This is a genomic window from Rhizobium mongolense subsp. loessense (assembly GCF_900099775.1).
Classification (GTDB): domain Bacteria; phylum Pseudomonadota; class Alphaproteobacteria; order Rhizobiales; family Rhizobiaceae; genus Rhizobium; species Rhizobium loessense.
Genome location: NZ_FMTM01000004.1, coordinates 1 through 56466 on the forward strand (window position 1 = coordinate 1; position 56466 = coordinate 56466).

53 protein-coding genes and 7 pseudogenes (1 of these 60 only partly in view) are annotated in these 56466 nt (G+C 59.7%); 38 read left to right on the forward strand and 22 right to left on the reverse strand.

The window, feature by feature from the left end; translation table 11 throughout:
* The first annotated feature begins 156 nt into the window (after positions 1-156).
* From BLP23_RS35285 to BLP23_RS14960, 11 genes are all read left to right on the forward strand, one after another.
* The gene (locus tag BLP23_RS35285) at positions 157-489 is read left to right on the forward strand and encodes a HEPN domain-containing protein (RefSeq protein WP_407691796.1); all 333 of its coding nucleotides are present in this window, start codon (positions 157-159) and stop codon (positions 487-489) included.
* Between the two features lie 262 nt (positions 490-751).
* Positions 752-1114 (forward strand): tetratricopeptide repeat protein, encoded by a 363-nt coding sequence (locus BLP23_RS14910; RefSeq protein WP_139187065.1) that lies wholly within the window; start codon positions 752-754, stop codon positions 1112-1114.
* Complete coding sequence (locus tag BLP23_RS35290) at positions 1095-1487, forward strand: tetratricopeptide repeat protein (RefSeq protein WP_092585605.1); 393 nt, start codon at positions 1095-1097, stop codon at positions 1485-1487. Before BLP23_RS14910 ends, BLP23_RS35290 begins: the two co-directional genes overlap by 20 nt.
* A gap of 477 nt (positions 1488-1964) precedes the next feature.
* Positions 1965-2954 (forward strand): ABC transporter substrate-binding protein, encoded by a 990-nt coding sequence (locus BLP23_RS14925; protein ID WP_092585607.1) that lies wholly within the window; start codon positions 1965-1967, stop codon positions 2952-2954.
* 5 nt (positions 2955-2959) lie between these two features.
* Positions 2960-3733 carry an ABC transporter ATP-binding protein gene (locus BLP23_RS14930; protein WP_092585608.1) on the forward strand — a complete coding sequence of 258 codons (774 nt, stop codon included), beginning with the start codon at positions 2960-2962 and terminating at the stop codon, positions 3731-3733.
* Between the two features lie 4 nt (positions 3734-3737).
* Complete coding sequence (locus tag BLP23_RS14935; protein ID WP_092585609.1) at positions 3738-4532, forward strand: ABC transporter permease; 795 nt, start codon at positions 3738-3740, stop codon at positions 4530-4532.
* 86 nt (positions 4533-4618) lie between these two features.
* Positions 4619-5614, forward strand: a complete 996-nt coding sequence (locus tag BLP23_RS14940; protein WP_092585610.1) for an isopenicillin N synthase family dioxygenase — start codon at positions 4619-4621, stop codon at positions 5612-5614.
* 2 nt (positions 5615-5616) lie between these two features.
* Positions 5617-6588: a LysR family transcriptional regulator gene (locus BLP23_RS14945; protein ID WP_092585611.1), complete on the forward strand. Its 972-nt coding sequence runs from the start codon at positions 5617-5619 to the stop codon at positions 6586-6588.
* Between the two features lie 32 nt (positions 6589-6620).
* Positions 6621-7973, forward strand: coding sequence for a cytosine deaminase (locus tag BLP23_RS14950; RefSeq protein ID WP_092585612.1), 1353 nt, complete (start codon positions 6621-6623; stop codon positions 7971-7973).
* 209 nt (positions 7974-8182) lie between these two features.
* A complete protein-coding gene (locus BLP23_RS14955; RefSeq protein WP_092585613.1) occupies positions 8183-8482 on the forward strand; it encodes a type II toxin-antitoxin system TacA family antitoxin in 300 nt (99 codons plus the stop codon).
* A 3-nt stretch (positions 8483-8485) separates the two neighbouring features.
* Positions 8486-9010: a GNAT family N-acetyltransferase gene (locus BLP23_RS14960; RefSeq protein ID WP_092585614.1), complete on the forward strand. Its 525-nt coding sequence runs from the start codon at positions 8486-8488 to the stop codon at positions 9008-9010.
* Positions 9011-9648: 638 nt separating this feature from the next.
* On the opposite strand, the gene BLP23_RS14965 is transcribed toward BLP23_RS14960, so the two are convergent.
* Positions 9649-10572, reverse strand: a complete 924-nt coding sequence (locus BLP23_RS14965) for a LysR family transcriptional regulator (protein ID WP_092585615.1) — start codon at positions 10570-10572, stop codon at positions 9649-9651.
* A gap of 202 nt (positions 10573-10774) precedes the next feature.
* Between BLP23_RS14965 and BLP23_RS14970 the strand changes: the two genes are divergently transcribed.
* From BLP23_RS14970 to BLP23_RS15010, 9 genes and pseudogenes are all read left to right on the forward strand, one after another.
* Complete coding sequence (locus BLP23_RS14970) at positions 10775-11764, forward strand: LLM class oxidoreductase (protein WP_092585616.1); 990 nt, start codon at positions 10775-10777, stop codon at positions 11762-11764.
* A gap of 136 nt (positions 11765-11900) precedes the next feature.
* Positions 11901-12887, forward strand: a complete 987-nt coding sequence (locus tag BLP23_RS14975; protein ID WP_092585617.1) for a zinc-dependent alcohol dehydrogenase family protein — start codon at positions 11901-11903, stop codon at positions 12885-12887.
* Positions 12888-12918: 31 nt separating this feature from the next.
* Positions 12919-13251: an antibiotic biosynthesis monooxygenase family protein gene (locus BLP23_RS14980; protein WP_092585618.1), complete on the forward strand. Its 333-nt coding sequence runs from the start codon at positions 12919-12921 to the stop codon at positions 13249-13251.
* Positions 13252-13565: 314 nt separating this feature from the next.
* A complete protein-coding gene (locus BLP23_RS14985; protein ID WP_167363895.1) occupies positions 13566-14549 on the forward strand; it encodes a zinc-binding alcohol dehydrogenase family protein in 984 nt (327 codons plus the stop codon).
* A 714-nt stretch (positions 14550-15263) separates the two neighbouring features.
* Complete coding sequence (locus BLP23_RS14990) at positions 15264-15512, forward strand: hypothetical protein (RefSeq protein WP_208603155.1); 249 nt, start codon at positions 15264-15266, stop codon at positions 15510-15512.
* A gap of 121 nt (positions 15513-15633) precedes the next feature.
* On the forward strand, positions 15634-15867 hold the full coding sequence (locus BLP23_RS14995; protein WP_233426709.1) for a hypothetical protein: 234 nt from the start codon (positions 15634-15636) through the stop codon (positions 15865-15867).
* A pseudogene (gene tsdA, locus BLP23_RS15000) lies at positions 15840-16295 on the forward strand (gamma-resorcylate decarboxylase); the annotation flags it as partial. The gene BLP23_RS14995 and the pseudogene tsdA, both read left to right, overlap by 28 nt.
* Before the next feature lie 11 nt (positions 16296-16306).
* The gene (locus BLP23_RS15005) at positions 16307-17194 is read left to right on the forward strand and encodes an intradiol ring-cleavage dioxygenase (protein ID WP_092586090.1); all 888 of its coding nucleotides are present in this window, start codon (positions 16307-16309) and stop codon (positions 17192-17194) included.
* 1 nt (position 17195) lies between these two features.
* The gene (locus BLP23_RS15010) at positions 17196-18251 is read left to right on the forward strand and encodes a maleylacetate reductase (protein ID WP_092585619.1); all 1056 of its coding nucleotides are present in this window, start codon (positions 17196-17198) and stop codon (positions 18249-18251) included.
* A gap of 581 nt (positions 18252-18832) precedes the next feature.
* Here the strand turns inward: BLP23_RS15010 and BLP23_RS33700 are convergent.
* Both BLP23_RS33700 and BLP23_RS15015 read right to left on the reverse strand, forming a co-directional pair.
* The gene (locus BLP23_RS33700) at positions 18833-18976 is read right to left on the reverse strand and encodes a hypothetical protein (protein ID WP_167363896.1); all 144 of its coding nucleotides are present in this window, start codon (positions 18974-18976) and stop codon (positions 18833-18835) included.
* Between the two features lie 92 nt (positions 18977-19068).
* Entirely contained in the window at positions 19069-20010 is a 942-nt protein-coding gene (locus tag BLP23_RS15015; protein ID WP_092585620.1) for an alpha/beta hydrolase family protein, read from the reverse strand.
* A 172-nt stretch (positions 20011-20182) separates the two neighbouring features.
* On the opposite strand from BLP23_RS15015, the gene BLP23_RS15020 reads away from it, so the two are divergent.
* Both BLP23_RS15020 and BLP23_RS15025 read left to right on the forward strand, forming a co-directional pair.
* Positions 20183-20740 carry a TetR/AcrR family transcriptional regulator gene (locus BLP23_RS15020; protein WP_233426739.1) on the forward strand — a complete coding sequence of 186 codons (558 nt, stop codon included), beginning with the start codon at positions 20183-20185 and terminating at the stop codon, positions 20738-20740.
* A gap of 344 nt (positions 20741-21084) precedes the next feature.
* A pseudogene (locus BLP23_RS15025) lies at positions 21085-21464 on the forward strand (P-type conjugative transfer ATPase TrbB); the annotation flags it as partial.
* Positions 21465-21478: 14 nt separating this feature from the next.
* Here BLP23_RS15025 and BLP23_RS35460 read toward each other — a convergent pair.
* Positions 21479-21649 (reverse strand): annotated as a pseudogene (locus tag BLP23_RS35460) (DUF7665 family protein); the annotation flags it as partial.
* The gene (locus tag BLP23_RS15030) at positions 21649-22029 is read right to left on the reverse strand and encodes a winged helix-turn-helix transcriptional regulator (RefSeq protein ID WP_208603156.1); all 381 of its coding nucleotides are present in this window, start codon (positions 22027-22029) and stop codon (positions 21649-21651) included. The gene BLP23_RS15030 and the pseudogene BLP23_RS35460, both read right to left, overlap by 1 nt.
* Before the next feature lie 126 nt (positions 22030-22155).
* On the opposite strand from BLP23_RS15030, the gene BLP23_RS15035 reads away from it, so the two are divergent.
* Positions 22156-22989, forward strand: a complete 834-nt coding sequence (locus tag BLP23_RS15035; RefSeq protein WP_092585622.1) for an enoyl-CoA hydratase/isomerase family protein — start codon at positions 22156-22158, stop codon at positions 22987-22989.
* A gap of 188 nt (positions 22990-23177) precedes the next feature.
* On the opposite strand, the pseudogene BLP23_RS15040 reads toward BLP23_RS15035, so the two are convergent.
* Both BLP23_RS15040 and BLP23_RS15050 read right to left on the reverse strand, forming a co-directional pair.
* Positions 23178-24530, reverse strand: a pseudogene (locus tag BLP23_RS15040) (IS3 family transposase).
* Positions 24531-25095: 565 nt separating this feature from the next.
* On the reverse strand, positions 25096-25977 hold the full coding sequence (locus BLP23_RS15050) for an AraC family transcriptional regulator (protein WP_092585623.1): 882 nt from the start codon (positions 25975-25977) through the stop codon (positions 25096-25098).
* Positions 25978-26092: 115 nt separating this feature from the next.
* Here BLP23_RS15050 and BLP23_RS15055 point away from each other — a divergent pair, with 115 nt between their 5' ends.
* The 5 genes and pseudogenes from BLP23_RS15055 to BLP23_RS15075 all read left to right on the forward strand — a co-directional run bounded on the left by BLP23_RS15055 (position 26093) and on the right by BLP23_RS15075 (position 30434).
* Positions 26093-26833, forward strand: coding sequence for an SDR family NAD(P)-dependent oxidoreductase (locus tag BLP23_RS15055; RefSeq protein ID WP_092585624.1), 741 nt, complete (start codon positions 26093-26095; stop codon positions 26831-26833).
* A 230-nt stretch (positions 26834-27063) separates the two neighbouring features.
* Positions 27064-28824: a monovalent cation:proton antiporter-2 (CPA2) family protein gene (locus BLP23_RS15060; RefSeq protein ID WP_092585625.1), complete on the forward strand. Its 1761-nt coding sequence runs from the start codon at positions 27064-27066 to the stop codon at positions 28822-28824.
* Between the two features lie 16 nt (positions 28825-28840).
* Complete coding sequence (locus BLP23_RS15065; RefSeq protein ID WP_092585626.1) at positions 28841-29839, forward strand: homoserine dehydrogenase; 999 nt, start codon at positions 28841-28843, stop codon at positions 29837-29839.
* Between the two features lie 65 nt (positions 29840-29904).
* Positions 29905-30078 (forward strand): annotated as a pseudogene (locus BLP23_RS15070) (quinone oxidoreductase family protein); the annotation flags it as partial.
* 77 nt (positions 30079-30155) lie between these two features.
* A complete protein-coding gene (locus BLP23_RS15075; RefSeq protein WP_208603157.1) occupies positions 30156-30434 on the forward strand; it encodes an alpha/beta hydrolase family protein in 279 nt (92 codons plus the stop codon).
* Positions 30435-30484: 50 nt separating this feature from the next.
* Here BLP23_RS15075 and BLP23_RS15080 read toward each other — a convergent pair whose 3' ends face one another.
* Complete coding sequence (locus BLP23_RS15080; protein ID WP_092585627.1) at positions 30485-31381, reverse strand: LysR family transcriptional regulator; 897 nt, start codon at positions 31379-31381, stop codon at positions 30485-30487.
* A 154-nt stretch (positions 31382-31535) separates the two neighbouring features.
* On the opposite strand from BLP23_RS15080, the gene BLP23_RS15085 reads away from it, so the two are divergent.
* The 7 genes from BLP23_RS15085 to BLP23_RS15115 all read left to right on the forward strand — a co-directional run bounded on the left by BLP23_RS15085 (position 31536) and on the right by BLP23_RS15115 (position 36984).
* Positions 31536-32198: a hydrolase gene (locus BLP23_RS15085; protein WP_092585628.1), complete on the forward strand. Its 663-nt coding sequence runs from the start codon at positions 31536-31538 to the stop codon at positions 32196-32198.
* Positions 32199-32292: 94 nt separating this feature from the next.
* Positions 32293-33030 (forward strand): nuclear transport factor 2 family protein, encoded by a 738-nt coding sequence (locus BLP23_RS34520; RefSeq protein WP_233426710.1) that lies wholly within the window; start codon positions 32293-32295, stop codon positions 33028-33030.
* A gap of 73 nt (positions 33031-33103) precedes the next feature.
* Positions 33104-34135 (forward strand): LLM class flavin-dependent oxidoreductase, encoded by a 1032-nt coding sequence (locus BLP23_RS15095; RefSeq protein ID WP_092585629.1) that lies wholly within the window; start codon positions 33104-33106, stop codon positions 34133-34135.
* A gap of 37 nt (positions 34136-34172) precedes the next feature.
* On the forward strand, positions 34173-35063 hold the full coding sequence (locus BLP23_RS15100) for a LysR family transcriptional regulator (protein ID WP_092585630.1): 891 nt from the start codon (positions 34173-34175) through the stop codon (positions 35061-35063).
* A 165-nt stretch (positions 35064-35228) separates the two neighbouring features.
* Positions 35229-36164, forward strand: a complete 936-nt coding sequence (locus tag BLP23_RS15105; RefSeq protein ID WP_092585631.1) for a pirin family protein — start codon at positions 35229-35231, stop codon at positions 36162-36164.
* A gap of 76 nt (positions 36165-36240) precedes the next feature.
* The gene (locus tag BLP23_RS15110) at positions 36241-36528 is read left to right on the forward strand and encodes a GNAT family N-acetyltransferase (protein WP_092585632.1); all 288 of its coding nucleotides are present in this window, start codon (positions 36241-36243) and stop codon (positions 36526-36528) included.
* Positions 36529-36642: 114 nt separating this feature from the next.
* A complete protein-coding gene (locus BLP23_RS15115) occupies positions 36643-36984 on the forward strand; it encodes a hypothetical protein (RefSeq protein ID WP_092585633.1) in 342 nt (113 codons plus the stop codon).
* A 386-nt stretch (positions 36985-37370) separates the two neighbouring features.
* On the opposite strand, the gene BLP23_RS15120 is transcribed toward BLP23_RS15115, so the two are convergent.
* Entirely contained in the window at positions 37371-38297 is a 927-nt protein-coding gene (locus BLP23_RS15120; protein ID WP_092585634.1) for a LysR family transcriptional regulator, read from the reverse strand.
* A gap of 251 nt (positions 38298-38548) precedes the next feature.
* Between BLP23_RS15120 and BLP23_RS15125 the strand changes: the two genes are divergently transcribed.
* The gene (locus BLP23_RS15125) at positions 38549-40354 is read left to right on the forward strand and encodes an amidohydrolase (RefSeq protein ID WP_092585635.1); all 1806 of its coding nucleotides are present in this window, start codon (positions 38549-38551) and stop codon (positions 40352-40354) included.
* A gap of 167 nt (positions 40355-40521) precedes the next feature.
* A pseudogene (locus tag BLP23_RS35110) lies at positions 40522-40980 on the forward strand (VOC family protein).
* Here BLP23_RS35110 and BLP23_RS15135 read toward each other — a convergent pair.
* A complete protein-coding gene (locus BLP23_RS15135; protein WP_233426713.1) occupies positions 40977-41255 on the reverse strand; it encodes a PIN domain-containing protein in 279 nt (92 codons plus the stop codon). The pseudogene BLP23_RS35110 and the gene BLP23_RS15135 overlap by 4 nt on opposite strands.
* Positions 41256-41421: 166 nt before the next feature.
* On the reverse strand, positions 41422-42804 hold the full coding sequence (locus tag BLP23_RS15140) for an adenylate/guanylate cyclase domain-containing protein (protein ID WP_139187066.1): 1383 nt from the start codon (positions 42802-42804) through the stop codon (positions 41422-41424).
* 279 nt (positions 42805-43083) lie between these two features.
* On the opposite strand from BLP23_RS15140, the gene BLP23_RS35295 reads away from it, so the two are divergent.
* On the forward strand, positions 43084-43311 hold the full coding sequence (locus tag BLP23_RS35295) for a hypothetical protein (protein ID WP_092585637.1): 228 nt from the start codon (positions 43084-43086) through the stop codon (positions 43309-43311).
* A 427-nt stretch (positions 43312-43738) separates the two neighbouring features.
* Here the strand turns inward: BLP23_RS35295 and BLP23_RS15150 are convergent, their stop codons facing one another.
* The 11 genes and pseudogenes from BLP23_RS15150 to BLP23_RS15200 all read right to left on the reverse strand — a co-directional run.
* Entirely contained in the window at positions 43739-44665 is a 927-nt protein-coding gene (locus BLP23_RS15150) for a DMT family transporter (protein ID WP_233426714.1), read from the reverse strand.
* A gap of 290 nt (positions 44666-44955) precedes the next feature.
* Positions 44956-45396, reverse strand: a complete 441-nt coding sequence (locus BLP23_RS15155; protein WP_092585638.1) for a DUF982 domain-containing protein — start codon at positions 45394-45396, stop codon at positions 44956-44958.
* Between the two features lie 146 nt (positions 45397-45542).
* A complete protein-coding gene (locus tag BLP23_RS15160; RefSeq protein ID WP_092586094.1) occupies positions 45543-45755 on the reverse strand; it encodes a hypothetical protein in 213 nt (70 codons plus the stop codon).
* A 70-nt stretch (positions 45756-45825) separates the two neighbouring features.
* The gene (locus BLP23_RS15165; protein ID WP_092585639.1) at positions 45826-46800 is read right to left on the reverse strand and encodes a ThiF family adenylyltransferase; all 975 of its coding nucleotides are present in this window, start codon (positions 46798-46800) and stop codon (positions 45826-45828) included.
* Entirely contained in the window at positions 46800-48383 is a 1584-nt protein-coding gene (locus BLP23_RS15170; protein WP_092585640.1) for an aKG-HExxH-type peptide beta-hydroxylase, read from the reverse strand. The genes BLP23_RS15165 and BLP23_RS15170 overlap by 1 nt, the downstream gene beginning before the upstream one ends.
* A gap of 120 nt (positions 48384-48503) precedes the next feature.
* Positions 48504-50198, reverse strand: coding sequence for a S8 family serine peptidase (locus tag BLP23_RS15175; RefSeq protein WP_092585641.1), 1695 nt, complete (start codon positions 50196-50198; stop codon positions 48504-48506).
* A 31-nt stretch (positions 50199-50229) separates the two neighbouring features.
* Positions 50230-51261 (reverse strand): phosphatase PAP2 family protein, encoded by a 1032-nt coding sequence (locus BLP23_RS15180; protein WP_092585642.1) that lies wholly within the window; start codon positions 51259-51261, stop codon positions 50230-50232.
* A gap of 40 nt (positions 51262-51301) precedes the next feature.
* On the reverse strand, positions 51302-53257 hold the full coding sequence (locus tag BLP23_RS15185; RefSeq protein ID WP_092585643.1) for an SARP family transcriptional regulator: 1956 nt from the start codon (positions 53255-53257) through the stop codon (positions 51302-51304).
* A 415-nt stretch (positions 53258-53672) separates the two neighbouring features.
* Positions 53673-54640 (reverse strand): annotated as a pseudogene (locus BLP23_RS15190) (ketopantoate reductase family protein).
* A 27-nt stretch (positions 54641-54667) separates the two neighbouring features.
* Positions 54668-55849 carry an acyl-CoA dehydrogenase family protein gene (locus BLP23_RS15195; RefSeq protein ID WP_092585644.1) on the reverse strand — a complete coding sequence of 394 codons (1182 nt, stop codon included), beginning with the start codon at positions 55847-55849 and terminating at the stop codon, positions 54668-54670.
* A 106-nt stretch (positions 55850-55955) separates the two neighbouring features.
* Positions 55956-56466, reverse strand: the 3' end of a protein-coding gene (locus tag BLP23_RS15200; RefSeq protein WP_092585645.1) for an LLM class flavin-dependent oxidoreductase. The gene runs 593 nt beyond the window's last position; 511 of the gene's 1104 nt are visible here — the last part of the coding sequence; its start codon lies off the right edge, out of view — the gene reads right to left on this strand; it ends in the stop codon at positions 55956-55958.

The window sequence follows — 56466 nt, forward strand, 5'->3', positions numbered from 1 at the left end:
CGGCGACCGACATTACGCGCTGGTGGGCATCCCGCAAGTCGCGCCGTGTTTCCTCGGACGTGACCGCCCGCGCTTTCAACAGTAATATGCTGGCGCGGCAAATTCTACCTTTCTGAGAAAGACTTGAGGCAAGCCGCTTTTTCGCTCCATCAGGCGTTGGAACTGGCCTATTCGGGCCTCTTTCTGGTTTTTTCGAATTACAGTCCCGCCTCGCATAACCTGAACGAACTTCGTGGTCTTGCAGAACAAAAACTAGAGGGCCAATCTGAGCTCTGTCCGCATGATCGTCGTCGATACTCGGCTTGGTTCAATACGCTCAACGAAGCTTACGTTAAAGCGCGGTACTCGCACCACTACAGCATTTCAGGAGAAGCGCTAACCTGGCTTCTGGCACGCATAAGCGAGGTGATTAAACTATATCGACGCCGCTTGCAGAGCACATCTTTCCGAGCTTTCAAACGGCCGGTGAATCTGGACATCCTGCAATAGCTGCGCGCGCGCCGATGCAGGCCCGCAGAATGGCTTTTGACTCAATTTCGGCGCCGGGGGGAGGGAAGGCAGGTCGTTGTGAGGCCGTTTTGGATCGAATGACATGTCGGCGTTCCGCAGATTTGTCGACACGTCATGCTGATATGTCGATGGCGACGACATGTCGCGAGAATATGTCGATGAAATTGGCTTTTATCGACATATATTCGAGAGGCAAGGATCGCGATAGAGGGTTCAGCTGATAAACCCGCTACTGCTCAGTTTGACCCTGGATGCCAATTCGGCGGAGCAACTCGGTCTGGCCTACCAATATGGTTCTGGGAGTGTCAAAAAAGATCTCGATACCGCCATTCGATGGTTCACGGCTGTGCCCTCCGGCCGTTCCTACCGCTTGCTGGGAGATCTCTACAAAGACGATCTTAAGAACGCCGCTGTCGCCCTAAAATGGTACCGGCTTTCAGCCGACATGAATGAGCCGCGAGGACACGAGGCGCTGGGGAACGTGTATGACGACGGGGTGGGCGTTCCTCAAGACTTTCCCCAAGCGATGAAGCATTACCTGGTTGCCGCCGATAAACTACCAGGCGCGATAACCAGAACCAGGCGTGACAACCAGAATAGGTGACCTGCACTTCTATGGAAAAGGCGTTCCTCAAGACTATCACAACGCAAGGCAATGGTATGAACGGGGCGCCGACCGAGGCGACGGCGGAGCCATGTTCCGACTTGCTCGCATGTATCGCCCAGGAAAGGGTGTAGAAAAGAACCCGACCATCGCCCTGGAGTGGTTCAGAAAGGCTGCTGATATGCGGGTCCCTCAGCCGTTGAACCAGCTGAATCGTAAACGTTACGGCCCCGAAGTCCACTTCTCGATTGCGCGCTTCGGCATATGCTCGAGTTCAAGATGCGGGTCGCTCACAAGAAAAATGCGCCGGAAAACGCAGATGCAAGCTGAAGGTGCGACAAGAAAATTACGAGCTAAGCGCTCTAAATATTAGAACGCTTATTTCTTCAGCCGCCCCCCACTCGACAGCAGAGGAATTTCTCCTTTGATTGCAATCACATAACTGACGAGCCTGCCCACTTCAACCTCAATGCTGTCAATTTCGCCTGTTTTTTCAGCACAAGAATTGAAGCGTTTAAAATCTTGCAGAACGCCGGATATTCATGAGACAACAGACCTGCGAGTAGAAGCGGTCTGAGCCTCGGTTCTGGACATTGCTCGACGGGTAAATCTGTCGAGGAGATGTCCTAATGCAGGGAAAAGCCAGTGATCTCGCCCCGAATTCCGCAGAGATCGACGCTGGAGCTGATCACCTTCGCGCGAATCGTTGCTTTGCGTGCCTGCGCAGCAAGCGCCCTGAAAAACGCGATTGCGCAATTGCCAGGCTCGTCGCGGATGGCTTCGATCCGGAGCGCGTCGCCAATCACTATCCGTCCCTAAAAACCGAACACTAATTGCGAAAGGTCGACCCATGTCCCGCACCAAGCTTGCCTTCTATGCACTTGCCGCAACCCTTTCTGCCGGCGCCGCCTCCGCCGCCGACAAGGTGATCTTTCAGCTCGATTGGCTGCCGGGTGGCGACAAGGCGCCGATCTACGTCTGTATCCAGGAAGGTTTCTGTTCGGACGCCGGCCTTGAGGTGGAGATCGCCTCCGGTCGCGGCTCGACCGACGCCATCTCGCGCCTTGCCGCCGCGTCCTCCGACATCGGTGTTTCCGATATCGGCGCCCTGATGGCCGCCCGTGCCAATGAAGGCGTGAAGGTCACCGCCGTCATGTCGTTGTTCAACAAGGGACCGCATGCCTTCTATGTCGCCAAGGGCGGCTCGATCGCAAGCGTCGCCGACGTCAAGGGCAAGACGATCGCAACGTCGCCGTTCACATCGTCGAATGTCTATCTGCCGCTGGTGCTCAAGGATGCCGGCATCGACATAGCGGATATAAAGCTCATCAAGGCCGAACCCGGCGCACTTGGCCCGATGCTGATGACCGGCAATGCCGATGGCATCATCGCCTGGATGACCGACCTGACGCGCTACAGCAACCAGGGCAAGGAAGCCGGCAAAAAGATCGTTGCCCTGCCGTGGTCGGCAGCCGGCCTCGAGCTCTATTCCGCATCTCTCATCGCGAGCGACGATTTTCTGGCCAAGCGCCCGCAGGTCGCCGCCCGCTTCGTCGCGGCCTACAAGAAATCCGTCGAGTTCGCCAAGGAAAATCCGGAGAAGGCTGCCGCGGCTGTCACCGCCATCGTGCCGGAACTCGGCTCGGAAGATGTCCAGGGTTCGCTCAAGGACACGCTGCCGTTGATCTTCAACGAGGTGACGGAGAAGGACGGCCTCGGTGCCTTCGAAACCGCCCGTCTCGCCGAAACCTGGCGCCGTGTCTCCGAAGCGCAGGACATCGATCCGGCCAAGCTCGATCCGGAAACCATGGTTAACCGCACCTTCGCCGTAACGGAGTAACCGCCATGGCGATGCCTGCTATCCGCTTCCACAGGCTGGGACAGGTTTTCGAGACCCGGTCCGGGCGCACGGAAGCCCTGCGCGACGTCAGTTTCGATGTGGCCCGGCATGAGTTCGTATCGATCCTCGGCCCTTCGGGCTGCGGGAAATCGACCCTGCTGCGCATGATCGCCGGCCTGCTGAAGCCGACGTCCGGCTCGGTAGAGGTCTTCGGTCTGCCGGTGACGGCCCCGCGTGACGACATCGGGATCGTCTTCCAGAAGCCGACGCTGCTTCCCTGGGCGACTGTCGAAGACAATGTCGTGTTCCCCGCCCGCCACAAGACCGGCCGGGTGACGGCAGAGGAGCGCGAACGGGCGGGTGAACTGCTCAGCATGGTCGGGCTTGCCGGCTTTGAGAAACGCCTGCCGGACGAACTGTCCGGCGGCATGCAGCAGCGTGTCGGCATCGCCCGCGCACTGCTCATGGACCCGGATATCCTGCTGATGGACGAACCCTTCTCGGCGCTGGATGCCCTGACGCGCGAGGTGATGGGCTTCGATCTGCTGCGCATCTTCTCCGAACGTTTGAAGACCGTGGTCTTCATCACCCACTCTGTCAGCGAGGCGGCGCTTTTGTCCGACCGCGTGCTGGTGATGACTGGAAGGCCGGGCTCGATCCTGACCGAAGTCACCGTTCCCGTCAGCCGGCCGCGCGGCCCCGAAACTGCAAAGGACAAGGCGATCCATGACCTCTCCGATTACCTCCGCGATCTCCTCCTCACCCGTCAAGCGGCATGACGCCATGCAGACCCGTACACCGGTCGGCCTCCTCAAGCAGTTTCTGGCGTTGCCGGGCATCACGACCGCCGCGGGCCTGGTCGGCACGGTGCTGCTATGGGAAGCGGCGGCGCGGCTCCTGTCGATCCCGACCTATCTGCTGCCGCCGCCAAGCGCCATCCTCGGCTCGTTCTCCTCGATCGGCTTCGAGCGCTGGGTGGGCCACATCGCCGCGACGTTGCGGGTGGCGCTGATCGGTTATGCGATGTCCATCGTTATCGCCATTCCGCTCGCCGTCGTCATGACGCGCTCGCCGTTCCTATCGCGAACGCTCTATCCGCTGCTCGTCGTCGTGCAGTCGACGCCGGTGGTGGCAATTGCGCCGATCATCATCGTCGTGTTGGGAGCCGGTGATGCGCCGCGCATCGTCATCACCTGTCTCATCACCTTCTTTCCGCTCGTCGTCTCCACGGCCACGGGTCTTGCTGCGACGCCGCCGGCGCTGATCGAGCTATCGCGAAGCCTGCGCGCCTCGGGCTTCCGCGAGATCACCCAGATCCGCCTGCCGTTCGCGGTGCCCTACATCTTCTCGGCGTTGAAAATCTCGATTACCCTTGCTGTCATCGGCGCCGTGGTTGCTGAGTTTTGCGCATCCGAAGCCGGCGTCGGTTATTTCATCCAGCTATCGACCTCACTGTTCAAGCTGCCACAGGCCTGGGCCGGCCTGCTGGTGCTCGCCGCGATGTCGCTCTTGCTGTTTCAGGCCGTGGTCGTGACGCAGAAGCTCCTCTTTCCCTGGAGCCTGCCGAAGAACGGCTGAACCCATCCGGAGTAGAAGCAGTCGGGCTCTGCCCGGACATTGCTCCTCAATCGCCGGTTCGCCGGCATTCACTCAAGGAGAATGGTATGAATATCCAGACAGACACCCTCGCGGAACTCGCCAAGGAAGCGACCATCGGCGGTATGGGGACCACGGTGGACCGGGAAATTCCCGTCATCGACCTTTCTGACTTCGACAACCGCAAGCACGAGATCGCCGATGCACTCTGGCAGGCCTCGGTCGATATCGGTTTCTTCCAGGTCTACAATCACGGCATCGCACAGGACGATATCGACGCGGCCTTCGACACGGCCTGGACATTCTTCGAACTGCCGGCGGAGGTTAAGGCGAAAACCCCGATGCCGAAGGGCATCAATGCCGGCTGGGAATTCAAGGCGCAGGTCCGCCCCTCCACCGGTATGCCGGATAACAAGGAGAGCTTCCAGCTCACCCGGCCGGACATGATCCGCCTCAACTTGTGGCCGAGCGAAGACGATCTTCCGGGCTTCCGGGAAAAGATGCTCCGCTTCGAGCGACAGAACTGGGAACTCGGCATGCGCATCCTTTCCTGCTTCGCGCTGAAGATGGGCTTTGCCGAGGATTTCTTCACCAAGGCGCATGACCCGTCTTCGGACCAGTATCAATCGACGCTGCGCCTCATCCACTACATGTCGATGGAAGGCGCCAAGCCGGAAGACTTCACGTCTTGGCGTGCCGGCGCGCATTCGGACTTCGATTGCTTGACCATCCTTCACCAGAAGGAGGGCGAGGGCGGGCTCCAGGTGTGCCCGGGCAAGGATGCAGCTCTGAAGGAATGGACGGATGTTCCGCCGCGCAAGGGCTACATCACCTGCAACATCGGCGACATGCTGATGCGCTGGTCGGACGACCAGCTGCAGTCGACGCTGCACCGGGTGCGCATGCCGCGCGAGAATGAGTACATGGGCCGCCGACTGTCCCTGCCCTTCTTTTGCCAGGCAAACCGCGATGCCGTCATGCAGGGTCCGCTCGGCAAATACGAGGCGATCACCGCCGGCGAATACCTGACCCGGCGCATCAACGCCAATTTCGCCAAGAAGTGACGTTGAAGATGGTCCGTTGCGGTGACATCGTGGAACAGTCAATCCGACTCCCGTCAGGCAACGGACCCATCATGCTTCATGGACGCGCGCTGCGTTATATCGACGAGGTGGCCCGACAGGGCTCCATCCGCAAGGCGGCAAAGACATTGCATGTCGCCGCCTCTGCGGTGAACCGCTATATCCTGGAGCTTGAGGAAGAGCTGCAGGCACCCATTTTCGAGCGCCTGCCGCGCGGCCTGAAACTCACGAGTTCCGGCGAGATCCTCATCCAGCACATCCGCGAGACACTGCGGGCGCATCAGCGGATGCGGGCGCAGATCCAGTCCCTCAAGGGGCTCAATCGCGGCGAGGTGGTGCTGGCGACCATGGCAACGCTCGCTGCGGGCCGGATTGCCGAGATCGTTGCCGCCTACCGAGAAAAACATCCGCAGGTCAGCCTGCGGATCATGGTCGGCGACCGGACGACTGTTGCGGAGATGGTTGCGCTCGGCCAGGCCGATCTCGCCATTGCCTACAACCTGCCGGACGATACCCGGCTGCAACGCGCCGCCGAATTCCGCCATGCGCTGGGAGCCGTCGTCGCGCCCGCCCATCCCCTCGCAAACCGCAAGACCGTGCGCATGTCCGATTGCCTGCTCTATCCGCTGGTTCTGGCGGATCGATCGCTGTCGCTGCGCGAGGTCGTCGAGGCGACTGTCCCGGCGCGTGCCTCCCTTGTTCCCGTCGTCGAGACCAATTCGATGGAACTAATGAAGCGCCTTGCCAGGACAGCGCCTCACATCACCTTCCTCAACCGGCTCGATGTCGACCGCGAAATGGCGACCGGCGACCTGATCTTCATTCCGCTGACGGGAACCGGCTCGCTGCAACGGCTCAATATCCTCCACCGCGCCCGCGGCTCGCTTTCGCCCGCCGGCAGCCATTTCATGCAATTCGCGCAGGAGCGTCTGCTCGCCTCGTTCGACGAGAGCTGACCGCTCGGCAACCCATCCAATAGAGACCCACCATGAACGATCTTTCCCTGTTTCCCAGCCTTGCCGCCCGTCTGGCGAGACCCGAACGCATTCGTCTTGTGAAGGCGCGCGTCCCGGTCGCGCTGCTTGCAGATGACGTGCCTGGTGGTGCGGAGGTGGACCGGGACGGTTCCGCCCTCGTCGATATTCTGGTCGAGAACGGCAGGATCGCTGCGATAACGCCGGCCCTTGCCGATGGTGGCGAAGATGCAGTCGCGCTCGACGGCCGCCATGTCTGGCCGCTTCTGATCGACGCGCACGCCCATCTCGACAAGGGCCACACCATGGGACGTGCGCCCGATTCCGGCGGCACGCATCCCGGCGCGCGCGCCGCGACGACGGCGGACCGGCTTGCCCACTGGAATGCCGACGACCTCCTGCGACGGATGGAATTCGGTCTTGCAACGGCCGACGCCCATGGCGTGGCCGCTATCCGCACCCATCTCGACAGTCACGAGGGGCAGGCGGAAATCACCTGGAGCGCTTTTGCCGAAACGCGCGAACGTTGGAAAGGCTGCATCACCTTGCAGGCTGCCGGCCTCGTGCCGCTCGATGCCTATCGCGACGACTATGGCGCCCGCCTTGCCGATATCGTTGCCGTCCACGGCGGCTTGCTCGGCGGCGTCACCCGCGCCTCCGGGGGCACCCACGGGTCAGGCCTCGACGATATCGACCTGCTGCTCGACCGGTTGTTTGCGCTGGCGAAGGAACGGGAACTGGATGTTGATCTACATGTCGACGAGGCGGCACAGGCCGATGCCCTGCCGCATGTGGCGCGTGCCGCCATCCGCCACGGTTACGAGGGGCGCGTGACGTGCGGCCACTGCTGTTCGCTTGCGCTTCTGGGCGAGCAAGAATTGCGCGACACGATCGCGCTGATCGCCGATGCCGGCCTCTCGATCATCACGCTGCCAACCGTCAACATGTATCTCCAGGATCGCGAAGACGGCCGCACGCCGCGCTGGCGCGGGGTCACGCCCGTGCAGGAATTGCAGGCGGCTGGCATTCCGGTCGCCGCGGCTGGCGACAATTGCCGCGATCCGTTCTTTGCCTATGGCGATCACGACATGCTGGACACCTGGCGGCAAGCGGTGCGCATCCTGCATCTCGACCACCCTTACGCGGATGCGCCCGCTCTTGCCGGCCCGGCACCCGCTGGCATCATGGGCATCGACGCCGGTACGCTCGGCGTCGATCGTCCGGCAGACCTGATGATCCTGGAAGCCTGGAGCCTCGACCAGGTTATCGCCCGTCCGCACTCCGACCGCGTCCTCCTCCGCAAGGGGATCTTCGCCAACAGGACATTGCCCTCCTACAGCATGCTCGCAGATTTCCAGACCGCTTGAGCCGCTCTCTAGGAAACAAAAAAAGGGGATCGGCGAAGCCCGCCGGTCCCGTTGTCTGTTCGGTCCCGATGTACGCTATTTGACCGCCGATTCCAGACCTTCCGGTGCTGGCCGCTTTCCGTGCCTGGAGATCGCTGAACATTGGAAGCGATACTGTCGTATTGCTTTTTGCGATACAAGCCACTATGTTGCGTTCAAGGAGATGAGTCATGGCGACCACAGTTGAACGCAAAGAATATCCCATCTCGATGCGACTACCGGAAGCGGATGTCGCGATGATCGATCGCGCCGCGACGCTGCGCGGGCGCTCGCGTACCGACTTCGTGCGCGACGCCGCCGTGCGCGCGGCCGAGGAGGTAGTCATGGAGCAGAGCCTGATCCGCATGAGCCCGGAAGGGTTCGCCGGGTTCATGGAGGTTCTCGCAGCCCCGGCCACTCCCGTTCCCGAGATGGTCGAGCTTGCCAAAAGGCAGACACCCTGGGAAGCGGGTTACGAGCCGAAGCGGTAAGCTGTGGCTCTGTCGGCTCCTGAACCACTCACCGCCGCGCATAATGTTTCCGAGTTCTCATGCGGCAAGCCGTTGCTCGATCACTGGCTGAGGGCGCGCGCCCTTTCTAATCAGCAGAAGGGCTTCACCGCCGTCCTCGTCGTTCACGAGGCGGGGCGAGTTGTTGGCTATTATGGTCTGGCGCCGACCGCCGTGGTGCCGACGGTTCTGCCTCGCTCGATCCGCACCGGCCAGCCGCCCGATCCCGTTCCCTGCCTGCTTCTTGGTCAGCTTGCGACGGATACCGGATGGGTCGGGCAGGGCATCGGCACCGGCCTGGTCAAACACGCTCTCCAACGCTGTGTCCAAGCGGCGGCTCTGGTCGGTGGAAGGGCGCTGTTGGTCAACGCGGTGGATGAAGAGGCGGCGCTGTTCTGGCAGCGACGGGGCTTCTTACGCTCAAAAGATGATCAATTGGTACTGCTCCGGTCGATTCCCGACATCGCCGCGTCCCTTCGTAATGCGGGTCTTGCTGGCAGCGTTCTTTGAGTTCGTGACGCATCGGCGATTGCATCCACAACTGCCGCTCCGCCAAGTGCTTGCGCTGCCTATCCGACGCCCGAGATAGGTTTCGCTTGTGTTGGCGATCAGAAAGCACAGATCGGCCGTCATCCGGAGTGGCAGGACGTGGTGCGTCGGTGATGAGTGAAGCAGCGCACGCCAACGCCGATGCTTCCGGAGGAAGTCGCCGGAAGCTAAATGCAGCAACGAAGTACACCTGCTTGCAAGGCTCCTACTATCAATTGAACTTGACCAACGGCAGGATCGCGACCATCGCCATGACCGCGATCGACCTCGACATATTCGGGGCTTCGACGCGTTTGAAATGCGTAATGTCTCGGAGGTGACAGCAGAAACGCGTTGTCTCAACCTTCATCGCCAAAGCGTTTGTTCAAGAGACGCCTGAGCCCGCCAGCAGATAATGGCGCAGCGTTTCTGATCAAATCAGGCTGAAGGTACCGAAGCAGACTAATTTAATGGATCAGGCCGATGTGCTGGCCTAAATGACCTGCCGACTCAGCATTCGCGAAGCTTCATTCGAAAAATTTCATCGAGCGCACAACGGCGAACATTTGGGGATGCAAACGTCAATCTCCTGGTAGGAAACTGCTGGGAAGTGCGTGTTATCAACTGTTGTTCAAAATTCCCTCCAGCCCTTGGTCCCAGTACGGTTGATTCCCAAATCGATCCACAAGCCAATCTATGAAAACTCTCACTTTTGGCGCCAGCTCGCGGGAACTCGGATAGAGCGCCCACAGCGTCTGGGTTGAGATCAGCGGGTATCCCGGAAGGGCTGGCACAAGGGCGCCAGATCGGAGCTCTTCCGATGCGCACCAAGTGGCCATCAGAGCGATACCAAGTCCGGCAGAGGCTGCGTCGCGCACGGCGCTGCCGTCATTGATGCGGAGGTTTGGGGTAACTCGCCGCTCGATCACCTCTGCATTTTTTCCTCGGAACGTCCAGAGATCAAGCGTGCCGACGACGAGGCAAGCATGTTCCGCTAGGTTGTCGGGGGTGTTCGGCCGCCCGTGTTGCTCGATGTACCCGGGCGATGCAACCAGTACTCTATTATCCGGAGCAAGCCGCCGAGCGACAAAGGATGAGTCGCTCGGTTCGGTATAACGAACGGCCACATCGAAGGCACCTTCGACCAGATCGACTATGCTGTCCGAGATGCGCAAATCGAGGGCGAGTTCGGGATACTTCGTGCAGAAGTCTGACAGGCCCGGCACGATGTGCATCCGCGCGAACGAGGCCGGAGCCGCCACCCGCAATGTGCCGCGCGGGGCGGCTTGCTCTCGCCCCAGCGCCGCTCGAGCGGATTCCGCAGCGTGCACCACATGTTCCGCATGGGGCAGGAAGGCGATGCCGTCCTCGGTCAAGGTCGCTTGCCGCGTCGTGCGATGGAGAAGCCTGGCGCTGAGCTTTCGCTCGAGCGCCGCCAGTCTGACGCTGGCTCCGGCTGGCGTGAGACCTAAATCGCGAGCTGCGGCGCTGATGCTGCGGAGTTGAGCGATGCGTACGAACAGGTTCAAATCGTCGACGTCCATGGGGCCGCTTTCAATGTTTCGTTGAAACTGATCTTAAGTCTGGGCTGCTACCGAAAGCAATCTCGATAAATCAAATAGGAGACATCGCGATGGCCCAGAGCTGATCGGGGCCGTCGAACGCTTTGCCAATGACAGGACATCGAACATCTCGCGGGCGGTCGAGGATGTCCCCCGGGCCGTCCGTCTCAAGAAGGAAAGAACGATGACTATCGCCACATCCCCGGCCGAAAACGCCGGTGCAAACTTTTTCGGCCGCGGCTACGCGTCAATGTTCGCGCCCGAGCAGTTGACGGTCGGCGTCTATTTCCCGATTGAGTCTTTCGACGGACCCGAGCCGGCTATGCTCGACCAGGTCGAGCTCGCCCAGCAAGCCGAGCGTCTTGGCTTTGCCGCACTCTGGGCGCGAGACGTGCCGCTGAATGACCCGAGCTTCGGCGATCTGGGCCAGATCTACGACCCTTTCGTTTGGCTCGCAATGATCGCCGCACACACGTCCAACATCGCGCTCGCCACCGGCGCCGTTATCCTGCCGCTGCATCACCCGATCGATGTCGCCAAGGCAGCGGCGTCGCTCGATCGACTATCCGACGGACGCTTCGTGTTCGGCGTCGCTTCGGGCGACCGCCCGGTTGAGTACCCGGCCTATGGCCGCGACGCGAACCTGCGTTCCGAACTCTTCCGCGACGCGTTCGACTACGTGGAGGCTTTGCTCACAAAGCGTTTCCCGGTCCACGCGTCGGCGCACTATGGGCGGCTCGGCGGCGGCGGCGATCTTGTGCCCAAACCTCTCTCGCGCCGGCTGCCCACCCTCGTTGCCGGGCAAAGCCAGCAATCGCTGGACTGGATCGCGCAGTGTAGCGATGGCTGGCTCACTTACCCGCGCGGCGTGACACAGCAGGCGCTGGTCGCCTCGCGCTGGCGCGAGGCACTCGACCGCCTCGGAGCAGGATTCAAACCAATCGCTCAATCCCTCTACGTCGACCTGCCCGCAGATGCGGATACGCCGCCCAGCCCCATCCGTCTCGGATATCGGGTAGGACGACGGCGGCTGGCCGAATTACTGGACGACCTGCGCTCAAATGGGATCAACCACGTCGCACTGAACCTCAAGTTCAGCCGGAGACCGGTAGCCGATGTTCTCGATGAGATCGGAACTGAAGTCATTCCGCATTTTAGCATCAGTGCGCCATGAGCCGCGCGGGCGCTGTCAAGACGAAACCTTGGCAGCTCCTCTGATCAACGCCTGCAGATCGATGAGCAAGCCCTCCGCTGCCAGGACGATGTCGGCAGTTTGCGGTTTTTACCTTTGCCAAAACAAGGAGCATACAATGAAAGCGATGACACTCAAATCTTTCGGCGGTCCAGAATCGTTCGAGCTCTCCGAAGTCCCAAAGCCCGTTCCGCAGGCAGGACAAGTCCTGGTGCGCGTCCATGCCACGTCGATCAATCCCTTGGATTACCAGGTTCGGCGCGGCGACTATCGCGATTATGTACCATTGCCGGCCATTACCGGTCATGACGTGTCCGGCGTTGTCGAAGCCGTCGGTCCAGGGGTGAGGGCGTTCGCTCCGGGAGACGAGGTCTGGTACACGCCGCAAATCTTTGACGGTCCGGGAAGCTATGCCGAGTATCACGTCGCGAACGAAAACATCATCGGACGCAAACCCAGGTCGCTAAGCCATCTCGAAGCTGCAAGCCTGAGTCTGGTTGGCGGTACGGCGTGGGAGGCTCTGGTCTCGCGTGCGGCTCTAAGAGTAGGGGAAAGCATCCTGATCCATGGCGGCGCGGGAGGGGTCGGTCATGTGGCGATCCAGGTGGCGAAAGCCATAGGTGCGAAGGTATTCACGACCGCACGCGAAGACAACTTCGACTTCGCACGGAACATTGGAGCGGATGTGGTCATCGACTACAGGAAAGAAAACTACATCGATGCCATTATGCGGGAAACGGATGGCCGCGGGGTTGATGTCGTGTTCGATACGCTCGGCGGCGATACACTAACCCACAGCCCAAACGTGCTCGCGCAGCTTGGCCGTGTCATCTCGATCGTGGACATCGCACAGCCACAGAACCTCATCGAAGCTTGGGGTAAAAATGCAAGTTATCACTTCGTGTTCACACGGCAGAACCAAGGCAAGCTCGATGAACTCGCCACGTTGGTTGAACGTGGTCAGCTCCGGCCGCACGTTGGCGCTGTCTATGCACTCGCTGATCTGTCTCTCGCCCATGCGCTGCTCGAGACCCCGAACAACGGTGTCCGGGGCAAGATCGCCATTGCAGTCGACCCGTCGGCAGGCACTGCGCGCGTGAGCTAGTATCCATTAAAACTCTTCAAAAGGTGCAATCATGATTTACGAGATCGCTCAGCTGCCCGTTCACAAACAACGGACTGAAACGTTCAGACAAGCATTCGCGGACGTCGTTCCGTTGCTCAGCCGAGCACGGGGTTATCGAGGACATGTTCTGGCGCAAGGGGTCGAAACGCCCGAAGTCTTCAACCTTATCGTGCAATGGAGGTCTCTTGAGGATCATACGCCGGGCTTCGAGGCGAGCGAAGACCACGAGGTATTCATGAGGGGTATACAGGAATACCTCTCGGAAGAACCGGCGGTCTATCATTTCGAAGGCGCAGCTTTTTCCGCAAGCGGACATGAAGATCGAGACGCAGCCGCAACCTAAGCAACGTCGCTCAATCGAGAAATTTGCGGCTTTAAGACTCTCGGGTGGTCGTCGGTCGTTTCGACGGCCACTCGGTTTCGGATCCCAAGTCGCGGTTTCAGTCGGTAAAGTAAGGCATGCAGATGCAGATGCAGATTGGAATACTTTGCAACAACAAGCAAATCTAAGTTCCGAAACCGAGCCAGGGCAAAGGCTGCTGCGGGATCGAAAATCCGCTCTTCTACAACGACAACATGCGAATGTTTCATAGAGATGCAAGTAAGAGCATCGATCAGTTGCTTCCAGACATGGAAGACATTTAGATGGAGACACCCATGAAAGCCGTTGGATACAAAATCCCTTCGCCCATCTCGGCCGCGAACTCGCTCACTGACATCGAACTGCCGAAGCCGCACCCGGAGGGCCGCGACATCCTCGTTAAAGTGAAAGCGATTTCGGTCAATCCGGTCGACTACAAAATCCGTCGGAGCACGGCACCGACCGACGGCGCCGAATGGAAAGTGATTGGTTGGGATGCTGCAGGGGTCGTCGCCGCGGTCGGTTCCGATGTCTCCGGTTTCAAGCCGGGAGACGAGGTCTGGTATGCAGGCTCCGTCGTCCGTCCAGGCGCAAACGCTGAATTCCATCTCGTCGATGAGCGTATCGTCGGCAGGAAGCCGTCAAAGCTCCGCTGGGCCGAAGCCGCGGCACTGCCGTTGACATCTTTGACTGCTTGGGAGGCCCTCTTTGACCGCTTGGATGTGAAGAAGCCGGTACCCGGAGCTGCCGCCGCCATCCTGATCATCGGCGGGGCTGGCGGAGTAGGGTCGATCGCCATCCAGATCGCGCGGCAGTTCACGGACCTGACCGTTATTGCGACAGCTTCGCGTCTGGAAACCAAGGATTTCGTAATGTCACTCGGGGCGCACCATGTGGTCGATCACTCCAAGCCGCTCGCCAGCCAGATCGCGGCGTTGGACATCGGTGCTCCGGCCTTTGTCTTCTCAACAACGCAAACCGCCCAGCATATCGATGACATCGCCGAACTGATCGCACCGCAAGGGCGCGTCTGCCTGATCGATGATCCTTCGGGCTTCGATATCATGGCGTTCAAGCGCAAATCCGTGTCGATCCACCACGAGCTCATGTTCACGCGTGCCATCTACGGCACGCCGGACATGGACGAGCAGGCGAGAATCCTGAACGAAATTTCGCGCGCAGCTCGAAAGCGGTTCGACGATCGGCAAGGTCGTGCTCGAAGGGTTTGCGTGATCAAAAGCTGGCGGCGCGCCGCTCGCGTCGCCAGTTGGCACCAATGAATGGAAGTACCACCTGGCAGAAAACCTTCTGATCATTCAGAGAGTCTGGTCGTGCACAGTTAATGACAGGTCTGAACGTTGCAGTTCCAACACCTCGTTCAATCGACAAACAGGACCAGTTTTGTGCTATAAATAGGCTCATCTCGCAAAATGCGCGGTTTGCCGCTGTACAAGTCATACTTCGTACAAGTCTCTGTGCAATCAGGCCCCCGCAACCAATTCCTACGCTACAGTATCCACAATAGCCGAATACTGCGCTCCAGTGCGCCAAGGCACTACGATCGACGGCCACTTCATCCCTGTCATGCCGTTGTTATCAGATGTTCGTTTCATGATGTATCGCCGAATGGGCGATACCCAACTCAAATGGGATGGGACGACTGGGGTAGACTCGCAGTCACTTCGCCTGTCCGATCTTGTAAAGCCACCTCCCTCTCAGGGGCGCGCTGCGGGGTCTCCCTGCAGATGGGGGGTGTAAAAAGGCCGAGACGGTTCCTAGCCACCAGCAATACCCCGCATAGGCAGGCGCCCATGGTTGCTGCAAGTTAAGATGAAATCCCCGACCGGCATGCTGCTATTACCGTGAGACCTATCAAGCGGGCGAGAATCGAAAATCACGCACGTGCGCCATAGTCATCAAAATTCATTGCCTATAATTGTTTTTCAGGCGATGCTTTCCCTAGTATGGATTCTCAGGCGCCAGCATCGAAAATCATGGAACAGGGACAGAAGAGGCCGTTTTCAGGGCCAGTCAGCGTTCTTCACGGCCGCTGGCTGCCGAAAACGGCTATCCCGGCCGGTTATGCCGCTCTGATTGACGCCTTCGGTCTGGCCGTGCCGATCCCCATCACCCTCGCTGCGATTGGCCGCCGACATAAGGTCTATCAGGCGCAGGGCTGGAAACTCTATACGCCCCGCCATGAGCCCGAAGCCAGTCTGACCGGCCACCTGACCTTTGCGTGATCCCGTCCTGGGTTCCCTGGTCGCTTCAAGCCGAAACGCAATTCGACCTGTTCCGCTTTTCCGATGCGCCGATCATGGAGCGACTCAATTTCATGCGTAGCCATGTCGAAATGGCCGAAACATGAGCCAGACGCTGGAGGAGGCCCGGATCGCATTGCGCGAAAGGCAGGGCAGCGGCGCGCGCCATGACGCAGCGCTCGCGCCCTCGCAAGCGCTGGACTGGGCTCGACGCGGCACGGCTTATTTCGCCCGCTTGCTCAACGATCTCTCCGATCGCGCTCTTGATGAACCTAGCACCGTGGAAGGGTTCAGCCGGCGGCGGCTTGCCGGATCTTTGAGGGCCACCCCTGGCTGATGGGCCCGACCTGGGCCTTTGCCCAGGAAACGGCGGTCCATGCATTGCGCCTGATGGGATCGGGCCTGTTCGACGAGCATCCCAATCTCAGGATCATCCTCGGCCATATGGGCGAAGGCCTTCCCTACATGATGTGGCGCATCGACCACCGCAATGCCTGGGTCAAGGTGCCGCCGAAATATCCGGCCAAGCGCCGCATCGCCGACTATTTCAACGAGAATTTCTACATCACGACATCAGGGAATTTCCGTACCCAGACGCTCATCGATGCAATGCTGGAAATCGGCGCCGACCGGATCCTCTTCTCGACCGACTGGCCCTTCGAGAACATCGATCACGCCGCCGATTGGTTCGATACCACGACGATTTCGGAGGCCGATCGGGCGAAAATCGGCCGGACCAATGCCAAGCTACTCTTCGGGATATGAGGGAGGGCAAGATGGTCGCGACGAACTATCCGCTTTTCACCGAGGAAAACTCGGTCGAGGCCGTCAATACGCGTATGGGCGGGGATATCGATCCCCGCCTGCGTGAGATCATGTCGGCCATCGTGCGTCATCTTCATGCCGCGGTAAAGGAGATCGAGCCGACGCATGAGGAATGGCTGGCGGCGATCGAGTTCCTCACCAGGACCGGCCAGATGTGCGATGAGTGGCGGCAGGAGTTCGTCCTGCTCTCGGATGTGCTCGGTGTGTCCATGCTGGTCGATGCGATCAACCATCGACGCCCCTCGGGCGCGACGGAGAACACCATTCTCGGTCCGTTCTACGTGCCGGAGGCACCGCGTTATGCGCGGGGGACGAACATCTGTCTCGACGGCAAAGGTGAGCCGCTCGTGGTCGGTGGCTTTGTCAGGGACACCGATGGAAATCCGATCGAAGGCGCGCTGATCGACGTCTGGCAGACCAACGACGACGGCTTCTACGACGTCCAGCAGAAAGGCACGCAGCCGGATTGGAATCTGCGCGGCGTCTTCACTACGGACGGGGAGGGCGGCTATCGGTTTCGTTCCGTCAAACCGCGCTATTATCCGATCCCCGACGACGGGCCGGTGGGCAAGCTGCTGGGGCGCCTCGGCCGGCATCCGTACCGCGCGGCGCATATCCATTTCATCGTCAGCGCCGAGGGTTACGATCCCGTTGTCACCCACATCTTCCCCCCGGATTGCCAATATCTGGATCAGCATGCAGTGTTCGGGGTGAAGGAGAGTCTCATTGCCGATTTCCGGACACGGCAGGAGGACGGCGTGGGTGAGGACGAGGGCCTTAAGGCCCCCTATTGGCAGGTCGACTGGGACTTCGTGCTGACAAAAAGGGCTGAGACCTGAGATGAAGGACTTCGTCTACAACGGATTGGCAACGCGCGTGATTTTCGGTACCGACACGCTCAAACAGCTTGCCGATGAGGTGAAGCGGCTCGGCATGTCCCGGCCGCTGGTCCTTTCCACGCCTCATCAGAACAGCGAGGCGGAAAGGGTAGCGGACCTGATCGGGACACAGGCCGTGATCTTTTCGGGCGCGGTCATGCATACGCCTGTCGAGGTTACGCAGGAGGCAATGAAGGTTGTCGAGAAAACCGGTGCCGATGGTCTGATCGCAATCGGCGGCGGCTCGACAACCGGCCTTTCGAAGGCAATCGCGCTTCGCGCGGATCTGCCGCAGCTCATCGTGCCGACGACTTATGCGGGGTCGGAAATGACGCCCATTCTCGGGCAGACCGAAGATGGCCGCAAAGTCACGCTCCGTGACATGCGCGTACTGCCGGAAACGGTTATCTACGACGTCTCGCTCACACTGGAACTTCCGGTGCATTTATCAGCGGTCAGCGGCCTCAACGCGATTGCACATGCGGTCGAGGCACTCTACGCCCGCGACCGCAACCCGGTGACCAATCTGATGGCAGAGGACGGGATCCGCGCGCTGGCGCGGGCGCTGCCGCAGATTGTCCGTGATAGCCTGAACGTTGAGGCCCGCTCAGATGCTCTCTATGGTGCATGGCTCTGCGGCATCTGCCTGGGTTGCGTCGGCATGGCGCTTCATCACAAGCTTTGCCACACGCTGGGCGGCATGTTCGACCTGCCGCATGCCGAAACCCACAGCGTGATCCTGCCTTACGCGATGCGTTACAACATGCAGGCTGCACCCGAAGCGGCCGCAAAAGTGGCGCAGGCGCTGAGTGTGGACAATGCCGCAACCGGACTCCGGAACCTCACCCGGGAGATCGGTGCGCCGCTGTCCCTTGCTGCAATCGGAATGCCGGGCGAGCGTATAGGCGAAGCCGCCGCTCAGGCGGTGTCCAATCCCTATTGGAATCCGGCGCCTGTCACCGAACCGGCCATTCGCGCGCTGTTGACGGATGCATTCGACGGCGTTTGGCCCGACTGAACTGTTTCGATCTGCGCGCGATACCTGCAGATCTTCGCAGCGCCAACAGCATTATCGAGTACAAGATTATGGTACCGCTCTACTTCCATTCCCTCCGCTTTTCATCGTGGCGTCAACCTAGACGGAAAAACCGAGCTTGAGCGGCGTGTCGGCCTAGTTCCAGGTGTTCCATAAATCGCCTTACGCCTCAGACGCGCTCGGACCGACCGCCTACAAGTCTCGGTGTATTCAGGCCCCCGCCAATACCTACGCTATAGTATCCAACAATAGCCGAAAACTGCGATCCAGTACGCCAAAGCACTACGGTCGTCGGCGCTAAATTCCCGACATAAACACATAATCCAAAACCAACAGGTGCAAAGCGGAAGACAATTGTCTGCAGCGCAGATCATGCCGCTTTCCTCTGGCTAAGCTGAGAGAGGCAATTTCTATGTCTTGGCCGGCTTCGTTGCGCATCAATGCTGCACCAGGCTGGCGTCACTACCCCGGCGCATCTCGCGGCATTTAATCTCGGCCTTAACACGGTTTCCGTCGATCGGCCCCCGCATCATGGATCGCGGAACCCGGCCACTCGTCATCGCTCAGTGTCTCTTAGGAGCGAGTGAAATTGGGATGACGGAGCGCATCGGCTCACTCGTCTCTTCCGAGCGGGACGACCGGATCTCATCGAACGATCCGGCTAGCCCGAAGCCGGACGAACAGCCGGTGATGAGGATCGTGTTCATGTGAAACTCCTGTTTATGGTGATGGTATAGCGCGACCGTGGGAAGGGCTGGACGCGCGTTGCGAGGGAGCCGGAACAGGTGCTTCCGGCGGGCTACTTCGTCTCGACGCTGCCTTCCGGCGTAGCATCGGCTGCCAGCGTCGCGACCGTATCCGAAAATGCGGGATCGCCGGGATAGAGCGCGCTACGGAGGAAGGAGGTTGAAAGGCGCTGGATCGCGGCGACACGCTGAGGCCGTTCGTCCGTCGTCTCTCGCGCCTCGTAACCGGGGATGCCGCCAAGAGCATGTTCGCCGCCAAAGGCCGTGAACAGCGCCTTGGGCGAGGGACTCAGATCGTAGGCGTCACGCCACCAGTCCGGCCCACGCACGGTCAGGCCGCCCTGGTCGTGATCGCCCGCTACGATGAGGGTCGGCGCCGTCATGGTCGAGAAGTCGGGATGCATGAACGGGAAGGCCTGGGCTGCCCGTTCGCTCAGGTGCTTGCCGCCGCTGCCCGGCACCGCCAGCAATACGCCCGCCTTCACGCGGTTGTCCTTTCTGTTGACCACCGATCTGTCAACGGGATCGGGATGGGTGGCGCCAAGCAAGGTACTGGCGGTCTGCCCGCCCCATGAATGGCCAGCAACCGTGATGCGCGAGTGATCGAGCCGCCCCCGGATCATCAATGCTTCGCTCTCGATGCGATCGAGACCGTCGAGAACGGCGGCGAGGTCTTCCTCACGGAAGCGCCAGAATTGGGGGCGGCGAGGATCGTCCGGGGCAAGGCCGAGCATCCGCGAATCCAGGTGTGTTGGCTGGATCACGGCGAAGCCATGTGCTGCCCAATAATCAGCTAGGGGGCCATAGGCTTGAAATGACTGGCCATTGCCGTGCGAGAAGATGATGACGGGCAGCGCGTCGCCTGCGATCGGTAAGGAAACCCGAACGTGCAGGTCAATGCCTCGTCCCAGGGACGGCAAGGTAATGGGAGAGATGGAAACAATAGCGGGTAAGCCCGCGGTGTGCGCGCGGGTTTCAGCGAACGAGCTGGACATAGGACTGCGAACCTCCGAACTGGCAAACGGATCAATGATCCGTTATACTATAAATACGGATCGTTGATCCGTTTAGCAAGAAGGATGGCGGAAAATGTTGTCGACCAAATTCCGGAATGCAGTCGAGGCCGCGTCGCCGACTCCTGGCGATGCCGAAGCGCCCACACCGCGCATGCGTGCCGATGCTCGCAGGAACGAGGAAGCAGTTTTGGAAGCCGCCAAGATCGTGTTCGCCCGTTCGGGGGTTGATGCGCCCATCCGGGAGATCGCGACACAAGCGGGTGTCGGGCTGGGTACGCTCTACCGCCGTTTTCCGAGCCGTGCCGACCTGGTGGCAGCGGTGTTCCGCCGCGAGGTCGATGCCTGCGCCGATGCGGCAGGGCCGCTTGCCGCTGAGCGCGGACCAGCCGATGCGCTGGCAGCTTGGCTGAAGCGCTACACGCGCTTCCTGGCCACCAAGCAGGGGTTGGCCGCCGCGCTCCATTCCGGCGATCCGGCATTCGCCACCTTGCCGGAATATTTCCGAAGCCGATTTGAACCGGCTCTGTCGATGCTGCTGAATGCCGCTGCGGATGCAGGGGAAGTCCGTGCCGACGTCGCTCCCTACGATCTGCTGCGCGCGATCGGGAACCTTGCTGTGGCTTCCGGGGAAGATGGGCCGGCGCACACCGAACGAATGCTCATGCTGCTGCTGGATGGCCTGCGCTATGGTGCGGCGAAGCCGAAATAGCCGCGCCTGCCAAGAAGCGCGATAGGACCGATACCAGAACTCCATCGCTTCTGGGGGCAACGACTCTAGCCGATGGAAGCTTTCGGTACTTCCCTTCCCAAAAGAAGCCTTACTGGTTTCCACCCAATCGCTGCCTTCGTAAGGGCCGCCGAATCGCCGACGGCATTTTCATGCGCAATCGGCGAACAATCGCAGCGAGTAATCCGTCAAGATGAGGCCCTCGCCGCCGTTCTCCTGCATCTGCACGCCACACTACTACTACGACCGAAACTTGTTGAAGCGGCGTGATTCCGGGCTCTTTTATTCATCCCCACCCGGAGATCTCTGTTGCGTCCCCACGAAAATTGCGGACCACATGGCATCCACCCCACCACAGACAGGAAGCGATCCAGCGTGGCGCAAATGCTGCGCACCGGCCTCGGCTGCGCCATCACGCGGTGTCTGGAAGACCCGGCCGTCGTCGAGGTGATGCTGAACCCCGATGGCCGCATCGGGGTGGAGCGGCTTTTCGAAGGGCTGGCCGACACCGGCGAGACGATGACGGCCGCCGGCGGCGAGCGCGTCGCCGGTCGCACACCATGTCGGTGCTGAGGTCCACGCCCGCTCCCCGCGTGTCTCGGCCGAGTTGCCGGAAACGGCTGAGCGGTTTGATGGTCTGCTTCCTCCCGTCGTAGCGTCGCCCGCCTTCGCCATACGCACGCGGGCTGTCGCGGTCTGCACGCTCGGGTACTGAGTGATGCCGTCCTCCGGACGCCAAATCAGGTCGGCATGCTCCTGGCGCCAGTTCTCTTGCCCCACGACGCTCTCGCGATCACAAGGGATGTAGAGGCAACTGCCATCCTTCCAGTCGGTGCGGAGGCAGTAGCTGTTCGGTGATTGAGGTCGCGGAGAAGCCGCAACCTTAATCATTACATAGGGCCAATTGACGCGTCATAGCGGCGCTGGCAGTCCTGAATCACTTCGATGTTCTCGACTGTCCAGTCGAACAGGATCGCGAACGGCCCTTGCAGCGATCGCCCAAGCGGCGTTAGCGCATATTCGACGCCGAGCACACGTCCATCTAGAATTCTACGTGTCACCATGCCGTTGCGCTCCAGCTTGCGCAGCGTCTGGGTCAGCACGCGCTGGGTGACGCCATCCAGGCGGCGCTTGATGGCGTTGAAGCGACGGGGCTCGCTAAGCACCGCCAGCACCATCATCGACCACTTGTCAGCGATCTGGTCGAGGATCACCCGGCTCGGGCAGTCCGCGCGGTAAACGGGGTCATTTTCACTGATCGATTCATCCATCGGTATCCTCCGGCACCCCTGGGATGCTTCAGGTGCGTAATTGACGCTAGGTATCCGATGAATACTTTAGGGTCAATGGCGCGAAACGCCAGCGCCAGAATTTCCCGAATAACAGAGACTTTACGTATGACAGACACAGATTTCAAACGGCTACGGATTTCCCGGGCAGACGGTATAGCCACGATCACGATCGACAACCCGCCGGTAAACGTTCTCGATGTTCCGTTGATGAGCGAAATCCGCAGCTTTCTCCTTTCCGTTCGCAATGATCCGGACACACGCGTGCTGGTTTTCCAGAGCGCGGACCCGGAGTTCTTCATTGCCCATGTCGACATGACATTGATCGATGAGCCGCACGCCTTCGACGAGATTGCCCGTGAGGCTCCGGAAGGCCTCAACCCGTTCCAGGCGTTCGGCGAGCTCCTGCGGGAGCAGCCGCAGGTGACGATCGTCAAGCTCGTCGGGCTGGCGCGCGGCGGCGGAGCGGAGTTCGTCGCGGCAGCTGACATGGCATTTGCCGCCGAGGGTCGGGCAGGGCTTGCCCAATGCGAGGCCTTGATGGGCATCACGCCGGGCGGCGGGGCTACCCAGTATCTGTCCAGTCGGATGACGCGAGGCCGGGCTCTTGAAGTGATCCTCGGTGCCGATCTCGTCGATGCGACGACGGCGGAGAGCTATGGTTGGATCAACCGGGCGCTGCCGGCTTCAGAGCTCGACGGTTTCGTCGATCGGCTGGCGCGCAACATCGCCGCCTTGCCCGAAGGCGTTATCGCCGCGGCCAAAAGGGCGTTGCCTCCTGAAGACCTGCGGGATGGCTTTAAGCGCGAGCATGAGGCCTGGGCAGGATTGTTCGAACTCCCTGCTGCCGAAAAGCTCATACGGAGCGGACTGAAAACAGGAGCGCAAACCAGGGAGGGTGAGAGAAATCTGGAAAGCTTGCTTCGTACATTGAAGGTGTGAGGCCTGACTGACGAGAGAACAGCGAAACCGCTGCAGCGAGGTATTGCGTAGCGGTTTCGGTCTTTGGATGGCGCGCATGCGTTACTGGAAGCGCCGGTGCTAAATCATGACCTCGTGTCCGTCAGCGAATGATTTGAGACAGATCGGCTTTGGAAGGATCGGAGTTTCTGGTCCGTCTGTTTGTTGATTTAAGCGGCTTGCTGTTGATGTTGCAACCGGCGGAGTTTGATGGTGTCTCGTTTGATCCTTTCTCGCTGTAGCAGGATGGTGTAGCCGCATCCGAAGTAGACGTCAGCCGGGGTCAGATTGCCAATGCTTTCGTGATATCGGCGATGATTGTAGTGTTCGACGAATGCCGCAATCTGCGCTTCGAGGTCTTCCGAGAAGTAGTAGTTTTCGAGCAGGATGCGATTTTTCAGCGTCTGGTGCCAGCGCTCGATCTTGCCTTGGGTCTGAGGATGTCCCGGTGCGCCGTGAACCTGCGCGATAGATCGCTTTTCCAGCCATTCACCGAGGTCCGAGGCGATGTAACATGGACCATTGTCCGACAGCAGACGAGGCTTGTGCTCGACATGCATGCTGTCGCAACCGGATGCCGTGAGCGTCAGGTTCAGTGTCTCGGTGACATCCTCAACCTTCATCGTCGTGCACAATTTCCAGGCGACGATGTATCGCGAGAAGTCGTCAAGCACGGTGGAGAGGTAGAACCAGCCCTAGCCGATAACCTTCAGATAGGTGAAGTCGGTTTGCCAGAGCAGGTTGGGCCGCGTCGTCTTGTCCTTGAACTCGTCACCTGCCTTGATGACGATGAAGGCTGGCGACGTGATCAGATCATGGACCTTGAGCAGGCGGTAGACTGAAGCCTCTGACACAAAATAGCTTTCCGTGTCGGTGAAGCGAACGGCCAGCTCACGCGGTGACAGCTCGGTCTGTTCCAGCGCCATGTCGATGATGCGTTCCCGGACATCATCGGGGATACGGTTCCACACCCGAGACGGAGCTGAATGCCGGTCTTCCAGCCCGTCGACGCCACGGCTCAGGAAACGGTTATACCAGCGATAGAAGGTCGGGCGGGGAATGCCGAGCTTGTCGAGTGTCTGCTTCACCGGTAGGTGCGACTGCTCGACGATCCGGATGATCTCAAGTTTCTCAGAGGCGGGATATCTCATTCCTCGTCGCCCCCATCCGCGATCATGCTTTTTTTTGAGCAGCCGCAGTTCGAGCGCCTGTTCGGCGACGACCTCCTTCAGATCGCGCGTCTCACGGCTAAGAACCTTCACCTCGTCCGACGTTGCGGCACGCGCCGTGTCCCCGGCCAGCCGCTTCTTGCCAGCTTCGAGGAACTCTTTCGACCAACTATAGTTGAGGCTCTCGGCAATGCCTTCGCGGCGGCACAGAGCGGCGATGCTGTCCTCGCCACGCAACCCTTCCAACACAATGCGGATTTTGTCCTCGGTGGAGTGATGCTTGCGCGTCGCCAGGCGGATATCTTTGATGACCTGTTCGGCTGCTGGTTTCTGCGGCCCGGCTTTCTGTCTCATCTTCGCTTCCTTTGAATGAGCTACGATGAACCAGAAATCCTCTCTTCTCAGTTAGCAGCCATTTGTCTCAAGGGCGCTGATGGCGGACACGCCGGTCGTGAACGAGGTCATAAGCCGCCTCTACCGTGAGTATATGCCAGATCGGCCACCAATCTGGACTCAGACTGGTGCGAGGCGTTGGGACTTCCAACGATGCGTATCGAAATTCGCGTGACGGCAATCCTCGGCTGATGTCTCGTCTCAGACGAGCCGGTCGTTATGGATCTGGCTAACGATCTGCCTCACGATGGTAAGCGCACCTAGGCAGGATGCTGCGACGGACGGTGGGAAAGCCTACCGCCCGTCGCGTAGCTTATCACGCTTGATAGGTCGAACACATGAGAAGAGATCCCAGATGCTGTTCGCCGCCCCTGGATTGCGCGCCAGCCTAAAGACCGCCCCTGATCAACTTTTCCGCGGCTGGCTGCGCAAACGGGCCGCCCAAGGCGGCAGAGCGGCAATCTGTCTTGCCAAGCGCTGCGCCGATGCCATCGATTTTTCTTCCGTCAGCGGAAAACGACTGGGTTCACCGCTGCAGATCGGCCACCGGCGCGCTGCCGAACATGTTCTTGTACTCGCGGCTGAATTGCGACGGGCTTTTATAACCCACCTCATACGCCACGCGCGAGACATTGGTGCTCCCGCCGGCAAGAAGCTTTCGCGCCTCAAGCAAGCGGATATGGCGTTGAAATGCAAGTGGGCTGAACCCGGTGACTTCCTTGAAATGCCTGTGAAAGCTTGTGACGCTCATGTGAGAAGAGGTCGCGAGATCAGGAATATTGATGGGTTCGCTATGATTGGAAGCGAGCCAATCGGCCGCCGACTTGAGTTGTTGAAAGCGACCGTTCCTCTGGCTGACCTGTCGGAGCGTGTCGCCCATCGAACTCTGAAGCAGCCGATAATAAAGCTCGAACTCGTAGTGTGGTGCCAGCGCGCCGATATCCTCGGGCGCGTTCAGCAGCCCGACGAGGCGAGCAAATGCCTCGCCGACGGGTCCCTCCAGACCGCCGGCGGCAACTGCGCATGTCCAACGGTCTTCACGCTTGGGGATATCGAGCATGGCGCGGCTCAAAATGCCAGCATCGAGATGGAGGCTAATACCGACATAGGGGAGGTTGGGCTTCGCGCCGGTCAATTGGTGGCTGTAGGGCAGTCCGAAGGACGAGACTGCGCTAGCCCCCGCGGTCAGCTCGAACCGATTGGCGCCCATGATCAAGACCTTGGTCCCGCGCAAGACCGCATAAAACATGGGTTCGAACACGGCTGGAGTGGGCGACGTGGCCATTGTACTCGTCCAAAGCGTTAGGCGGGGAATAGGAGTGGGAAGGCCGACAGTTCCCCCCTGCTTCTGAATAAACGGAGCGACATCGTTCAGCAGGAGTGTGGTCGGCTTCACAAGATCTAACATCACGTCAACATGTAGTCATTTGGAAGGATCAGGCAAGTGTCTGGGAGGATCGGGAATGGTGTCTGCGTCGCGACTGCCTATTTTGAGGCGCAAAGGAATAGGAAAGGGTTTGACCATGCAGGAACTGGCTGGAAAGAATGCGCTCGTCACAGGTGGGGCGCGCGGCATCGGGGCGGCGATCGCGATTGCTCTGTCCGAGAAGGGTGCGAACGTTGCGATAACGTACGAGCGATCAGCAGACAGCGCAGAGCGACTTGTCCGGACTATCGAGGAGAATGGTCGAAAGGCCGTCGCGATAAAAGCCGACAGCGCGGATCCCGTGGCCATCCAGCGGTCGGTGGACGAAACCGTCCGCGCGCTGGGCGGCCTCGACATTCTCGTCAACAATGCGGCGATCGCGCGATACAACAACATCGCAGATTTCACGGTCGAGGATATCGACGCACTACTTGCCGTTAATGTACGCGGGCCGGTTCTCGCTGCAAAGGCTGCCATTCCCCACCTCAAGGAAGGCGGGCGGATCATTACCATCGGATCGGCAGGCGCGGATCGCATAGCCGGCGTGCCTGGTACGGTCTACTATATGACCAAAGGCGCGTTACAGGCGTTCAACCGCGGCCTCGCGCGCGAATTGGGCGCCCGAGACATAACGGTCAATCTCGTGCAGCCGGGATCTACAAACACGGACTCGAATCCCGAGACGGGCGAATTTGCCGACTATCAGCGTGGTCTCAGCGCCCTTGGCCGCTTTAACCAGCCGGAAGATGTTGCGGCTGCAGTTGCTTTCCTCGCGACACCAACAGCCCGACAGATCACCGGCACCATCCTCACGGTAGACGGCGGCGCGCTTGCGTAGTGTTTGGTAATGGCTGTTGGTTGCCCGGCGGAGGTCATGCAACCTTCGCTTTGTGAATAGTGTATCAGCCGGAGAACTCGCGTTCCGCGTTCCGCGACAGAGTTTTGCCGATGCGATGACTATTCGAGCCCGCTCCGCAACGCTACCAAACTCAGTGAGAAGTAGATCGGCCAGGCAAAGCCTGTTGCTAGCCGCTTCAAAACGAAAACGAGAGACCGGGATGTGAGTGCATGGCTGAAGCGAGCTTGGGGCAGACGATAGGGCCGGCGATCGTCCTGATGGGAGCAGCCGTGGTCGCGGTACCCCTGTTTCGACGGCTTGGCCTTGGCTCGGTTCTCGGATATTTCGCAGCCGGCGTGCTTGTCGGGCCGTCGGTTGTCGGGCTGTTCACCGATGCTGCGTCGATATTGCATTTCTCCGAACTCGGCGTTGTGATGTTCCTATTCGTCATCGGACTGGAACTGCGGCCCTATAAGCTTTGGACCATGCGCGGCCAGATTTTCGGGCTCGGTCTCGTGCAGGTCGCGGCGGCGATTGCTGTGCTATCACTGACGGGCATGCTGGTCTTTGGCCTGCCTGCCCCGGTGGGCTTCATCGCCGGCGCGGGTTTCGTTCTTTCCTCGACGGCCGTCATCATGTCCGTCCTGCAGGAAGGAGGCGAGATTTCCAGCCCGGAGGGCCAGAAATCCGTATCCATCCTTCTCTTCGAAGACCTGATGATCGTGCCGCTGCTGGCTGTGGTCGCCTTTCTGTCGCCGTTGTCGCAGGGGCATTCTGGATGGATGGATGTCCTTTTGGCGCTCGGTGCGCTGCTCGTTCTTCTCGGCGTATCGAAATGGGGCCTGAACCCGTTCTTCGCACTGCTGGCGCGGGCAAGGACCCGCGAGGTGATGACGGCGGGCGCGCTGCTGGTGGTGTTGGGAGCGGCACTGTTGATGGCTGGCGCAGGACTTTCCATGGCCATGGGAGCGTTCCTTGCCGGGGTCATGCTGTCAAGTTCAAGTTACAGGCACCAGATCGAAAGCGATATCGAGCCGTTTCGTGGCCTGCTGATGGGCCTTTTCTTCATGGCTGTCGGCATGTCGCTCGACCTAGCCGTGGTGGCCGCCGAATGGAAGCTTCTTCTTGCCATGCTGGTCGCCTTTACCATCGCCAAGGGCACCGTGGTCTATGCGGTTGCCCGGCTGTCCGGCGCATCCGGTCGCCAGGCCCTACATCGCACTTCGATGTTCCTGCAGGGCGGCGAGTTTGCTTTCGTACTCTATGCTGCGGCGACCGCCGGCGGCGTGATCGATCCGCGCGAAAATGCGCTCTTCACCACCGTGGTGATCTTCTCTATGGCATTGACGCCGCTGCTGATGATCGCCGCGGATCGGCTGCTGCGCAGCGAAGCGTCGATGAAGGGTGTCGAGGCGGCCCGCGACCTGAGCGGACGGGTGCTCATCATCGGCTTCGGCCGTTTCGGCCAGATTGCCTCGCAACTGCTTCTGTCGAAGGGCGTGAACCTCTCCGTCATCGACATGAACCCCGACCGTATCCGTGAAGCGGGACGTTTCGGCTTCAAGGTGTTTTTCGGCGACGGCACGCGTCTCGACACGCTGCACCATTCCGGCGCAGGCTCGGCCGAGGCCTTGCTGATCTGCATCAACGACCCGAAGTCCGCCCTGCAGACCGTGGAACTGGCACAAAATGAATTCCCGCAGGCCAAGATTCTGGTGCGTAGCTATGATCGCGGCCATGCCGTGGACCTGATCCGCGCCGGCGTCGACTACCAGATCCGCGAAACGGTCGAATCCGCCTATAGGATGGGCGCGGCAGGCCTGCGCGCCCTGGGCTATGCCGAGCTTGACGTGGAGGAGGCGGCAGAGGACGTTCGTCGGCGGGACAATGAGCGGCTGTCCGAACAGGTGCAGGGAGACGCCATGTCCGGCATGGATCACCTGCATCTCAGGCCCGTTCCCGAGCCGCTGCGCGGTGTGGCAGCGAAGTAACAGAAGAGCCGGTACGATGAATACATCGAGGATTGCGATAGCAGGTTTCGGCGGCGTGGGGCGGGCAACGGCAAGCCTGCTTCTGTCCCGGCGGGAGCGTTATCGCGAAGTTTACGGCGCGGATATGCGGCTCGTGGCCGTCTGCGGATCCCGGTCCGGTGTAAAAAGCGCGGATGGACTGGAAGAAGAGCAACTCTCCACGCTCGAAGACGGGCTCTCGGGCCCGGCCTTCATCGAGGAGAGCGGCGCTGATATTCTGATCGAGGCGGGGCCGAGCGATTTCCGCACCGGGGGGCCGGGGCTTGCCTATCTTCGTTCGTCGCTTTCGGCCGGGCGAGACACGATCGTCATATCGAAGGGCGCGCTGGTTCATAGCGGGCGGGAACTGCGGGAGCTTGCCCGAGGCTCCGGCGCCCTGTTGAAACTCAGCGGTGCCGCCTCCGCTGCCCTGCCGACAATCGATCTGGTCAAGCATAGTCTCAAAGGCTGCGAGGTGCTCGAAGTCGAGGGAATTCTGAACGCCACCACCAATTATCTGCTCGATGCCATGACGACACGCGGGATCGGCTTCGACGAGGCATTGCGGGAGGCACAGCTTGGCGGTTTCGCCGAGGCCGATCCACGCAACGACACGGAAGGCTGGGACACGGCCTGCAAGCTGCTCATCCTCGCCAATTTCGGGCTTGGCGCTAACCTTATGATGAACGATCTGACCGTCGAGGGGATCCAGTCCATCTCCGCTGAACGGATCGAGGCCTGGCGCGGGCAGGGGCTTGTTCCGAAACTCGTCGGCTGCATTTCGCGTGGGAATGGCGCAATCCGCGCCGGGGTCGGCATCAGGGCATATCCGCTTGCCGATCCCTTCGCCAACATCCGCGGCAAGGACAAGGCGATCCGTATTGTGACCGATGCGATGGGCGAGACGCTCGCGATCGGGTCCGGAAAGGAGCCGCTTGCGACGGCCGCCGCAGCGTTGAAGGATCTGGAACATATCCTAGCGGCACGGATGGCCTGAAAGGAGGCGATAAAGCCATTGCGACCATTAAAGGCAAGAGCCCCCTAACGGGAAAGGAACGGTATATGAAAGCTGCAGTCTATGAAAACCCCGGTCCCCCGACAGTCCTAAGATATGCCGATGTGCCGGATCCCGTCTGTGGACCGGATGATGTGCTTATCGCCGTCGAGGCGATCTCGATCGAGGGTGGTGACCTGATCAATCGCCGCTCCACGCCGCAGCAATCCCCCTGGATCGTCTCACCGACCCGGATCTGCTCGAAGCTGTCACCTTTTACCGGGAGTCGCGCTATCGCCAGCCGAATTCCACGAACCGTTTGCTCTTCATAAGCTACGGCAACCTGCTCGGCTTCGAAGCTTTCAATCTCGTTCCGGAGCTTTTGATACAGCCACTTCAGATCATTGTTGGCGGTTGCCGCGGAACGACCGGCCAATACGAGGCCGGCCGACGCCTCCTCAATCTTTCACCGGCGGATAACAAGGATTTTTTCGCGGTCGAGGGCGCCGGCCATTACGACATGTATTACAAGCCGGAATATGTGAAGCAGGCTAGCGACCGGCTAACCGCGTTTTATTCAAAACATCTGATCATATAGTCGCTGGTGCGAGAGTTGGTCCCGACTCGTCTCCGTCAGCCGCTCGATCGTCAGTCGGGGTTCCTTTTTTCTTGACCGCTGCTGCTGTCGAAACACTCGATCAGCATTTCGGTCAGGACGCGGACTTTTCTTGAAGGATGTTGTCCCGGTGGGCGAACGACGAAAATTCCGGCCGGTGGCGGGGGATGATTTTTCATGACTGTCACCAGCGCTCCAGAATCCAGATACTCCTGGGTAAGACCATCGGGAAGCGCGGCGATACCCAATCCGGCCGCGGCAGCGACGACGAGAGCAGCCCCGTTGTCAGCCTTGAAACGCCCCTGTGGGCGAATGGTCAAGATCTTGTCGCCGTCCATGACCTCCCACGTTTCCATCCCCTGCATCAGCGCCTGATGCGTAACGAGCTCCTCCGGTGTTTCCGGGGAGCCGTGGGCTTTGATATAGGCGGGACTGGCGACGTATTTTCCGTAGAGGGGGCCAACGCGTCTTGCGATCAGGTTGGAATCCTGAAGTGTCCCGACCCGGATCGCGCAATCAAACCCTTCCGCAATCAGGTCCACGAAACGGTCGCTATAGCTTGTCTGGATCTGCAGTTGCGGATAGCGCAATGCCATGTCCGCAAGGACAGATGCAAAGTGCGTGGGCCCGAACGTTAGGGGTGCCGCAATTCTCAGGCGACCGCTCAGTTCGCCAGCCGGCAGGATTATATCTCTGGCTACATCGATCTCGGCACTGACCCTGGCAGCATAATCACGGAAAGTGGCGCCCGCTTCCGTCAAGGAAGCTCCGCGCGTGGACCTTGCAAGCAGCTGCACGCCGAGCTCTGCCTCAAGCCGCGCAAGCCGCCGGCTCACCATCGACTTGGAAACGCCCAGCCGAAGCGCAGCGGGCGTGACGCCGCCCGCATCCGCTACCTCCACAAACGTCCGCAAATCTTCGATGTCCATGCTGCGTTCCCCGTTCCGCGACACTGTTCGGCACAAACGATGACTACCGCATCGAAATCAGGAATGACAAGGTCCTTTCGCAGACGGCGCTTCGGAGGGCGCTTGTTCCCTCCAGCAACGTGTCTCAACCAACCGCGAACCTAGGAATTTATCTATGACCTTCCGTAACGGCCTTGACTCACTTCTTCGCCCCGAAGATTCCGTCCTCGTCATGATCGACCATCAGCCCTATCAGCTCGCGAACGTGAACAGTCACGATCCGCAGGCGGTCGTCAACAACACGACGGCGCTTGCGAAAGCTGCAAAGGTTTTCAACGTCCCCACAATCCTGACAAGCGTGATAGCCGGCCGGGGTGGCCTGCTTTTCAAGCACCTCACCGATGTTTTCCCCGGACAGGCGGTGATCGACCGCACATTCATCAACACCTGGCAGGACCCGAAAGTGGTGGACGTGGTGAAGGCTACCGGCCGCAAGCAGCTGATCATTGCTGGCCTGTGGACCGAAGTCTGCGTTGCGATGCCGGCAATCCAGGCCGCGGGCGAAGGCTGGGACGTTACGGTGATTACCGACGCATCGGGTGGGACCTCAGTCGAAGCGCACCAGGTGGCGATCCAGCGGATGATGGGGGCTGGCATCAATATGATGACCTGGCTCGCGATCGCTGCCGAATGGCAGCGCGATTGGGCTCGTGAGGAGACTGCGGCCGCGCTGACCGACGTCATCGTCGACCATGCCGGCGGCAGCGGCATCGCCTACCTGTGGGAACAGCAACTGCTCAACACGCCTGTACAGGCGGCCCGTCAGGCCGGTCTGTAAAAGCCGACTGGGATGGCGAGTTCTCGGCCTAATGCCATTGCAAGGCGCTAAGTCGAGCCTCGTCATCACCACCATTTCTGGAGGAATAACTGTAATGCCGATCAACCGCTTCCCTGTCGGGCTCGAGATGGATGTGTCCTATCCGGATTTCAGAGCCGGCCTGACGCTTCTCTCGACGTCGCAGCTGAAATTCGAGATCAAAGAGGGACCGCTTAGGCACACGGAAATTGTCGATATCCACGTCGCGCCACTCGGTAACAGTATCTTCGTCGTCAGCTGGCAGGAAAAGGACGGAGCGACGGTCACCAACGTGCAGGACTACGATCGCGGGCTGATCCATTCGCATGCCACGTTGTCCGACGGTCGGTTCCTGCGCATGACCGGAACGATCACCGTGACACGGGCTGCAAACCAGAATTTTGACAATCGGCCGCAGCGCAACAAGGCGCTTGTGCTCGAGGCGATGACCTCCCTGTTTCAGCGCCGCGATGCTTCGGCGGTGGAGAGGCTCTACGTCGTGGACTACGTCCAACACAACCCGAACATCCCACAGGGTCGCGAAGCCCCGAAGGCGATTGTCGAAAGCCTACCTCAGGATGTCTTCTACGAACCCGGCCTAATTGTTGCCGAAGGCGATTTCGTCGCGATACACGGCCGCATCCGCGGCTGGGCAGAAAGACCCCAGGTCGTGGTCGATCTCTTCCGGATCGAGGGTGGCAAGCTCGCCGAACACTGGGACGTGCTTCAGGACGAAGTGCCAGTCACGGCCACGCTTGGGGGCGCTCCAATGTTCGACCCTGAAGAGGCGTCGCTTATCGCCGGCAACGACTAAATGCATCCTAGCTCGGCACTGTCAACGTGCATCCGGATGAACACCAGCCGACAGAAAGCCTATAAGGATTCACATGGAAATCGGTATCGACAGTTTTGCAGCCATCCTTCCTGACCCGGCAACGGGCAAGCTTCCGTCGCCGACCGATCGAATGGCCGAGCTCATCGAGGAGGTCGTGGTCGCGGATCGCGTCGGGCTCGACGTCTTCGGTATCGGCGAGCATCACCGAGGCGAATTTCTCGACTCCGCCCCGGCCGTCATTCTGGCCGCAGCGGCGGCCCGCTCTCCGCGTATCCGGTTGACGAGCGCGGTAACGGTTCTGAGCGCAGCCGATCCAGTGCGGGTGTTCCAGGAATTCGCGACGCTCGACCTGATTTCCAAAGGTCGCGCCGAACTCGTGGTCGGCCGGGGATCCTTTGTCGAGGCCTACCCGCTATTCGGCCTTGATACGCGTCACTATGACGAGCTCTTCGCCGAAAAGCTCGACCTATTTCTCAAGCTTGGCGAGGCGACCGACATTACCTGGGAAGGCCGCTTCCGTCCGGCGCTCAAAGGGCAGGGCGTCTTTCCGCGTCCACATCAATCGCAACTTCCAGTCTGGATCGGAGTCGGCGGTTCGCCGGAATCCTTCGCTCGCGCCGGCGCACTCGGCCTTCCTTTGATGGTGGCGATCATCGGCGGCAGCTTCGAACGTTTCCGCCCACTTGTCGATCTCTATCGCGAAACCGGTCAACGCGCCGGGCATGATCCGGAAAAACTCAAGGTGGGAGTCCACGCGATGGGCTTTGTCGGCGAGACCGATTTGGCTGCAAAGGATGCCTTCTTCCCCGGATGGGCGCATCTGACGACGAAGATCGGCCGTGAGCGCGGCTGGTCGCCACCGACGCGCCAGCAGTTCGAGATCATGGCGGGTCCTGACGGCGTATTCCTTGTCGGTGATCCGAAAACCGTTGCCGCCAAGATATTGCAGGCAAGCGAAACGCTTGGCGGCCTGTCGCGCATCACCTTCCAGATGAGTACCGCTTCCCTCGATGCGGAAGCGATGAAGCGGTCGATCGAACTGCTGGGCACCGAGGTCGCTCCAATCATCAGGGCGGCGCGATAGGGCGCCTGTCAACCGTGTCACAACGGAGGAATGCCAAATGGATATCGAAGATCTGCGGGTATTCGTCGAGGTGGCGGATTCGGGAGGCATCACTTCGGCCGCGCGTCGACTGGGGGTTTCCAAGTCGATGGTTAGCCGTGCGCTCACTAGGATCGAGGGCGCGCTAGGAACCCAGCTTCTTGCACGAACGACACGTGGAGCCGGCCTGACGGAAGCCGGGGTCCTGTTTCGGGACCATGCGGCAAGAGTCTGTGCTGAGGTCGACATCGCGCGCGAGGCGATCTTGCCCGAAGGTGACCTTCGTGGACGGTTCCGGGTGGCAGTTCCGCTCACATCGGGTCCGGTACATTTTGCACCTGTTCTCGCCAAGATGGCGCGCCACCACCCGCAGCTTCAGATACAAGCCGACTACAGCGATCGGTTCGCCGACCTGATCGTCGACGGGTTCGATTGCGCGATCCGTGTCGGTGCCCTGCGTGACTCGAATCTCATGGCAAAACGGGTCGGCCAGATTTGCGGCAAGCTGGTGGCGAGCCCGGACTATATAAGATTGCACGGCTCGCCGGAGGCGCCCGAAGAGATCGCGTGCCACCAGGCTTTGGTTGGTGCGGAGACCTGGCGATTCATGGACGGCGACAAGATCATCACCGTGCAGCCGCAGGGCCGCTTCAGGACCGACAACGGCATGGCGCTTGCGAGCGCAGCCGCCGAGGGGCTCGGCATCGCCTGGCTCCCCGATTGCGTCACCCATGATTATCTCGCGTCAGGGGCTCTCGTTCCGATCATGACCCGTTTTCCGCTACCGGTTGGCGGGGTCTATGTCGTACGGCCTCCCAGTCCGCATCCGTCCCGAAAAGTGCGCGTCCTCTCGGAGTTCTTGATCGAATCCTTTGAGACTGGCGCGCCTCTTTGGGGCGCCGGAAGTTGATGCCGTAAACAGCGCGTTCCGCTTGCCGCAACACAGCGTAGCGTTCCCCGCAGCTAGTCGCGGATACTGTAGCTTTATAGTTTCGTTGGTGACTTTGGCCAACCGGGTCGCAGATGGGAAGGAACCCTATGGCCTCTACCCTGCAGACTGAAGAGGAGAACATGCATGAGTTGGAATCCCGCCATTGCACCAGCCTGTCCTGAAGAGATCGGCCTGGATGCGATCGACACCCTCATCATTCCACGTTCGCGCGACCTCGGTGGCTTCGAAGTTCGGCGCGCCTTGCCTGCTCCGAAGCGCCAGATGGTGGGTCCGTTCATCTTCTTCGACCAGGTCGGGCCTGCGGAACTTCTGACTGGGCAGGGTATCGATGTTCGACCGCACCCCCATATAGGACTAGGCACCGTCACCTATCTTTATCGCGGCGAATTCCATCACCGGGACAGTACAGGTGCCGACCAGATCATTCGCCCCGGAGCCCTGAACTGGATGGTCGCGGGCCGGGGTGTAACGCATTCAGAGCGCACTACGCCAGAGGGCCGCAGCGGGCCGCAAAGCCTGCTGGGCATCCAGACCTGGGTCGCGCTTCCCGACAGCCATGAAGATATGGCGCCGATGTTCGAACATCATGGAACACAGGCGCTGCCCATGATCGAGGATCGTGGCGTCACGGTTCGGCTTATCCTGGGAAATGCCTATGGCAAGGCCGCTCCCGCGACGATGTTTTCCGAGACTTTCTATGCCGATATCACGCTGGAAGCAGGTGCCCGCCTGCCCATGCCCGACGATCACGAGGATCGTGGGATCTATATCGTCGAAGGCTCTATCTCGATCGCCGGCCAGGACTTCGAAGCGCCGCAGATGATGGTGTTCCGTCCCGGTGACAGGATCACGGTGACCGCAGGCGGCCAAGGCGCAAGGCTGATGGCACTGGGCGGCGCGACGCTTTCAGGGCCACGCTATATCTGGTGGAATTTCGTCGCATCCTCGAAAGAGCGCATCGAAGAGGCCAAGGCCGAATGGCGGGCCGAGAACTGGGGGAAGGGGCGTTTCGATCTCCCGGTTGACGACAGGGATGAGCACATTCCCTTGCCCGATTGATTTTTGCCGATCGGCTGTAATTTGGAGACCATCTGAGGAGGGGGCGGGTCGGCGCCTTAAGCACGGAGGAAATGCGATGAGCGAAGAGGTTGAACGGGAAGATGGCATGTCCAAGGGGCGCTACCTGATCGTTGTTGATGGGCACGAAGCCGAAATGACATACAGTCGTGCGGGTCAAAAGCTGATCATCATCGACCACACGGATGTTCCTGGTGCGTTGCGCGGTCGAAAAATCGGCGAGCAATTGGTCCGGCAGGCGGTAGAGGACGCCCGGCGCGAAGGCATCACGATCATACCGCTTTGCCCATTCGCGAAAGCGCAGATAGAGCGCCATGCGGAATGGCAGGATGTTTTGAGAAAGTGAAAATTCTGCCGAACAAAGAACCAGAGCCGACGATAGGGAATGTTATGCGGAAGAACACCTATCTGTTTCAAGAGGCGAAGCAGGCCCTTCAAGCTACTGCCGGAGAGATGAACAATGGCCGAAAACACTCCTGATCTAACTTTGGCAGAGCGCCAGATCGCCGAGGTCATCAGTCGCACCGACAAGACTCTTGCTGCCACGGTCTCCTGTGCTCTGGAAGAGGCGACCAAAAGGGCGGTCGAGGAAATGCGAGCAATCGGCCAGGAAGATGCTGCGCCAGCATTGCAATATTTTGCGGCAGTTGTTCATCAGAGAATGTATTGTCTCATGTGTGGTGCAGCCCCGGATACATTCGAAGGGGGAAACCCTGAAATTGCCTATCACGTCATCCGCAACTCCCAGAATATCGCCAAGCACTATTGGTCCGCGGACATTGAGCCTTATCCACCGAAATAGCGATGCATCATTCATCGACATCCAGTACCGCGCAGTTATTGCGTCGGCGACACCTTAAGTTGCTGATGAACTCGGCGATAAGAGAAAGCCCATTTCGCGACGTTGGGGAGGAGCTGGCCTCATTCGCGATCGCTGATCCTGGTCCGGTTTCTGTATAATCCGGAATCGCGGCAAATATTATCTGCCGGGCAATCCTGCCAAAGCATCCTATCCGTAACATATACCCCGCCGGCCGACACCTTCCTGCAACCGCCTGCCCAATACGCACCGACCCGCCCGCCTGACCGCAAGGGTTCGATCAAGAACTTGATTTGACTTCAGGGCCAGCGATCTCTTTTGCCAAGCCACAGAGTTGGAGAGAGCCGGTCGACCTTGCAATCTTGACGTTACGGACAAGCTGATCGTTCGTCTTGCTTGCCAAGGCCCGCCGCGCCGTCCTTGAGGGACGCGGTTCCGAAACGTTCGATGAGCATTTCAGTGAGTATCCTCACCTTTCGCGAGGGATGCTGGCCTGGCGGCCTCACGACAAAGATACCGGCTGGCGGAATTGGATGACGCGTCATGATTGGCACCAGCGCGCCCGAGGAAATATGATCCGCGACAAGCGGTTCTGGCAGGTACCCGATCCCGATCCCGTCCACAGCGGCAGACACAAGCGATATTCCGCTATCAGCTATGAAGCGTCCCTGGGGACGCACCGTAACAATCCTGTCGCCGTCCATGAATTGCCACCTCTCATCGTCTCGCATGACGACTTGATGATGTGCGATGTCGTCCGGTGTTACGGGAGCGCCGTGGGCGTCTATGTATTCAGGACTCGCCACGAGGATGCCGAAGATCGATCCAACACGTTTTGCGACTAGCACTGAATCTTGAAGGTGGCCAAGCCGAATGGCGCAGTCAAAACCCTCTCCGACGAGATCGACGAAACGATCGGTATAGGAAGAAAGGATTTGCAGTTGCGGATGCCTGCGCGCCATTTGTGAGAGGATGGGAGCAAAATGTGTCGGGCCAAAAGAAAGCGGCGCAGCGACACGTAACCGGCCGCGAAGATCTCCTGAGGGAAGAGTGGCGTCCCTTGCAACATCAAACTCATTGCAGATTTTTGCTGCGTGCTCGCGAAACGTCGCGCCAGCTTCGGTCAAGGAGGCGCCGCGCGTCGTTCGCGCGAGCAATTGAACGCCCAGAAATTGCTCAAGCCGAGCAAGCCGTCGGCTGACGAGCGATTTGGAAACGCCAAGCCGGCGCGCTGCCTGTGTGAGACCGGATGCGTCAGCAACCTCCACAAAGGTGCGCAGTTCCTCAATATCCATTGGTGTTTCCTTTTCGGCGACATGGTTTGTCAGTTTGATGGTCTACCGTAGCCGAAATTGCAATGGCACTGTCAATTTGGACGTTTTCACTAGGGTTTTTGTCTTCCAACAAGTCGGTCTTCAACGACGGCATGCGAAAAAAGTGATGACCTTCGCGACGGCTTGGACTCACTTCTTCGCCCATCGCGTGCATCCGCATGGCACCGGCTCCGAATGACCGCATTTCGTAAAATACGTCGAACGAGGGTAAAATGATCAGAAAGATATTCATCGCGTTTGTGACAACTTTTTCTTTCTCTGCTGTTCAGGCACAAACGACGCAGGAGCAGCCCGGCGCTGATCTGATCGTTATCAATGCAAATATCTTCACGGGCAGCCGTGCTCAGCCCGAAGCTTCGGCTTTGGCGGTCAAGAATGGCCGCATTTATTCGGTCGGCTCTGATGTGGACATTCTCGGTCTAAAGAACTCCAATACCGAGATTATTGATGCTCGCAGCCGCACACTCATTCCCGGCATCATTGATGCCCATATCCATGTCCTCAACGATCTGGCCTATAACTACAATGTTCGATGGGATGGCGTGCCGACGCTGCGCCGGGCGTTGACTATGCTGAGCGAGCAGGCTGCACGCACGCCGAAGGGCCAATGGGTCAAAGTTATTGGAGGCTGGTCACCTTACCAATTTGAGGAGAACCGCTTTCCAACGCTGGACGAATTGCGCGGCGCGGTGCCCGATCGCCCCCTGATCGTGCAATATGCCTATAACCAAGCCTTCTTGAACAAGCAGGCGATGGAGGCGCTTGGCGTCGGTACCGATCGGTTCCCAAAGGTGCCGGACACCGAATTCGAAAAGGACAGCCGCGGCAATCCCACTGGTGTGGTCCACGGCTATACCTGGTTGTTTCTCGCGCTCGAGAGCATGGTGCCGCAGCCCGCCTTCGAAGAACAAGTGAGTTCGTTGATCTATAGCATTTACGGTCTGAACCGGTTCGGCGTGACCTCGATCATCGATAACGGCGGCAGGTGGCCTTACCCGGAGGCCCAGGCGAGGGTAGACGTAGTTGCACGAGGCAACCGCCTCAATGTGCGCATGCCCTTTGTGGACTTGCAACTCGGCGACGGCGGGCCGGTGAACATGGTGGATCTAGAAATCGAGGCGATCACGAAAACGGCGCCGATAAGTCCAGGACAAAACCTGCACCCCACCCTGGCACATGGCCATGAATATCGAGGTGCCGGGGAGGTTCTGAGCGGGGAAGTGCACGATCATGAGAACTTCGACCGTCCGGCGGTCATCATCGAGCCCGATAAGATGCGGCGCTTCGTCGAGCAGGATGTGATGAAGCTGGTCCAGCGGCGCATCCCGTTCCGAATGCACGTCAGCTACAACGAAAACATCTCCCCCTTTCTCGACGCGCTGGAGAAGGTGAACGAGACGATCCCGCTCGATGGCCTGAAATGGAGTCTTGAGCACGCTGAGACCATCAGTCCGGAGAACATCGCTCGGGTGAAAAAGCTGGGTGGCGGAATTGCCCTGGACGCCAAGATGGCACTGCACGGCGATGGTTTCATCAAGACCTATAGTCGCGAGAAGGCGTTGGAAACACCGCGTCTGCGCATGCTCGTCGATAGCGGCATGCCGCTGGCCATGACCACCGACGCCTTCCGGGCAGCCACGTTCAACCCTTGGGTGGCAGTAAGTTGGATGGTATCTGGCAAGTCTGTGTCCGGATCCGTAATACTTGCCGAGAACAACCGTCTATCACGCGCCGAGGCGCTGAAACTGTTCACCACCGGGCCAGCCTGGTTCATGAATGCAGAAGCCGAGCTAGGCGTAATCGCCCCCGGAAATCTGGCAGACTTCGCCGTTCTCGACAGGGACTACTTCGCCGTGCCGGAAGATCAAATCAGCTCTATATCGTCTGTACTGACCATCATGGACGGAAAGGTAGTCTACGGCGCACAGGACTATAGTGCTCTATCGCCAAAACTGCCTGACATCCTTCCCGCTTGGTCACCCGTAAAATACTTCGGCAGCTATCATGGGGAAAAGTGAGCCCAGCGGACGGGCTCTCCCCGCCTTCCCCGGACGCTCGCTGGACTGCGGTTTCGCTGCCCGGCCGTAGCGAACCATTGCTTATTTTTGACAGCGATTGTTGTTCAATACCTCCGTCGAAAACAACATGCGCCAAGGGGTCTGTCGTTACATCGAGGAGAATAAAAATGGCTGACTTTGACATCCCAGAGAGGAGCACATCATCGCCCTTCGCAGATGTGCGCGGACATCACGTTGCGATCCGTGTGCCCGACCGGGACACCGCCATACAATGGTATCGGGATAAGCTCGACTGGCGCGTCGTTCACACATGGCCTTATGATGACTGAGAACTCGCCTATCTCGCGCCGCCAAATGACGATCGTTTTATGGTCGAACTGCTCGCCGGCGGTGACCCGGGTCCGCACCCGGTACGGGTTTACAAGGATCTGGACGACAGCTTGAGGCATGCCGGTTACCACCATTTCTGCCTGACCGTCGCCGATATCGAAGCCACAGTGGAAGAGCTGCGCCGCCGCGACGTGAATATCCTTACCGGACCGTTTCAGGTCGACGAGATTAGTCGCAAGATCGCTTTCTTCCCCGATCCTTTCGGGAACGTGATTGAATTGGCCGAAGTCATCTAATCATCTGGCGACTTGCTCGTCACGCCGTAAGGACGCAGGTCTCGTCTCGGGAAATCCTTGAGGTTCCAGGTGACGATGGTAGAAGCTTTTCCAACAATGGCAGCGGCGAGTACATGCCGATCGTCAAGGTCAGGCAGTTTAAGATCCTCGATCAACGGACGATAATTCACCACGTCCGCCTCCGGCAGGACGGCCTTCATACGGTGTTTGGCTAAAGCAATCTCTTCGGCCGACACGAGGCCGGCAAGCGGCACGACGACCAGTCCGGATGGCAAGTACGATCTGGTCGCTGGTCCAGTTCCCGAGACTGGTTTGCTTGTCGGCGGAGGGGCGCTTCCGTCCCCAAGCTGAACAGTCTGCCGCTGGAGCCGGTCGCAACTCTCGAGTTGGCAAACGGTCAGAGCGAAACGAATCCGCCGAAGAAACCGAAACCGTTCCTTGTCAGTCGAGCCCGATCCACAGGCATCCGTCCTGTATTAGGCAGGGGTATACCGTCAGCCTGGTGGGATTTTTCGAGATGTCACCTGTGTGTTCATAGCCCGGCGCAGTACCATCCTGCTGCAACTGCGCCCAGTTCCTGATTTCGCCCGAAAACAGGTCGAAACAGCTTTGATGCCAACGGCAGACGAGGCCGTGATCACTGGTGATCGTGCTCTCCGTGTGTGGGAGATTGAGCGTCTTCACCTCGGCAGGTTTTCGACGTTCGTAGAACGGCAGATGAAGATGCGGGCAGGCGTTGTTGAAGGCGCAGTAGTTGTCGGTTCCGCGAACGACGACGATATCGTAATCCTCGAAATCGAGAATCCGTCGTTCGTGGGGCTGAAGCTCGTCCTCGGGAAATGCGCGGACCCACCTCCTGCCGGCATGACGGATGGTTGCGCGGGGTTGCCTGGCGTTCAGTTCAGCGTCGCATTCGGGCTTGAGCCTGATGATTTCGAAGAGGCTCGTACGTTCGCAGGAACCCCTTAGGCGTACCCTGACAAAATCGCCGACCTCCACCTTGTCGGCGATCTGGCCGTGAAGCGCCTCGGAAATCAGCAGTCGGGTCCCGGCATCCTTGTTCGCGGCTTCGATCCGGCTGGCCAGGTTCACGACGTTCCCGACTGCCGTGAGGCGTTGGTTTGCGCCGAAGCCCAATGTGCCGATGACGGCTTCGCCATAATGGAGACCGATACGAATATCGAAATCGATGCCGTACATGGAGGCAAAGAACGGCTTCAGGCGATCGACCGTGGCAACGGTCTGAATCGCCGCGTTGACGGCTCGAAGCGGAGCGTCCCGCTGATCGTCGATTCCGAAGATTGCCATCAGCCCGTCGCCGATGAAATTGTCGATGAACCCGCCATTCCGCTCTATGATGTCGCCAACCTGGGCGAAGTAGCGATTGAGCAGATACATCACATCATAGGGCGAAAGCTGCTCGGACAGTTTCGTGAAATCGGCGACATCGCTGAAGAAAACCGCAACCTGTTTCGACTCGCCGGAACGCGTCTCGGCAGAACTGAGAAGCTGGCTGGTTATTATCAAGTCGGTCTCATCCAGCACCAGGCGTCGGACGCGAAGCTCGCCCTGCGGCTTGAGCTGACAGGCCAGCCGGACCTCATCCGCCAGCCTCAATCGTTCCGCCATCAAGCTCTCGTCTCGATTCCGGTTCGGGCAACCCTGAACGCCGTCCAGAACCCAGACGCGGCAGGTCGAGCATTTCGCCCGGCCGCCGCAGGCATGGGCAAACGGCACACCCGACCTCAAAGCAGCCTCGAGCAACGTTTCGCCGGCGGCAACCTCGAAGTTCATCTGGTCAGGCAGAGCGGTTACTTTGATCATGGTCCAGAACACGGCTCGCGCCACGTCAGTTTAGCACGATACGGTGCAGGCAATCGACTCTGAACTCGGTTCACGAGACGGAATTGCTCCGGGCCGTTCCCGTCAGCAACGAAATAACCCCGCATGCTTTGTTCAGGGTTGCTGTTGCTGCTTCGTGGAGGCTGCGGGTAGCGTCCAGCATGTCCATAATTCCACACTTTTTATCGTTTCGACCTTGCTTCGCCGCCGCCGCAACCCCGCCGGCGGCGCAGGCTGGGCAGGACCGCAAGGAAGCCGCAAATGCCGACCTTTCATTTCGGCGCAGCAGCTGCGGTTTTGCCCGGCAGCAAAGTCCGCATCATGAAGCTCGGTACCTCTTCGCCTGGCCCGAACGGACCGGGAACCTTGTTCTTCAGTGGCGGAAGGCTCTTGGGCGTATTTATCGTGGCGGGCATTCTCGCTGCGCCGGCGGAGCTGCTGCAGGCGCCCGGATTGCCTCCATACCTTCGTCCCTCGGTCAGAACCTGATCTTCAATGCGTTCGCCGCTGCTGTCTTGGGCGGCGTTAGCCTGAACGGAGGACGAGGCACGATTGCAGGTGCATGCGGCGGTGTCTTGCTGCTCGTCCTCATTCAGGATGTTCTCGTTCCCTCTCGGGTCCCCGCGTATTGGATCAACGCGACGACAGGTGGGGTCATTCTTGTCGCGCTCTACATCAGCAAGCTCAGCGGAGCTGATAGGGCACGTAGACAAAATGGCGGCCGAAAAGGCTGCCATTTTTCAAAGCAGAAACCGATAAGATCAATCGCCCGAAAACCCGATGCAATCGCCGGATTCCCGCGCCGGCGACGTGGCCGCATATGAATTTTCGAAATCCGATCCGCCGGGGCCTGCGTGGGTGTAGAGCATCGCGGGCGAGCGACGATGCCACCCGGCCTGCCGTCCATGTCGGAGTATCAGGAATTCGACGAACCCATGCAACGGGCCAGCGCTGGCTTGCGAGCGGGAATGGTCATCGCGGCCACGCCGGCAATGACGCAAGCGAGCCCCGCCCACGCGGTTGAGGTCATGGTTTCACCGAGAAACAGGACTCCGATCCCCACGCCGATCGGAACCCGCAGGTAGGCCTGGGCAGTCGTACCGACCGAGCCGAGTGTGTGAACGAGCCGGAAATAGATGACGAACGCGAGGGCGGTCGAAAATACCGAGAGACCGAGCAATGCCAGGATCGATGCCGAAGAGGGCGTCAGTGTCCACGGCTGATCAACGACAAGGCTGACGGGAATGAGGATGACTGCACCGCAGATGAGTGATCCCGCTGCGGGCATGATTGGGTCAAGCCCTTTGAAGCCCCGGCCGAAGATAGCTGCTCCAGCGTAGCAGATGGTGGCGGCCACAATGGCGAGCTGCGCCGGCAGTTCATCGCCAAGCCCGTGAAATGCCTCGATGCCGATGATGAGGCACGTGCCGGCAATGCCGGTGACCACGCCGAACAGCTTGCGGCCAGTGACTGGTTCGTGGTGCGTGATAAGGACCGTCAAGAGGAACGCGAAGATCGGCGTCGTCGAATTGAGAATTGCAGCAAGCCCGGCATCCACGGTGCGTTCCGCCCAGGCGATCAATGTAAATGGAATCACGCTGTTGAGGCAGGCTTGAAACAGAAAACGCCGCCATGTCGCGAGGTCCCTTGGCAAGGCCAATCCACGTGACCTGATGACGCCAAGAAGGATCGCGCCGGCCATCAAGGTGCGGGCGGCGATCAGCGTCACCGGGGGGATCGTTTCCACGCCGATCTTGATGAACGTGTAGGACGCGCCCCAAAGCGTCGCGAGCGCGAGAAGGAGCGCGAGTTCTATTCTCATATCCGTTTTTTGTGTTGTCATGATCGTCTCGCGTTCGAGTAATTTTGAAACTCCTCTGCTTTATCGTGGATTGGCCTGACATTGCTTCGACCAAGGCCGAACTATGAAGGACTGACGAAGGACACCAAGCAGTTAACTCAATGCTGCATTCTTGGAGGGAAGGTCCGCTGGCTACGAACCTTTGGGGACGTGGCCGAGCGAATGCCCAAGTTTATCAAAGAGGTCTACAAGCGGCTGTACTCTGCCCTCGGCTATCGTTCGCCAGCGGAATTTGAAACCCAACTTGCCCAGCAGGCGGGGCAGTTTCGCCTTCATTCGAAACGCCCCGATGCACTTCCGATCAATGCCTTTTTGGTTCGCCCCGACCATTTTCGCTGCCGACGTCGGCGCACTGATGGCGATAGCCGAAGCGGCTCGATGGAAGCGGGATTGCGATGAGCGCATGCGCGGAGGACCTCGCTGACTGGATAGATCCTGAGGATACCCAGGTGGTGATCAGTCGTGATCGCCACGATACCCGCTTCATATGCGGCGCGGACGATCGCCTCGTGCAAGTTCTCGGGTTCGGTTTTTCCGGTAAGGACCTCCAAACAGGTTTTCACCGCCGTCAAGAATTCCTCACCATCGTCGGTGGGCCATTCCTTCAGTAACAGTTGGGCAGCCTCGCGTGCGGTACGGATCACCTTGCGATCTTTGCCTTCCGCGAAAGCAAGAATTATCGTTGGGAAACTTCTCAACATATCGAATTTCATTGCCCCTGAACTCCGCCCGACAGCCAATGTGAATCCCGTGCTATGGTTCGAACCGGGATTGACCACACATGCTCGTCAACCATCTTCCACGTTGTTTCGACAAAACTGTCGCGTATCCTGCCATTGGTGGGAAGGCGGGGGCGTCCTCATCGCCTGTTCCTTCCCATCTCCTCTGATAGCGTTGGCCGGTTTAGTTTCCACTCACGGGCTGCCGTCTGAAGAACTCGCTTGAATTCTTCGGAGGTCACGCCATCGGCGCGCAACACCATGGCGATCAGTGGATCACGAAGAGCTTCGGATATCGTCAGCTCATCGTTCTTTCCGCCAGTTGCGCCGGCATGGCCGATGACTGAGCACAGCGCGAACGACCGCGGCTCCGAATTTGACGCAGCCGGATAGATGGCATCAGCGATTTCGATATGATCCATATCAGCGCCTCTCATAGCGGCGAAACAGGCCCGCAGATTCAAGGTGTTTGGAAAGACAACGGAACTCGGCCTGATTGCTTTTAAGGTCCACTATCCATTGGCGTCCCCGTGATGCGGAGTGCTTAGAAAGGCACTCTTCGGTGATCTGCGACACGGCAAGACCAGCGATAAATGCGTTGTCGGCAGCGGCCGGTGTGGCGACAAAGCTGTCGTCCGTTGTGAGCTGGGCGCAATGGCAGACGGGACATGCGTCCTCATTGACTGCCACCGAGGGACCTGCCATGCAAGAGGCCCCGCAGCGGCCGACATGCAGGTGGGGCGGCAGGCCGGCTTTCGATGCGTGGCAGGCCGTCAAAAACTCTTGGGCCGGATGAGAATCGTCGCCGGCAAGAACGACGAACGGATTGTGAGCGTAATCTGCGATTAATCGGAGCGCTGCGGCGCCTTCCGCAAATTCCGGCAGCGCGAAGACATTGGCCGAGAAACACGTGGCCAGATAGGTCGCCAGCTTGTCCGTCTTCAGACAGCCGAGATCAGCTTCGCTCGTCCATGGGAGATGGTTCAAGTTCTTCTCGTCGATACGATCGGCATCCACGAGAAGGAAATGGCGCGCGCCGAGGGCCGCAAGCTGGATGGCAATCTGCGAGCCCAGGCCGCTGCAGCCGATGATGACGAAGTCGATATCGCGAAACCCTGCGAAGCCGCGTTGCCGATGGCAAAGAGGCGTCAGGGAGGCGTCGTCGTGATCGATTGCGGCGGAGACATATTCGTCCTCAGCCGGCATATTGGCACCCTCCAACGCGCCGCCGAACGCAGGCCTAGTAACTGTGGGGCTCTGTTCCTCGACAGCATCGGTACTATTGCCGGCGAACAGAGCCCCCCTGCCGCCCGACCCAAGGCTGTGGGCGAAGAAGTTCGGGAAGTCGACGGGCGCACGGACCGCCGCTGACAATCGTCTAGACCGATAATTGATCATCACATCGCCTCCATTTCGCTGGGCGCGATTGCGCGGATCGTCGCGGCGTAGCGACCGTAATCCTTGCCCACCGCATGGTCGGCGGCCTTCGGGATCACGTGGAATTTTCCGTCGTACCAGAGGCTGATATTGTCGCCGCTGTCATCGATCTCTCGCCGGCCCATCCGAGGATCGATCGGCTCCTTGCCGCGCAGGAGCATCTGTCCGATATCCCAGGCTTGGCGATCGAGAACTCGCTGGCGCTCGGCAAGATGGGCCTGGCGGTGCGCGACAGGCTCTTCGGCAAGCAACTGGCCTACGAGGTCCAGGATCCGGCCACTCCAGGAAGGAATGGCGGCGATGTCTGGGAGGTCGAGGAGGACATCGCCGCCGAGACGTTCGATTCCTTTCCGAGCGATGTCGATGAGCGGGACTTGCCGCGCGGCATAGGCGATTATGAATGCCGTTTTCCGGGCGCGGCGCTCAGGATCCGCCTCGGTGGATAGACATGCCATGCGCATGGCGCACTCCCAGGGAATGGTGTAGGCCGTATGCAGGATGCTCTCGAGCGTCTGTAGGTCGTTTTTGTATGGGGAAACATATTGGAACTCCCCAGGCAGGGATGCCGCCGCCGAGGTCGTATAAAACCCAAGCAGGATATTTCCCGCCTCGTGAAGCAGTTGGGCCGCTGTCGCGGCATGATCGCCGTCGCGCAATCTCTCTCTGGAAAGCGCGATGAGCGCGCTGCCCGGCAATTCGTTCGAACTCGAAAAGGAACACTGCCCTTCGCGCCGCACGCCAACGTGAAGCGTGTGCAGGCCGGCGATCAGACGCTTATAGCCGCACTCGTCCAATTCCGCGATTAATGCGAGGGCCTTCTCCAGATGGTCGGCGATGCGATCCAATTCGGCATCGTCCGTGATGGGGCGGTCGGGCCTGGAATAGTCCGGCATGCATTTGCGGAGGAGGGCTTGCATCATAGGGCTTCGCGCCGGGCTTTCGATGCGGGCGAGGCCGATGCCGCAAGACAGCCGGCACGCCGGCTGACGTTCGAGTTCAAGATCCGATGCGATCAGATCCGGCTGCAGATAACCGCTGACGACTTGCACATCGGGGCGGGCTGCCTGCCATTCCAGACTGCGCGCGAGCCCACCCATCCAGGCTGCAAGCGCGGATGAACGGTAGGGATCGGCACCGACCGGTCCGGCAACTGCTAACGGAAGCTCCAGCAGGCGAGCGTACCCGCCATCTGCAAGATCGGGGAAATAACCTGCCAGCGCCTCTATCCCGACCGAACAATCGGCGAGCTTTGAAGCCGCCGCAAGCGTGCGGCCATACTGGAAGCGTCGCTTCAAAAGGTTGCGAGTTGCCACGCGCTGCAGGGAAAGGGTACTTGCCATCAGGGGATTGCGCTTGAGCAGGAGACGCGCCTCATCTGCTAATTCTTGAATACGTGACGCGGACATCGGCAGCCTCCGTGAGTTTGCCTTCGGGCGGATCAAGGTTGCATCTCGGGCAAAAATGCCCCAGTTCGGGACGGCTTCGTCCGGCATCGGAACGTTGCGCGTCGTCGGTTGAGAGGCACTATCGCCCAAGGGCGTCATTCGCCCGCCAGTTCCGCGTTAAAAATCCGTAAAAAATGACGTAAACAAAGAAAAAGCCTCCTCGATCGAGGAGATCCTTGATCGAGGAGGCTTAAATTTTGGAAAGCGCATGCGCAGCTGTCAGATCGCCAGCGCCGCCAGTACTGCCGCCCGCGCATTCGGCAGGCCTGACCCGAAGAAATAGGCGGCGTCAAGAGCGTCCTCGCTTTCTGCATTCATGCAATCCGCCGTCAGTTTCCTCGTCCCGGGTGCGACAATGGCGTCCAGGCGGGACGCGGCTTTCAGAATGGACTTGACATGAGGACCCGAGAGGCGGTCACCGGGATTGTGGCGGCTCTTGTAGGCCCGCTGAATCAGGGCGCATAGCCCACCCACCTGCGCCGACGCGCCGGAGGTGCCCCCGAAGGTGGTGTAGTATCCTCCACCGATGCCCGGATTGGTTCCGAACGGCACGATCGCCGACCATTGATCGGAGCCGTGATCATAGCCGAAAATCCCCGACAGGTCCGTCGTCAGCAGCGAGAAGTGCGAATGGTAGTATTCCCGCATTCGAAAAGCACTGTAGTCGTGCTGTGCGGCAAATGGAGAAAGCCGGTCGAGGCGCAACTGATGCCGGTTGAAGACCTCACCGTCGTCGGAGGGGGAGACAACCGTCAATCCTTCGCCGTAATTGCTGTAGCCCGAACGGAAACCTTCGACGGTAACCGCCCCGACGGCGATGATGCCGTTGTCGTCGGCGGCAAGACTTGCCGGATAGATCAGCTGGCTCTCGCCACTGTTTCCCGCGGCGCAGACGATCGGAATGTGCCGACTGATGGCGAGGATGAGCTGTTTGAGGATATGCCACGGGCGATCCGGATTGGAGCCTTTCTGCGCAGCTTTAGGCTCCAGTTCAGGCCCACCCTGGTCGGCGAAGGCAATGCGCGTGAAGAGATTAGCGGCATCCTGGTTTTTCCATAGTTCCAAGTCGGCCTTCAGCTCATTCTTCGGATCAACCACGCTGCGCTTTGGGTCCGGCAGACCACGCGGCAAGACGATCACGTCCGCCTTCTGATAATAGGCATAAAGAAAGGCAGCGATGAACTGCCTGACATCGTCTTCGAAGGACGTCCTGATCGAGATGATCCTTGAAAAAGGGTCAACGCCGAAATAGGGGATGACATTGCGATTGCCGCTCGTACGCAACTCGTCACCATTGCCGTAGAAGGCTCCCTCCGGCGGAGCGCTTGCTGTGCCTTCTTCCGCAACAACGGCGGGTTCGCCGACGATCAGCCCTGCGCAGCACGTACCATGCGATGCAAAAAGCGATTCCGGATTGTAGAGCCGCCGGAGAACACCCTCCGACGTGGCGTATTCGGCAACCAGGTCACTGAGATAGTCCCGGTCGTCGTTGGAAAGGCCGATATTGCCGAGCGGAGCGATGTTGAGCCCGGCAAAGAAGGCATGTCTTTCCTCGCGGTCAAACGACGTAGTCGTATCGAGTATTTCGAGCACGCGCGCGCCGTAACGATGGGTCGTCAAATCGATTGACGCTTCCCGGTCAAGCCGGGTTGCCAGATTGGGATGGTCCGAAGATACGCCGACATCGATCAGCGCGACCCGCGCGGGTCGCAACGGGCCGGCGGAAGCGATGGCATCCCAGACCGTGCCGGTGATGAGGGGATCGGGGAGCGCGCGTGCGGCGCTCGCATCGAGCGCGGGTGGAGCAGGCGGAGCCGATCCGTATTCCGCGTCGACCACGCCAAGCGCAGTCAGGTGCCAGAGATAATAGTAGTTGATCGGCGCGGGCTCAGGCATTTGTGATTGATCTGTCATGTTCATGATCCCTGTTGTGCAGCTGGCGAATTCAGACCCATTCGTCGTGTACGGCCTGGAATAGAGGACCGAACGCGTCGTGGAGGTAGGGAGCAAAGCGTCGGGCGAGATCTCGCCCCGCCTGCGTGTCGCTGGGATAGTGGAGGCCAGCCCATTCACGGTTTTCGGCGACGTTCTGAGCGATGCGGGCTAGCTCGTCGGTGGCCGGATGCTCCGGCAGGATCGTCGAGAATGCGAAGGCGATCGAAAAGCACTGGAACGAGTGGTTGCTGGGATAGGACTCGTGGACGGGCACGGCCAACAACGGTCGCAGCATGGGCTCGAACTGGTTTGGCCGCAGCCGGTTGAACTGACTCTTGTAGATCAGTCCCACATATTCGCAGGCTGTCAGGATCGCCTGGAAAAGTCCTTCCGTCTGCTCGAAACCGCCGAGATCCTCGATATGCAATGCGCGAGTGAATTCCGTTACGGAGATCGTCGACTCGATCAGGATGTCGGGCAGGCGCCGCGCACGTTCTCGATCGCGGCGTTGCATGGAAAGCAGCACCGTCGTTTCGAGACGGGTAAAATCGGGGCCTGGCGGCGGCAGTATATCCAGCGTTTCCCAGGTGAAGCGCCGCGCCGCGGTATAGGCGTTGCGCGACGGCTGCTGGTGCAGCCTGCGCAACTCGAAGGAAGGGATAAGCTGCGACACGCCAAGGCTGGCACCGTCCATCGTCGTCTTGTTCTTGTTTTTATTTTTATTTTTGTTCTTGTTTTTGTTCAGCGACGCCTTGTTGAGCACCGACTTATTCGCCACGCTCTTGTTAAGGACCGAGGCTACGGCCATCGTCGCCATCATAGGCCCAGCCAGGAGCGATGCATCTTCATCCGCGCCGACGAAAAGCGCAGGTTCGGAGACGGAATCAGGCGCAACCGGCGATGCACCAGCGACAGGATCAGCCCCGGTATCGTCCCTGGCTTCGCATGGAAGAACCGTATCGGGCTCAATCCTGAATTTATAAGTGTTTAGAAATGAAACGATTTTTGATTGCGATTCCACAGTAATGTCTGCTTCTTCCATTGCAGCCTCCTTACGCGAAGTTCTGAAAAATTGTCCGGGTTCAGCGCAGCTTGGCGCCCGCCTTGAGCAGGCCGTCGACCAAGATCTGGCCGCCGCCTGTATTGAGCAGCGGATAGCCGCTGCCGCTAAAGGCATTGATAGAGAAGCCGCCCTCGACCGCCTCAAGACGCTGCAGGTAATGGCGCGCGCCGCCTAGATCGCCGAAATGAGCATGGCTGGAGGCAAGATAGCGCAGCAAGCTGTTGAAGTTCGGCCGTGCCCGCAGGGCTTCTTCGCCTGCAGCTATGGCTGCGGCATGATCGCCTGCAAGCGCTGCTGCAATGCATTTGGTCGTGTCGAAGTAATACTTATGCGGGCTGTAGACGCCGAGCTCTTGTACCCAACGCGCCATGGCCACGGCCTTGTCGGGCTGGCCAGCATAGCAATGAAGCATCGCATAGAGATCCCAGCTGAGCGGCAGGGCCGGGTTCAGGCGGATCGATTTTTCAAACAGGTTGGCCGCATAGTCATATTCGCAGAACAGGAACGAATGGACGTGGCCGACGAGCGCGAGCGATACGGAATTCTGCGGATCGAGTTCCAGCGCTTTGCGCGCATAGGCCTGAGCTTCCTCGATCAGATGCGCGTCAAGCGCGTTGAAACGTTGACCAACCTGGAAAGTCCGGATGAATGACAGCCAGGCAAAAGTCGATGACCGCGGCTGATACTGGATCTGTTCTTCCAGGCGCCGCTCGGCGTTATCTAGATCGCCGCGCGACAGCCGAAAGATCGCATTGACGGCGTCGATCAGCAGGCCGTCTTGCGACAATCGACTGTCGTTTGCGTGGGTCTCTTGGAAATAGGCCAGCTGATCGACGGCGTGGCTGATTAGCGCAGCGGCCGTGCCGACCTCGCCCCGCTCGAACTGCGTGCGGTTGATTGCCTGACTGCCCAGCCAATGAATACGGTTGTTGATCAGGTGCTTCATCACCAGTTCGATCATCACCATGTCACCGTCAAACGTGAGGCGAAGCTGTAGGCATATCGGAAGGCTGATCTGCTGTTCGCTCTCTTCAATATCTGGCAAGGTGAAGGAGAGGTCCCTGACGCCAATGGCCAGCCCATCGATGATGGCTTTTGCAATGAGATTCTGGAACCGTGTCGCAGCAATTTGTCCGCCCTCTCCAGCACCCACCACGATAGGGGGCTGAAGGACCATGATCCATTGCCAGTCACCGTCGGCCGGCCGCCGATATGGGTTGCTGCTGGCGATTTCCACGGATTTGCCTCGTCTTGGCAAATCCGGGGCGCCTGTCAAAGGTAGCAAGGCGGAATGTTTGGCGATATCGCGGCTCGGCTGCTGTCGCGGCTCGAACACATCGTGGACTTGTCCTTCATTGACCCGGCTATACCAGTTCTGCCGTTCCAGCGTTAACCAGTCCTCGAATTCTGGATCGCGGATGTCTATACCTTCGAGCAATTCGTCGGTGATTTGATCCGCTGACCGCTTTGTCCGAACCACCAGCTCGGTATCAAGCACGAGTCGGTCCATATCCAGCCAAACGGTATTCTTATCCGCAATCAAGAGATCACGTGCAGGCCCCAGAGTCTTATGAATGTCCAAAAGGGCCTGGCGCAGACTAGCTGCCGCCTGGTCGTCAGAGCGGTCGCTCCACAATTTGTCCCTAAGCCAGATTCTCGAGCGCGAGCCCCGGGCGGACAATGCAAGCATCGCCAAAAGAGCCTGGGCTTTTTTGGATTTCGGAGTGACCGATCGCCCCTCAGCGTCCACAAGGGCAAAAGGCCCGAGCAGGAACATCCGAAACGGATCTTGCTCCTTGTTCATGCGATCCACCGGCCCCGCCCCCGTTGCCTCCGATGCGCTCGTTTGGCAGGCCGAAGACCTGGCATCTGGAGACCAGTCTGCCATACCTGCGGCGCCTGGCAAGCAACCGGGAAGGGAAATCGGGATTCCGAAAGGAAGATCGATGCTTTGGTGATGATTAAACTGAAGCATAACCGGCTGAGGTCCCTCTGCGTAACTTCGCAAGCCGGTCGTAGCGCCCTGCCGTCAAAGCAGCGTCAAAGCAATGTTATTTATCCTTGAGCAACGCCTCGAAGAGCTTGACGAGACTCGTTACGGCTTGGGGGAACAGATAGTTGCCATTCATAGTCGTCCCGCTGAAGCTGATGAGCTTGCAAGACCAAGAACTCACAAAGGGTGTGTCTTGGCTCTTCATGGTGTCTGTCCTCTGTCCTCGGACTGAGGACACTAAGCCGGTGGGTGTGGAGGTGTGGGCCAATGACAAGTGCGCATGTTTTAACGTTATCGTGGTTGGCTCGGGAGCCAGCACGTCTTCACGGGCAGGAATTGAAGCTTGTTGCGACCCGACGGCGGACGTCCACTTGGTCCATTCTGTCGTCAAGCCAGTTCATCTAATTGCTGCGATGTCTACTGTACCTGGCTTGCCTCCATCACGAGCGAGCCTCGCGGCAGCTTTTTGAAACGCCGCGTTGACCGGCGTTGCGACGCCGTGAAGCCGGCCGAGACGCACGATTTCGCCGTTTAGATAACCCACTTCGCTCGATGCGCCACGGGCAAAGCTCTGCCAGGTCGACTGCTGGCCGGGTTCCAATCCATCGGCGAGCGCAGCCTGCCAGCTGGAAATATCGATCGTCGACTCTGACGGCGCCGCCGGGTCGTACCCGGCAGCCACCAAGACCGCATGCGCTTCGTCCGCGAGGTCAGTCGCGGCCTTTTTACGGGCCTCTTGTGTGCCAGCGAACAGCTCGACGGCGTTGGTGACATTGTGCTTCAGCTTAGCGGCCTTCCAGCGGAGAGTATCCGATCGGACCTCGGCGAGATATCCGGCCCTTCTTAGATCTGAGACGATTGCCGACGCGGTTTCGTCCGCTCCGTGAGGATAACGCCCGAGCGCGACAACGCCGATGTTCGGTCCACCACGTACGACAACCTCACCGGTCACGGTGTAGCGTGCCGGGATGCGAATACTGGCCGCATAGACATGAGTAAAGCGCCGGAGCGCGATATCTTCGGCCGAAAGCCCGTTCTGGAATGTTACCAGTGGCAGTTCCGAGGCGACGCCTGTGCCGTCGACATCGTGCCAAGCCCAGAAATTGGTTGTCGCCTCCACATCCTGCGCCTTGACCGTCAAAAGGAGTATATCGTCCGGCGTCAGGCTGGCGGGGTTGCCGTGTCGGCTGCATTGAGGCGAACTACCCGACTTTCCGTTGAGCGACGATAGGAAAGGCCATGAGCCGCGATATGCGCGATCTGAGCGCCGCGCCCGACCAGCACGTAAGGAATGCCGTGGGTTTCGAACTCTGCTGCGAGACTCGCGCCAACCGCGCCGGCGCCAATGATGATGTAGCGTGTCATTTAAACTCTCTGTCCATTCCCGTGATGTCAGGCTGTTCTGAGGATGGGAAGATCTGACGAGTGGCCCGATGAGGCGGCCTCCTCCCGGTTCCACCGGTCGAAGGCGGCGCGACCCAGAATGGAAATGGACGTGTCTTCCTGTGGAGCATGCACGAGCACGGATTGAATGTCGCGGAAGTGTCGCTCAAGTCCGAGTTCGGCGTTGAGGCCCGGATTGCCGATGCCGCGCACCGCGATCTGGACGGCCTCGCGTAGTTGTCGGCCGGCGATGATGCGGGACCTTATATACCTTTCTGCGTCGTCCGGGCCGGCCTTGAGCGCGTCGAAGATGATCTGGCGGGCGCCGCAGACGAGCAGGTCGATTTCACCCGAGAGCGCGACAAACCGCTCGGTGCGGGCGATGGGATGGCCGAGATTGGTCGGCACCCGCTCATGCGCGAAGCGGATGAAGGCTTCCTGCGCGGCTTCCGCCACGCCGAGATAGATCGCGGTCAAGGCCAGCGTCATTGCCGCGTGTGCCCGGTTGTCCTGCTGGGCCACGGAGGGATCGACAAGCTCCAGCACATCTTCCGCCGGGATTTCGACATCGGTGTATTCGACGTCGTGGGAGCCGGTGGCGCGCATGCCGAGGCTGTTCCAGTTGTCGATCACTCGAATGCCCGGCAGTCCATTCGGCACGACGAAGGTTCCGACCCGCGCCGGCGTTTCGTCCGTATGCGCCCAGACGAGGAAATGGGTAAGACCATGGGCCCCGGTCACAAAGCGTTTGCGGCCCGTGATCGACCAGCCGTTCGCCGTGCGGCGGGCAAGCGTCGCCGGCAGGCCGCCACGCGCCGGCGAGCCGAGCTCCGGTTCGACGCGGGCGGCGTTGAGCAGCAGCGGGCGCTGCTTTCCCTCCACCAGCAGACGCCTATAGAGATTTTCCGGCCAATGGTTTTTTGCAGCCTGGCCGAGATGGTTGAAAATCGTCATGGCGCTGATGAGCGCGACAGATGGATCGCCCCGACCCAACGCCGCCAGGATCTGGGCGGCATCGTAAAGCGTGGCGCCCCCGCCGCCGTGACGGGCGGCGACGGTGCTTTCAAGGAGGCCGCTTTCGTGAACGGCACGGATGCCCACCCATGGAAACCGACCGCTGCGATCCGCGTCCGGCGCGGCGTCTGCGAGAGCCCGGGCCGTCGCGTTCAGTAGGTTTGTGTCGTAGGGCATGTCTTTCAAGCTTTCCGATAGAGCCAGCAATGCCTTTCACGCAACGAAGACCGCGTCACCTGCTGGTGGGCTGCATGTGAGATGAATCCGGACCGGCCGGGGATCATCACGCGGCGGTCTTCTTCTTGGCCTCTTCCCGCTCGCGGATGCCCTCGCGCACCAGCGGCAGGACGTAGCGGCCATAATCGACGGCGTCGTTGAAATTGTCATAGCCGCGGATCGAGATCAGGTCGGCGCCGAGATCGATATAGTCGAGGATGGAATCGGCGATGGTGCGCGGCGATCCCACCAGCGCGGTGGTGGCACCGGCAGCGTTGGTCGCGGTAACCGTCGGATACCATAAGGCGCGGTCATGCACGTCGCCGCGTGCAGCAATGTCCAAGAGCCGCTGCGACCCGGCATTGGCCGGTCGCGGGGCCGCAAGAGGCGAACGCGCGAGGCCTTTCTCGCGGTTGTCCTTCAACCGGTCCAGAACTCCGTAGGCCTTTTCCCATGCCAGTTCATCGGTTTGTGCCACGATCGGGCGGAAAGTAACCCAGATACGCGGACGGTCGGTTCTGCCTGCCTTTGCCGCTTCCGCATATATCCGGTCGATCTGCTGCTTTGTCTCCGCAAGC

What these genes read in the sequence shown, in the direction of transcription:
- BLP23_RS15165 (WP_092585639.1), bottom strand. Translation starts at nt 46,800, where the DNA reads ATGATCAATTATCGGTCTAGACGATTGTCAGCGGCGGTCCGTGCGCCC.
- BLP23_RS15020 (WP_233426739.1), top strand. Translation starts at nt 20,183, where the DNA reads ATGCGTGCCGATGCTCGCAGGAACGAGGAAGCAGTTTTGGAAGCCGCC.
- BLP23_RS15095 (WP_092585629.1), top strand. Translation starts at nt 33,104, where the DNA reads ATGGAAATCGGTATCGACAGTTTTGCAGCCATCCTTCCTGACCCGGCA.
- BLP23_RS15195 (WP_092585644.1), bottom strand. Translation starts at nt 55,849, where the DNA reads ATGCCCTACGACACAAACCTACTGAACGCGACGGCCCGGGCTCTCGCA.
- BLP23_RS35295 (WP_092585637.1), top strand. Translation starts at nt 43,084, where the DNA reads ATGCCGACCTTTCATTTCGGCGCAGCAGCTGCGGTTTTGCCCGGCAGC.
- BLP23_RS34520 (WP_233426710.1), top strand. Translation starts at nt 32,293, where the DNA reads ATGCCGATCAACCGCTTCCCTGTCGGGCTCGAGATGGATGTGTCCTAT.
- BLP23_RS15170 (WP_092585640.1), bottom strand. Translation starts at nt 48,383, where the DNA reads ATGACGCCCTTGGGCGATAGTGCCTCTCAACCGACGACGCGCAACGTT.
- BLP23_RS14975 (WP_092585617.1), top strand. Translation starts at nt 11,901, where the DNA reads ATGAAAGCGATGACACTCAAATCTTTCGGCGGTCCAGAATCGTTCGAG.
- BLP23_RS14940 (WP_092585610.1), top strand. Translation starts at nt 4,619, where the DNA reads ATGAATATCCAGACAGACACCCTCGCGGAACTCGCCAAGGAAGCGACC.
- BLP23_RS15180 (WP_092585642.1), bottom strand. Translation starts at nt 51,261, where the DNA reads ATGGAAGAAGCAGACATTACTGTGGAATCGCAATCAAAAATCGTTTCA.
- BLP23_RS15035 (WP_092585622.1), top strand. Translation starts at nt 22,156, where the DNA reads ATGACAGACACAGATTTCAAACGGCTACGGATTTCCCGGGCAGACGGT.
- BLP23_RS14950 (WP_092585612.1), top strand. Translation starts at nt 6,621, where the DNA reads ATGAACGATCTTTCCCTGTTTCCCAGCCTTGCCGCCCGTCTGGCGAGA.
- BLP23_RS15150 (WP_233426714.1), bottom strand. Translation starts at nt 44,665, where the DNA reads ATGACAACACAAAAAACGGATATGAGAATAGAACTCGCGCTCCTTCTC.
- BLP23_RS15115 (WP_092585633.1), top strand. Translation starts at nt 36,643, where the DNA reads ATGGCCGAAAACACTCCTGATCTAACTTTGGCAGAGCGCCAGATCGCC.
- BLP23_RS14955 (WP_092585613.1), top strand. Translation starts at nt 8,183, where the DNA reads ATGGCGACCACAGTTGAACGCAAAGAATATCCCATCTCGATGCGACTA.
- BLP23_RS15080 (WP_092585627.1), bottom strand. Translation starts at nt 31,381, where the DNA reads ATGGACATCGAAGATTTGCGGACGTTTGTGGAGGTAGCGGATGCGGGC.
- BLP23_RS15125 (WP_092585635.1), top strand. Translation starts at nt 38,549, where the DNA reads ATGATCAGAAAGATATTCATCGCGTTTGTGACAACTTTTTCTTTCTCT.
- BLP23_RS15155 (WP_092585638.1), bottom strand. Translation starts at nt 45,396, where the DNA reads ATGAAATTCGATATGTTGAGAAGTTTCCCAACGATAATTCTTGCTTTC.
- BLP23_RS15140 (WP_139187066.1), bottom strand. Translation starts at nt 42,804, where the DNA reads ATGATCAAAGTAACCGCTCTGCCTGACCAGATGAACTTCGAGGTTGCC.
- BLP23_RS15110 (WP_092585632.1), top strand. Translation starts at nt 36,241, where the DNA reads ATGAGCGAAGAGGTTGAACGGGAAGATGGCATGTCCAAGGGGCGCTAC.
- BLP23_RS15065 (WP_092585626.1), top strand. Translation starts at nt 28,841, where the DNA reads ATGAATACATCGAGGATTGCGATAGCAGGTTTCGGCGGCGTGGGGCGG.
- BLP23_RS14980 (WP_092585618.1), top strand. Translation starts at nt 12,919, where the DNA reads ATGATTTACGAGATCGCTCAGCTGCCCGTTCACAAACAACGGACTGAA.
- BLP23_RS14925 (WP_092585607.1), top strand. Translation starts at nt 1,965, where the DNA reads ATGTCCCGCACCAAGCTTGCCTTCTATGCACTTGCCGCAACCCTTTCT.
- BLP23_RS15085 (WP_092585628.1), top strand. Translation starts at nt 31,536, where the DNA reads ATGACCTTCCGTAACGGCCTTGACTCACTTCTTCGCCCCGAAGATTCC.
- BLP23_RS15050 (WP_092585623.1), bottom strand. Translation starts at nt 25,977, where the DNA reads ATGTTAGATCTTGTGAAGCCGACCACACTCCTGCTGAACGATGTCGCT.
- BLP23_RS14935 (WP_092585609.1), top strand. Translation starts at nt 3,738, where the DNA reads ATGCAGACCCGTACACCGGTCGGCCTCCTCAAGCAGTTTCTGGCGTTG.
- BLP23_RS15185 (WP_092585643.1), bottom strand. Translation starts at nt 53,257, where the DNA reads ATGCTTCAGTTTAATCATCACCAAAGCATCGATCTTCCTTTCGGAATC.
- BLP23_RS14995 (WP_233426709.1), top strand. Translation starts at nt 15,634, where the DNA reads ATGAGCCAGACGCTGGAGGAGGCCCGGATCGCATTGCGCGAAAGGCAG.
- BLP23_RS14985 (WP_167363895.1), top strand. Translation starts at nt 13,566, where the DNA reads ATGAAAGCCGTTGGATACAAAATCCCTTCGCCCATCTCGGCCGCGAAC.
- BLP23_RS14970 (WP_092585616.1), top strand. Translation starts at nt 10,775, where the DNA reads ATGACTATCGCCACATCCCCGGCCGAAAACGCCGGTGCAAACTTTTTC.
- BLP23_RS15060 (WP_092585625.1), top strand. Translation starts at nt 27,064, where the DNA reads ATGGCTGAAGCGAGCTTGGGGCAGACGATAGGGCCGGCGATCGTCCTG.
- BLP23_RS15015 (WP_092585620.1), bottom strand. Translation starts at nt 20,010, where the DNA reads ATGTCCAGCTCGTTCGCTGAAACCCGCGCGCACACCGCGGGCTTACCC.
- BLP23_RS14990 (WP_208603155.1), top strand. Translation starts at nt 15,264, where the DNA reads ATGGAACAGGGACAGAAGAGGCCGTTTTCAGGGCCAGTCAGCGTTCTT.
- BLP23_RS14965 (WP_092585615.1), bottom strand. Translation starts at nt 10,572, where the DNA reads ATGGACGTCGACGATTTGAACCTGTTCGTACGCATCGCTCAACTCCGC.
- BLP23_RS15120 (WP_092585634.1), bottom strand. Translation starts at nt 38,297, where the DNA reads ATGGATATTGAGGAACTGCGCACCTTTGTGGAGGTTGCTGACGCATCC.
- BLP23_RS15055 (WP_092585624.1), top strand. Translation starts at nt 26,093, where the DNA reads ATGCAGGAACTGGCTGGAAAGAATGCGCTCGTCACAGGTGGGGCGCGC.
- BLP23_RS15105 (WP_092585631.1), top strand. Translation starts at nt 35,229, where the DNA reads ATGAGTTGGAATCCCGCCATTGCACCAGCCTGTCCTGAAGAGATCGGC.
- BLP23_RS15175 (WP_092585641.1), bottom strand. Translation starts at nt 50,198, where the DNA reads ATGACAGATCAATCACAAATGCCTGAGCCCGCGCCGATCAACTACTAT.
- BLP23_RS14930 (WP_092585608.1), top strand. Translation starts at nt 2,960, where the DNA reads ATGGCGATGCCTGCTATCCGCTTCCACAGGCTGGGACAGGTTTTCGAG.
- BLP23_RS15005 (WP_092586090.1), top strand. Translation starts at nt 16,307, where the DNA reads ATGGTCGCGACGAACTATCCGCTTTTCACCGAGGAAAACTCGGTCGAG.
- BLP23_RS15010 (WP_092585619.1), top strand. Translation starts at nt 17,196, where the DNA reads ATGAAGGACTTCGTCTACAACGGATTGGCAACGCGCGTGATTTTCGGT.
- BLP23_RS15100 (WP_092585630.1), top strand. Translation starts at nt 34,173, where the DNA reads ATGGATATCGAAGATCTGCGGGTATTCGTCGAGGTGGCGGATTCGGGA.
- BLP23_RS33700 (WP_167363896.1), bottom strand. Translation starts at nt 18,976, where the DNA reads ATGAACACGATCCTCATCACCGGCTGTTCGTCCGGCTTCGGGCTAGCC.
- BLP23_RS15030 (WP_208603156.1), bottom strand. Translation starts at nt 22,029, where the DNA reads ATGGATGAATCGATCAGTGAAAATGACCCCGTTTACCGCGCGGACTGC.